Source organism: Chryseobacterium shigense, from assembly GCF_900156575.1.
Lineage (GTDB): Bacteria > Bacteroidota > Bacteroidia > Flavobacteriales > Weeksellaceae > Chryseobacterium > Chryseobacterium shigense.
The window spans coordinates 692055-749725 of sequence record NZ_FTNY01000004.1 but is presented as its reverse complement, the minus strand read 5'-3'; the positions used below and the strand labels follow the sequence as shown (position 1 = coordinate 749725).

Genomic DNA, 57671 nt, shown 5'->3' with positions numbered 1-57671 from the left:
GAAAGCTTCATTTTTTGCAACGAAGTCAGTTTCGCAGTTTAGAGAGATGACAACCCCTAAAGTGTTATCCTCGTTTACTCTAGCGATTACCGCACCTTCAGCAGATTCTCTGTCAGCTCTGTTAGCAGCTACTTTTTGTCCTTTTTTTCTAAGGATATCTACTGCTTTTTCGAAGTCTCCTTCTGCTTCAACTAAAGCTTTCTTGCAGTCCATCATACCTGCACCTGTTTGGTTTCTTAATTTCGCTACGTCTGCAGCAACTGGTGTATAAGACATAATATCTATTATTTATTTTTATTTAAGATTAGTATTAATTTTTAGCCTAATTTTAGAGCAGGGCAAAGATAATGATTTTAATGATAAACTAAAAAATGACTTTTCACGTTATTGATATATTTAATACTATTTTAAAGACTTGATTAATGAAAAAAATCTTTCTACTGATATTTCTATGCATTTTTACATTAGGTTTTTCCCAAAAAAAGAAGAAATCGAAATCTAAGGCTGTTGTAGAAAAAGAAACCGTAATCATCTATACAGAGCAGGATGCAGAGGCTTCAAAAGAAGCCAGAGTTATTGCCGGTTTCCTGAAACAAAACCCCGGACATGCCAAATCAGACTATTTTAAAAGAAAGTTGATCGATATGATTATGGCAGATAACTCACCTGAAGCCAAACCTAGCATTAAACCCATCAGTAAAGAGAAAATTGAAAAAATAGTTAAAAACAACGAACTGAACAGCGGAAAAGTCCTTGCTTCCCATACTGCAGAGAATGCAGCCACTGCTTCAAAACCAGAAAGAACGGTGAACTACGCATCCGCAGGATCTTCGAAAAGTGCGGGAACAGGCAGTAAAGCAGAGCCCAGCGCAGATGCCAAAAGGACAGCTGCCATGCTGACACACCTTTTTAATAACGATATCAATAAAAATGAAGCTTATATCAATATCAAAAACAGATCAGGCTGTAATCTGATTGTAAAAATAAGCGGAAAAAAATACTATAATCTGACGGTTCCGGCAAAAGGACAAAATTTTATTCTCATAGACAAGGGAGAGTATGTACTGACCACGGTAGTTTGTGATGCAAAGTATTCATCATTGAAAAAGATCGATAAAGATATCGAGATCGCACTCAATGTATCTGAGTAAGAAAATGCAACAAGAAAACGATAAACAAAAACGGTTAAGAAATATTTCTTAACCGTTTTTTATTGTTATCCTTTAAACTGTCCCATAGCAATGAATTTCTCCTGCCTTTGGGTTTCAAGTTCCTGTCCTGAGAATTTTGAAAAAGCTTTGATATTCTGTAAAATCGATTGTTTCAGATTCAGATAAGCTACTTCCGGATCATATTGGGCACCTCCAAGAGGTTCTTCCACAATACCATCAATGAATTTTTCTCTTAAAGCATCTTTTGGGGTAAGGTTCAGTGCATTGGCTGCATCTTCTTTGTGATCCCAGTTTCTCCATAAAATGGAAGAACAGCTTTCCGGTGCAATTACGGTATACCAGGTGTTTTCAAGCATGTACACTTTGTTTCCTACGCCTATTCCTAAAGCACCACCACTGGCTCCTTCACCAATGATATAGGTGAAAATAGGAGTTTTAAGCTGAACCATTTCAAAAATGTTTCTGGCGATTGCTTCACCCTGTCCTCTTTCTTCAGCTTCTAATCCTGGATAAGCTCCCGGCGTATCTACTAAAGTCACTACAGGGATTTTGAATTTTTCAGCAAGCTTCATCAGTCGTAACGCTTTTCTGTATCCTTCAGGATTCGGCATTCCGAATCTTCTGTACTGTCTTTCTTTGGTGGTTCTCCCTTTCTGGGTTCCGATGATCATTACTTTCTGACCGTCCAATGTAGCTAAACCGCCGATCATTGCAGGGTCGTCTGCGAAATTTCTGTCTCCGTGAAGTTCCAGAAAACTTCCTTTATCTACCATTCCGTTGATATAGTCAATTGTATAGGGACGATCCGGATGACGGGATAGTTGTACTCTCTGCCAAGGGTTAAGATTTTCGTAGATTTCTTTTTTCTTTTCTAAAATCTTATCCTCAATCTGGCTGCATGCTAATTTTACATCAACACCACTTTCTTCTCCTACTAAAGAACAAGTCTGAAGTTGATCCATTAGATCTTTTATAGGAAGTTCGAAACTTAAATATTCCATTTCTTGAAGTAAATTAAATCTTTCAAATTTATGAAAAATTATGAAAAACTATTTAAAATTATTGATCGCATTGTTTATTCGGGAGATAGTCTCCTCTTTTCCAATAAGTTCCATGATATCCGGAACGTCAGGACCTTTCAGTTCTCCTACTAAAGATAAACGCAGTGGCATCATCACTTTTCCCATCCCCAGGCCTTTGTTTTCCGCAAAATCATGGATAGCCTGCTTTAGATTTTCTGGCGTAAATTCAGTGGTTGTAAGATTTTCTGCTAATTCACCTAAAATGACAGAAGTTTCCTCGTTCCATGCTTTTTTCGATGCTTTCTCATCATAAGAAACAGGAGCTTCGAAGAAAAATTTTCCGTTTTCGTAAATATCTTTCGGGAAGGTAGCTCTTTCTTTCATCAAACCGATGATCTTTACCAGTTTTTCATCAGAAACAGAAGACAAATCCAGATCTGTATTTTTTAAGATCTCAAGAAGGTCTTCATTAGATTTCAACTGAATATACTGGTGGTTGAACCATTCTGATTTTTCTTTGCTGAATCTGGCGCCGGCTTTATGTACTTTGTGAAGATCAAATTCTTTGCACATATCTTCCAGGGTCAAAATTTCTTTATCGTCTGCAGGAGACCATCCTAAAAGGGCAACCATGTTGATAAAGGCATCAGGAAGGTATCCGTTTTCTCTGTATCCTTTAGAGACAATTCCCGTCGCAGGATCTTTGAAATCCAATGGAAATACAGGGAATCCGAATTTATCACCGTCTCTTTTGCTTAATTTCCCTTTTCCTTCTGGTTTTAAGATCAATGAAAGGTGGGCAAACTGGGGAGCTTCCCATCCCATTGCCTCATATAATAATTTGTGAAGTCCTAAAGACGGCAGCCATTCTTCTCCGCGGATCACGTGGGAAATTTCCATTTCGTGGTCATCAATGATGTTGGCGAAATGATACGTAGGCATTCCATCGTTCTTGACAAGGACTTTATCGTCTAATGTATTGGTATTGACCGCAGATATTCCACGGATGATATCTTCAAGGTTCAGAATTCTGTCAACCGGCATCTTGAATCTTACCACGTAAGGTGTTTTTTCATCAAGCAGTTGCTGAACTTCCTCTTCAGTAAGTGCAATACTGTTTCTCAGTCTGTTTCTTGTTTTGTTGTCATAAGAGAAAACATCTCCCTTTGCTTCAAACTCGGCACGGATAGCATCCAGTTCTTCAGGCGTATCAAAAGCGATGTAGGCATAGTCTGTTTTCAGGATCTGCTCAGTATATTTGTCGTAGATATCCCTTCTTTCAGACTGTCGGTAAGGTACAAATTTCCCTCCTTTCTTCGGACTTTCATCAGGAATGATTCCGCACCATTCTAAAGCTTCCTCGATGTATTCTTCAGCTCCTTCTACGTATCTCGCCGTATCTGTATCTTCAATCCGAAGGACAAATTCACCACCCTGGTTTTTGGCAAAAAGATAATCATATAATGCGGTTCTTACGCCTCCCAAATGCAAAGGTCCGGTAGGACTTGGAGCAAAACGAACTCTTACTTTCTCCATTTCAATTAAAATTTTGGTGCAAATTTACTTAAAAATATATGTTTTTAGGATTATTTACAGGTTGGTTATTGCCTTTTTTTGATTTCAGAGATTAAAAAAGGATGAAGTTAAAAATTACTCCATCCTTTTGATTTATTTTTTAAGCATCAGCAGTTTAAAGAACAAGACTGGGTTTTTATACTTGACTTTGTATTTTTCTTTTTTCCATTCCATCTGCAGTCTTTCTTTTTCCGATTCTGAGTTGGTTTCGGATAACTGGATTTCGTAGTTGAAATGGATAAGCTTAAGCCTGTATTTTTTATAAAGCTCCGGGTCAGCCTTGATGTAGTCTATGTATTTATGGGTTACTTTTTCATAAGAATCTTTCATCAGTTTCCAGTTTCTGGAAAGACTGGTGGAAAGAATTCTGTAGTAGAACAATTTCTTGTCTATAAATCCGATCTTATAGCCTTTGAAGGTGAGTCTGAGATTCATATCCCAGTCTTCAGTATTGATATTTTCATCAAAGGGATACTTTACAAGAAGTTCTCTTTTTACGAATGTTCCTACATTGGACGTTTTGTTTTCAGAGACATTTTCATGGAAGAAATTGGAGAGGTGGTCGATGACCTGTTTTTTTTCTTTTGGAGTGTAGGCGTCAGTCGTTTTATCTTCAGTCTGATAATATTTATAGCCGTCCGAAAGGATAAAGTCTACCGGATTTTCCTGAATATAAGATACTTTCTCGGCTAAGCTGTCTTCCGTATACCAGTCATCTCCGGAAAGCAGGGAAACATATTGGCCAGAAGCCTCGGAAACAGCTATGTTAATATTTTTTGCCACCCCGAAACTTTCCGTATTCCTGATCATTTTATAATGCTGACCAAATTGGGAAAGCACGCGCTCTGCATTTTCAAAGGTTTTATCTTTTGAAGCATTATCCAGCAAAATGATTTCATAATTAGGGTAGGTCTGCGAAATGGCGGACATGCAGGCCTGTTCAATGAACTTTTCATGGTTCATGGTGATGATGATGAGGCTTACAAGCGGCGGATTGTTCATTGTTTAAAGCTATTGATATTTTTTTGATTAAAGTGAAGCATTGATATCCGCTGATATCAGGGCTGATGCTTTATCTTATATAGAAAGTAGTAATGATCAGTGGATTTTCTTACTAGGACAGGATGCTTTGTCTCAAGATAAAAGGCCTTATAGATCCTTTCTTCAAAGTCGAGCCTGGGAATAAAAGTATGATAATCTTTTGAAATAAGAATAATATAATCGGGATCTGTTTTTTTAAGATAAGACAGATAGGCATTCCAGTTTTTGTTTATTTTAGTCAGGAGTAAAGTAGCATTATTTAAACCCCAGGTATCATATAAGTAACAGTCCGAAAAATAAGCTATGGCGCCTGCATCAGAATTAATGATTTTGAATTTTTTATTTTCATTCACAGATATTTTTTTCAGATACTTTCCCAGATATATCGGGCCTTCATTCATTGCCTTTTCATAAGGGCCTACGTAAAAATTGACATGATCCTTTAAGTAGGTGCAATAATGTAGAATTCCTGCTGTACTCAATAACCATAAAGAAACATTTAGTTTTTTATGGCTGATTACTTCCACGTTTTCAAATTGAAAAAAGTAAACATAATATACAAATAAGGGGAATCTGTACCGATCGAAAAAATTCATAATCTCATCGATAAAGAAGGAATAATAAATAATGAAGAAAAACAGAGGACCATAAAAAATGAATTTTGTTTTATAGTTTTTTATGGCAAAAATAATGATCGGAGAAAAGATGATCACAATAGTTATAAAATTCAAAACTTTTACATATGAAAATTCTTTTATGCTTTTCAGTAGGAAGGGAAGTGGTATTAGTACATCGTAATAGTAAGCAGTATATAAAAAATAAATAGATACTGAAGCCAATACACATAAGGCTCTTTTATAAAATACCGGAGTGAATATTTTGGTGTCCGCTATGAAAAACAGAATAAATATAATGGCCTCAGGTCTGATAAACGGGAGAAGGAATGCCAAGAAATAACCACTCTTATGATTCCTGTACTTAAAAAAAAGAAATAAGGTTGTACTGAAAAGGATGGTTTCTAATCCGTGGGATATATTAAAAGCAGCCCATATACTGTAAAAAACAGAGAAAAAAAATATGAAAATTTTTATCGTAAGGGATTCTTGTTTTTTTAAACTTTGAAATAATGACGCCAGCACTATAGTAATTAATAGCAGACTTATTCCCTTGTTGATATAAATGGGATTAATGATGTCTTCAACAGCAAAGGAGAGGCTTTGGATCATCATCCATAATACACTTGTCTGACCATTTCCATGAACAGTGTCTGCAAGATTATACCATGGCTTTCCCTCATAGAAAAAATGTTTGGAATAGGTGAGGGTAATATAGGAATCATCCAGAAAAGTATCTCTTAGGGTGTAAGTGAAATAAACTAATGGGAGAGAAATCAGAACTAAAAATATTGATGTTAAGAAAATGTTGTTCTGTATGCTTTTTATCATAATGGTGGTTTAATCTTCTAAGTTATCGTCTGCTTTCGATAACTTTTCTTCTACTGTATTCTTAAAAAAGAGTAAAAAGCATGGAATATATATCAGTTGAGCTTTATGATCTTTATAGTGTTTAACGTATTTAGATGGATATTTGTTGTGGAGTTTATTGCATCATGCTATAAATTTTTGTCAATATAAGGTCTTCCACATTATTCACAGGAATCCCGCTTTCCCCGTAAATAAAAAAGCTTTCGTATCCTTCGTAGTTCGGAATAGGTTTTTTAATATGCCACTGTACAGGAAGATAGCTCGATACATCATTGGAATAACCTAATACGGTTAATTTCAGTGCAGGAAAATGGTTGTATAAATCGATGGCATATTGAGAGACGGCTTCCCGGCTCAGGGCTATAATGTTCCAGTCTCCTATTTTTAAAATCTGGATATAAACAGTTGCCGATTGGGAAAGGGTACCGGAAGTATATTGATTAATAATTTTATTGGCCCATCTTACATTCCTTTCAGAGGCCTGGTCATATTTTCCGGTATTAGCCTTTTTAATACTTACAGCCCTGTTAAAAGTGAAATTGTTAAGAGGTACTGCAATAGAATCAAATTTAACCGTAATTTCTCCGCTGATATTGGATGATGATAAAGAAAATAAATTACTAAAATCTTGTGTCAACTTATTGGCGGTCTGATCCGGAGTGTCTGAATTATAAGGATTGATATCGCCTGCACATCCCTGCATCAATTGCACGTTATTAATGTTTTTCAACGCCCCTAGTTTATCTCTCGTAGCTCCGACATAGTTTGATGAAATCTTAATAAAGTCCCTTGCCTGATTATATGATACAGGATGCGTACTTGCGCTCAGAATTGCACCATTTGCAATATTCGTGCTGCTTTGTTTTGCAATGACCATGGTGATGTTATTATCTAAGTCCTTCGTAATATCCGCTCTGTTGTATCCTATATTCGTTTTACCTTTTGCAAAACTTAAACTGTTGTTTGTTTTATTGTTAATGGCATTTTGTGTAGCTGTTAAAACGGAGTTTTTTACAAGATCAAGGTATTTAGGATTGGGTTTTTGGTAGAATTCCTGAAGGCAAGAATAATTTTGAGATACCGGTGCGTAATGGGTATGCGAACAATTGATTAAGATTGCATTTTCATCAATATTAAACAAATTTTTTATTTCGGCTTTTATTGCATGCGAAAAAGAATAATTGATCCCACATAAATCTAATGTAATAATGAGCGCTTTTTTTGAATTTTTTTCAAAATAAGAAGCATAGGCATAGATGGGCGTCTGGTTATGCTGAGAGTAATATAATTTATTGTTATTGGAACTTGCGTACAGTTTATCTTTGGTATACGTAATGTTTGATAAATAAGTGCCGTAAGTCGTACGATTGGGAGGTCCGATCTTTAACCATTTTTCATTAGGAGATGATGAGGTACTTCTTGTCCATAATTCATTATCATATTTAGATAAGGCAATTAAATTGGTTCCATCAGTGGTTAATGATCTTACTGAATTGGCTTTTCCCAGATTGGTCCAGGGTGAACTGACCGGAGTGGCCTCTCTTACCCACAGATTATTATTTTTCGTGGTACCGTATAATTTATTATTTAAAAATGTGAGTCCGGTAGTGTTATAGGCAGATCCAATATTGACCCATGGATTGTCATTTTCTACTGCATCTCTCATCCACAACTTATTGTTTTTGTCTGCACCGTAGAGCTTGCCGTTTCCATAAGTCAGCGCTGTTACATAAAAAGCGGGTCCAATCAAAATCCAGTTGGGATCACCGGAGCTGATGTCAGCCTGCCAAAGTTTATTATCACCTGTAGCAATATACAATTTTGTATCGGAGGAGCACATGGCCACCACATTTTTCGCAGTACCCGTTTCAATGAAGTTGATGCTGAACCTTCCCTGTTTAGGATCGCCGAATCCCGCGAGGGGAGAAGATAGGATCGTAGAATTGGGGTTAATGGTTTCTTTTGAAAATCCTACAAAATAGTTTTGTCCAAAGATGAAATTCTGAAGCAAAAATACTAATATAAAACTCTTAAAAAGCAGTACTTTAGTTTTAGACATGGTTAATTCTTTTTTACAATTTTTTGTTCAAAAATTTCTTCATTTTCGTAAGTACCCTTAATAAGATATATTCCTGCCGGTAAATCAGAAATATCAATAGAACTTGTATTTGAATAGGTTTTTAGTAGTCTGTTGTCCATACCGATCACCTGAATGCTCTTAATGTTTTGTTCCGCATAAAGTTTTCCGGATGTAGGGTTAGGAAAAAACAAGGATTTATTTTTTCCTGAGGCAGGTATTCCTTCAACCTTTACATTATCGATGAACCAGTTATTTCCATCATCATCTTTTTTTACAAAAGCAATATAGATTTGCTTTTTGTCGTATTTTGAAATGTTGATTTTTTTTAAGCTGAAATTCTTACCAAATGTAGCATCAGTATAAGAGGCAACAGTCTCAAATTGGTCACGATCCGATTGAGAATCTGTAGATATCTTGATTTCATATCTAGTACTGTTACCGGGAAAAGAATTCCGTTGTGAGAAGATTAAATAATTATTTTGATAATCATTCAGGTCTATTTTGGGAGTAACAAGCCAGTCTTCATTTAATTCACCTGAATTCTCATATCTTACAAAAAAACATTGATCAGACCCGTTTTTATTCACCGTTTCTAATTGCCAATTATTAGAGTCATTTCCCGCTTCATTATTCCCTTTAAAAATAGCCCAGTCTTCAGGGACTTTTGAAAGATGATACGTGTCAAAATTATCAGAAAACTGTCCAAACGAGAAGACACTGAATAACAGAAGACCTATAAATATCAATTTCATGCGATATGTTTTTTACAGATAATAGTATGATTTATGGTGAAATTATACATAAAAAGTGATGTATAACTTCAAAATTTTTCATTCAATTATGATCGCAATTTGGTGCAGGAAATTTACATTATTTTTAGATACAATAAAACGATATATTAGAATTTAATGAAAATATAATAGTGTATTCTCTGTAATAATTAAGGTTTTATAAGAATAGATAGTGTTTTGTGATTTTTTTATAGATGACCATAAGGCTGATGAGAATAGGCTTTTTAATAAAAAAAGACTTGTTAACAGACTAAAGAATTTACGTCAAATAATTGCTGAAGCTGTTGGTTGAAAATTTCAGGATCCAGCCTATAGTCTTCATGAAAGCCTTCCTCATCCTGAGGATAAATATAAAAATAAAGATCAAAATTGACTTCCTTGGCTAAAGTAGAGAAAATAGCAAAATCCCCCCATACAGAACTGTACCAGCTGAGCCCTTTAGCCCCTGATCGGGCAAATAATACATTAGTCCATGCGGCCCCGCTTGGTCCGATGATATAGTCAGCATTATTGACCAGGTAGATTTGTTCGTGAATGTTCAGATCTTCAAAGAACACTTCTTCAAACCCATATTTTTTTGCCACTTCAAAGATTTCTTCGTCATTGTATTTTCGGTACTGTGATCTTCTTGAAATGAATATTTTTTTAACAGGTTCTAGGTGAACTTTACTCAGATTCAAATGATCAAAAGCCGTTTTTCTGAGGTACTGAAGAGAAGATTTTGACAATTTGGCAAACCCGGGCTCATACACCTCTCCAGGCATAATATTCGGAATAGCATAGTTCGTACTGGTGATGTGCCACAGTTTTTTGAAATGAAAATAGCTTTGGTCATGGCTGAGAAACAATATCTTATAATCCTTCAGAAAAAAAGACAAAAGATCCTTCAGGTTTTCCACCTTTTGTATTTCTTCGTCTATAATGATCAGTTTATTCTTAGCATCAGGAATATATTGGAAAAACTCAATCTTAGAAAGGATGTCTACCAGAAAATGATAATAATTAAACGTAAAAGTTCCGCCCAGAAAAATAGCTTCCTCATCATAATATACATTCTTATAATTCTTTACCTTGGCAAGAGTTATGGAATGCTGCATCAAATTATTGGTATTGTAGACATAGATAATCCTGTCATCGTCATGCCACTTTTCATAAAAGATCTTGTCTTTCTTCAGATTTAAAAAATAGGTAGAATTCGGCAGGCAGAGTATATTTTGAAGGGCAAAAATTTCAACTGCATTTTTAGGTGTTTTTACAGATCGCTGAGGCGCGTGAAAAGTTTTAGGTAAAAAAAGCTCTGCCTCCTGCTGTTCACTAACTGTAATTTTTTCTGTGCAATATTCGGATGATATAGAATCCAGCGGTAAAAAATCGGTAACGAGCCTTTTTGCTTTTCTGAAAAAAGACTTGATGTAATATTTTTTTCTAAGTGCTTTAAGCTGTTCTTCTAAATTTTCAATTTGTTCCTTTGCATTCATATTCTAAAACTTAGGACGACCTAAGAAGATCGGTCATTATGGACTTTGATCTGTCAATTGTATTTCTATATAATCTCGTGGTAGTAGCTTATGGTTTCATCCACCATTTTATCGATGCCGAATTTCAATTCTATTAAAGCCCGGGCATTGATTGATAGACTGCTTCTCAGGTTTTTGTCTTTAAAAATAAGGCTGATCTTTTCATGAAATTCTTCCTCGTTAGCAATCAGACCATTGACCGGTTCTTCAATGATTTCTTTAAAGGAGTCGATTGAAGAACATACAACAGGTTTCTGCATGGCCATTACCTCAAGCAAAGATAAGCTAAAATTTTCACCTTTGGAGGGGAAGCATACCACCTCAGCTTTGCTGATGAGCTGTACGATTTCTGTGGCCGGTCTATTACCGTAGAAATGAATGGAATTCCGGGTTTCTGTATCTTGAATATGTTCAGTAATATAAGTAGGGTAATGATTGGGATTTCCTATAAAGTGAAGTGATGCTTCAGGATAATCTATCTTAAGTTGAATAAAAGAACGGATGAGGGTTTCTGCTCCCTTTTCAAAAGAGACATTGCCTAAATAGAAAACCGATTGGGGAATGATCTCCGCGTTTTCTTCAGGCTTGTAGAATTTTTCATCAATGCCATTGTAAATGAGCTTTGAATCTTTGATGCCAAACAGGTTTTTATTGATGGCCTCATTATATCTGGAGATCGTAATGATGTTTTTTGAAGTTTTAAAGGCTTCCTTTTCACAGAAAACTCTTCCTTGATGGACTTTTTTATATCCAAAATATTTTTCAAGTACAGACCATGAACCGTGGCATCTGATTACATAAGGAATTTCTTTCGGTATGGAAAGCGCCAGACCATCAAAGTCATGGGTTTCTGCAACATCAAAATGAAGGTTGCTTTTTTTGATCCAGGCATTTATTTTATCCGAAATTATTTTTTTCTCAGATAGATAAGTTTTAAAATAAATTTTTTCAAATGCTTTTACTTTTCCGGTAAAAGATCTTACCAGCTCCAGAAAAGGATTGGCTTTGAAAATATCTTTGATAGAATGGATATTCACTCCATCCTCGTTACTGTCAAAAGTATATTTTGAGATCAGAAAAACATGTACTGAGATTCCTCTTTTTACAAGTTCTGTACATAAATTTTTATAAAAAACGCCTGTGCCTCCTACTTTGGGAGTATGGGAAGATTGGTATTCCCGGGTTACAATAAGTACATTTTTTATTTCTTTCATGGATTCAGTTTAAAGACAGTATTTACCCAATGATCAAGAGTATACTTATAATAAACTTCCTCAGGCAGTTTTTCGTATGGCGTACTAAAAAAATCTTTTTTCACATTACGGAAATTCTTATCCAGTACCAAGATGTTGTTTGGATTATAGAAATCATAAGTTTTGATGGTCGGATTATCCGTTATGATCTTCTTTTCCAGAGCCATTGCTTCAAATATTCTGAAGCTGAGGCCGGTTTGGTCAGCCCGCATCAGATCAAGAATGACTTTAGTGTTTTTATAATAAGTCGGCAGAGCGTGATGAGGTATTTTTTTTCTTCCGAACTTTAAAATGTCAATGTTCTTTTGATCAATGATCTGATTCAGTTTGTTTTTCCAGCCTTTTTTTCCCGCTATATAAACTTCGAATTTTATTTTCATCGGAGACAATCTGTTAATCAGGAGATTCAAAGCAGAAAGTCTTTTTTGGTCATAAGATGTAATATAAAACAGGTCTAGTTTAGGACGTTGTTGGGATGCCGGAAGATGGTCAAGATAATTGTAATTGGTAATCTTTTCGAATCCGAAGTTTTTCACATCCTGATCATCGAAAGAAAATATAGTATCAAAATAATGTAAAAGATGGGTTGCCGGGTTTCTGGCCATGCTGTCATAGAGGTAAGCAATATTCCTATCTGCGTATTCACGGATCTTTTGGTGAATGCTTTCGTCAATAGCTTCAGGATTGATAACCAAGATCTGATCCTGTTTGCCAATTTTTTCCAGAGATTCCAATATGAAACTTTGTCTTTTGTAATATTTCGGGTTTTTTCCCAGAAAAATTTTGCTGAACGTGTTTTTTATACGCTCTCCGGTATTTTTATGGGTAAAGGCTCCGATGTTGATGTGGCATGCCTGAATGCCTCTATCACTCAGTTTTTCCACTATGTGCTCATCATAATGCCAGAAATCGAAGCTGATTAAACAAATTTTCATACTGCAAAAATAAAAATTTCATATTTAAATTTATATTTTTGATGAAAAGCCTGACCATAATGACACAGAAAATTCTGATTGATGCCGAAAGATTGAAGTACCCGAAGTCGGGAATTGCCAACGTATGTGTTTCATTAATAAAGGGTCTGGACGAGAAAACGTCTGATTTTGAGTATACCTTTTATGGACCAAAAAAAAATATTCCACAGACGAAAAAAAAATTTAATATTATCGACTGGAGATTCTGGCAAAAAAAAATCTCTATCAATACCCAATCCTTTGTCCTGATTCATACAGCGCACCAGCTTTCTAAATATTTTCATACCGTAAAAAACGGACAGAAAAAGGTTGTCACACTCCATGATCTTAACTTTCTCCATGACGGAAGCTCAGAACAAAAAGTGAAAAAAATGACAAAGGTTGTCCAGAAAAATATTGGGAATGCAGATGCTGTAGTCTGCATTTCAGAATTTGTAAAAAATGATTTTCTTAAAAACAGACATCTGTTTACTTTGAAAAATAACCTCAAAACGGAGGTGATCTACAACGGCCTGATCTTTCCGGAAACGGCAGAGTTTAAACCTGAGACAAGCTACAGCTTCATGGGTAAAAAATATATTTTAAATATTGGGGTGCTGTTTCCGAAGAAAAACCAGGAAGCTCTCCTGGATCTTATTTCTCAGAATGACCGCGATTTAGTGCTTGTCACTTCTTCTGCAAAGTCTGCCTATAAAGAAAAATTTCTGGAAAAAGTTAAAACATTAGGATTGGAAGCGAGGGTACATATCCTGGAAAATATAGATAACAGTGAGAAATATTTCCTTCTTCAGCACTGTGAGTCTTACTGCCATCCGTCATTGGCCGAAGGCTTTGGAATTCCGCCCGTGGAAGCCATGTATTTTGGAAAACCGGTCTTTTTAAGTACACTGACGAGTCTTCCTGAAATTGGCGGCGATCTGGCGTTTTATTTTGATGACTTCACCGCAGAACACATGCAGCATGTTTACGCGTCCGGAATGCAGGCTTACGGAGCCAGAGCGGAGGAATACGCAGCCCGGTTAAAAGAAAGAGCGTTGAAGTTTGGATATCGGGAAATGGCCGATGCTTATGAAAACCTTTACACTGACCTGCTGAATTAAAGTTTGATCTTTCCGAGCCTCAGTTTCCATTTAAAGATATTGAAACTGTCACCTCCTTTGATATCAATTCTTTTGATCTCAAATTTATTTTTCCAGGGATATGAGTCTATATTATTACCAATGCGTACAGCAGATGTAATTCCTGCTTTTTCAAGCATCGCAAAAAAAGCTTTCTTCTGTTCTCCCTTTTTTGGAAATTTTCCGTAGGGGTAGGCCAGTACTTTTGTAAAAGGTATCTGTTTTTCTTCAAGGTTGCGAATATTCTCATGAAGGTCATCCGCCGCTTCTTGCAGGGAAATTTGTGAATAGTTTCTGTGAGCATGGCTATGCAGCGCTATTTCTACATATTCCGGATTAAGAGACCGGATCTCTTCAAACGTCATCATATCCCGGTTGTGATCGGCCCCGTCACTCTGGATAAGTCCGGTAGGAATGAAGATGGTCGCCTTAAGCTGATGCTTTTGTAACAAGGGAACCAGATACTGCAGATTGTTGAGGTAGCCGTCATCAAATGTCAGGATGAGTTTATATTTCAGATCGCTGTGCGTACTCAGCTCATTAAAAAATAAAGTGTTGTAATTTTTTTTGATGTATTGAAACTGTTTTTCCAGATCTTCAGCTGATACGGTAAGAAAATCTTTCCCGGAGATCTGCTTCTCCGGAAGAACTTTATGATACATGAGGATGCGGACACTTTCTGTTCTTGACAATCCAAGGGTCCTTTTAACAAATCTGAGCATGGTTATCCGAGTTTTGGGATCGTTAATTTTCATGGGATTTAATCCTTTAAAAAATTATGTACGGTCCATAGCATTCTACTTTTTTTGTTTTTAGGCTAATATATTTTCTAATGTATAAGTCTACATCAATAGACATCTGTTACAATATTCAAAATTAATTAATTATTAAATGCAGTGGCTTAAAAATACATTAAAATAAAGATTTAGGTACCTGAACAATTGACAGTAAAAGTAAAGAAAACCCTTTGGACAGAGGTGTTAGAAAGATCAACGGAGGTTATCTGACTACGTAAAGCAGGCGTGACCGTTAAAGTCTGTCATGAAGATAGTGGGAGAATGAAAAAGAAACAGCCGGTTCCTGTTAAGAGGTTATCCGGCTGTTTTTATTATTTATTCTCAGGAATGTTATTTGAATTTAAGAATTTCGTTGATCTTGATGTATTTCAGAAAAGTATAAAATGCCCCGGTAATCGAAATATAAAACCCGGCCACACCATCGAGGAAACCCAGCTTAAAAAAGTAGGTTTTCATAAAGTCATAAAAAGGGGAAAATATAATCTTAAAAAGGGATACTGATTTTCCGTTGGAAACCTTTTTTTCTGCCATCAACTGAGTATAATTATTGATCTTTTCAATATGATGGGCAATACTTTTATAGGTATAGTGATTGATATTCCCAGGCAGTTTTCCTTTTTTATCCTTTGTAATAAAGCACTCGTGGACCAGATCATCGGTATATTTTCCGTGACCTTTTTTAAAAAATCTTTCTCTCCATACATTACCCCAACCGCCATATTTAATGGTTTTTCTCAACAGAATATTGTTGAAATGGATCTGATAAACATTGTAAGAAGGATTGGAACTTTTTAAAATTTCTTTAATGGCATTCACCGCTGTTTCATCCGGAACCTCATCGGAATCCAGAAACAGAATCCATTCCCCTGAAGCTTCAGACAGGGTATAGTTTTTCTGACAGCCAAAGCCGCGAAATTTTTTTCTGATAAATTTTACTTTCGGAAATCCGGTACAAATCTCCTCAGTTTTGTCTGTGGAAAAAGAATCAACGATAATGATCTCATCAGCTATTTCGTAAATGCTATTGATACTTTTCTCTATGATTCTTTCTCCATTTAAAACAATATAACAGACTGATAACTTCATTAACGAAATTCTGTAATAGTTTTTTCAATAATTTTAACGCAGTCTAAAAGCTGCTCTTCTGTAATCACCAAAGGAGGTGCCAATCTGATGATATTTCCGTGCGTAGGTTTTGCAAGAAGACCATTTTCTTTCAGCTGAAGACATAGGTTCCATGCTGTAGAACTGTCAGGAGTATCGTTGATTAAAATCGCATTTAAGAGACCTTTTCCTCTTACTTTGGTAATAAGGCTGTTCTTTTCAATAATTTTTTCAATTTCAGATCTGAAAATCTGGCCTAGCTGTTCTGCTCTTTCAGAAAGTTTTTCATCAGCCACTACATCTAAAGCTGCTACTGCTACTGCACAGGCAATTGGGTTTCCTCCGAAAGTAGAACCGTGCTGTCCAGGCTTGATGACATTCATAATGTTATCATTCGCCAATACTGCTGATACGGGGTACATTCCTCCGGAAAGGGCTTTTCCTAAGATCAGGATATCCGGCTGTACATTTTCGTGATGACACGCAATCAGTTGTCCTGTTCTGGCAATACCCGTCTGAACCTCGTCAGCGATGAAAAGAACATTATGTTTTTTGCACAGTTCAGAAGCATTTTTCAGAAAACCTTCGTCCGGAACATAAACACCGGCTTCACCCTGAATAGGCTCTACCAGAAATGCCGCAATATTTCCTGCTTCTCTGTTCAGTACTTCTTCAAGTGCTGCAGTATCGTTGTAAGGGATTTTGATGAATCCTGGTGTGAAAGGACCATAGTTCTGATTGGCGTCCGGATCATTAGAGAAAGAAACAATAGTTGTTGTTCTTCCGTGGAAATTATTTTCACAAACAATGATCTTGGCTGCATTTTCTGAAATTCCTTTTACTTCATAGCTCCATTTTCGGGCTAATTTTACGGCTGTTTCTACGGCCTCAGCTCCGGAATTCATCGGAAGAACCTTGTCGAATCCGAAAAGAGTCGTGATTTTCTGCTCGTACTCTCCCAGATTTGAATTGTAAAATGCTCTTGATGTCAGGGCCAGTTTCTGAGCCTGATGTACCAAAGCTGCTACAATTTTTGGGTGAGAATGTCCTTGGTTCACAGCAGAATATGCTGAAAGAAAATCATAATATTTCTTGCCTTCTACATCCCATACAAAAACGCCTTCACCGCGGTCAAGAACCACTGGAAGAGGGTGATAGTTGTGTGCTCCATGTTTGTCTTCAAGGTCAATGAAATACTGTGAGTTTTTTGCTGTTGCTGCTGTTGACATATGTTTTGGTTTTCGACAAATTTAAGCATTATTAATGAGATGCATAAACAAAAACGTAATGTGGTACACGACAGTAATTAAAGTGTATTTTAAGGGTGCATTACGCAGTTTTAGGAAATATTTATTTTACAAATCGGACAATGTAGGTTTTATATCTTTGATAAGATGATATTTTTTCTTTGAGATTTTGACGAAAATAGATATCCGTTTTCAAGTAATGCTTTTGTGTTATTTCTTAGGATGCGGTTTTTACGATTTTTTTAAATATTTTTCATCTTATATCACTTGTAACTTTCTTAATTAAAAATAAATAGGGATCGTCAAAAAAAAGACAGAACAGCTGGGGCCTGTTCTGTCTGCTGTTTTTTGCTATAGAAATTATATTCTAAGAAGGCCATTCTCCTCTGTAAGAAGAATTTCCAAGATCAATTTGCTCTGCACTGATCACAAAAGTAATATACATACTGTTGTCATCTACTGCATCAAAGTCTAATTCATGCTGGATCACATATCCGTTTTCCCATTTCAGAGTAGTTAATGTTCCTTCTTCGTGAGATTTGTTAAATGTTACCTCTCCGCTTGTCGGCTTGTATTTTCCGTTTAGAAGGCTTTCCAGGATATCCGATTTTTCAGTGGCTTCCACTGTAAGTTTGATCAGCGCATTAGACGGGTCTGATGCTACTCTTCCTGATACATCGGTAGAGCGGGATACACTGTAGTTAAGTTTTAATAACTTTTGTCCTTCGCCGCCATTGAATTTTAAAATTCCTCTTGAATTTCTTTCTGCCATGATTAGTAAATTTTAATTGTTAATATTTGTGCGTTTTGTTGTTTTATGTTATCAAAAATAAAAGTAATTATAGTATCAAAAAAAAATTTTTGAAGAAATTTTAAAAAGTGTCGTAATTCTGCGACTAACAAATGTTAGGGATTTTTTTTGTTGGCTGTCAATGGATTAAGGTTTTTGTTGATAAGTGTTTATTAACTTCCCATAGACAGGGCCATTAAAGAAAGCAAGGGAAAACGCTTTCGCTATTTCTTGAGAGAACAGGAAATGTCAAAATTTCAGAAATAAAAAAACTGCCCCAAAAAGAGGCAGTTTACAAGGTTATATATCAATAATCTTAGTGATTATCATATTTTCTATCCATTACAAAATCCTCCATGAATTTCGTGGTATAGTTTCCTGCAAGATAATCTTCATTATCCATCAGTTGTCTGTGGAAAGGAATAGTGGTTTTTACCCCCTCGATATAGAATTCTTCCAGTGCACGTCTCATTTTAGCAATCGCTTCTTCACGGGTTTGAGCCGTAGTGATAAGCTTGGCAATCATGGAGTCATAGTTGGAAGGAATGGTATATCCTGAATAAACGTGAGTATCTACTCTGATTCCGTGACCACCGGGAATATTCAATCCTGTGATTTTCCCCGGAGAAGGTCTGAAGTCAGCATAAGGATCTTCAGCATTGATTCTACATTCAATAGAGTGCAGTTTCGGATAATAGTTGATCCCTGAAATAGGAGTTCCTGCAGCAAGAAGGATTTGTTCTCTGATCAGATCATAATCAATTACCTGCTCAGTGATCGGGTGCTCTACCTGGATTCTCGTATTCATTTCCATGAAATAGAAATTTCTGTGTTTGTCTACAAGGAATTCAATAGTACCTACGCCTTCATATCCGATGAATTCTGCCGCTTTTACTGCCGCTTCACCCATTTTCTCACGAAGTTCGTCAGTCATGAATGGAGAAGGAGTTTCTTCCGTCAGCTTCTGGTTTCTTCTCTGTACAGAACAGTCTCTTTCAGAAAGATGACATGCTTTTCCATATTGGTCACCGGCAACCTGGATCTCAATATGTCTGGGCTCTTCAATCAGTTTCTCCATGTACATTCCTCCGTTTCCGAAGGCAGCTACCGCTTCCTGAATGGCAGATTCCCAGTGATCTTTAAGGTCTTCAGCTTTCCATACGGCTCTCATCCCTTTACCACCACCACCTGCAGTAGCTTTGATCATGACAGGGTATCCTGTTTCTGCAGCCACTTTTACCGCATGCTCGTAAGATTCAATCAATCCGTCGGAACCGGGTACACATGGTACACCTGCAGCCTTCATGGTAGCTTTGGCGTTGGCTTTATCTCCCATTTTTTCGATCTGTTCAGGAGAAGCACCAATGAACTTGATGTTGTTTTTCTGACAGATTCTGGAAAAGTTAGCATTTTCAGATAAGAATCCGTAACCTGGATGGATGGCGTCAGCATTGGTGATTTCTGCTGCTGCAATAATGTTAGGGATTTTAAGGTATGAGTCTTTGCTCATGGGAGGACCTATACAAACTGCTTCATCAGCAAATCTTACGTGAAGACTATCTTTGTCTGCAGTAGAGTATACCGCAACGGTTTTGATTCCCATTTCTTTGCATGTACGTAAAATACGCATTGCAATTTCGCCACGATTGGCTATTAATATTTTTTTGAACATCTTCTTCAATTTGAAAATTAGATAATTTGAAAATTAGATAATGTTATTTTGAATGCAGAATTGAGTCTAACATCTAATGTCTAACATCTAACCTCTAAATTAAGATGGATCTACTAAGAATAAAGGCTGGTCGTATTCTACCGGAGTCGCGTCATCTACCAAGATTTTCACGATTTTTCCGCTGATTTCAGAATCGATCTGGTTGAATAACTTCATTGCTTCGATTACACAAACTACTTTTCCTACAGAAACCTCGTCACCTACGTTTACGAATACATCTTTATCCGGAGATGGTTTTCTGTAGAAAGTACCGATCATTGGAGACTTGATCGTAACGTATTTGCTGTCGTCAGATACGGGTTCTGCTTTTTCAGCTGCTGCTACAGGCGCTGCTGCTTGAGCAGGAGCCGCTGCCGCCTGAGGCGCTGTATGGTAAACTGCAGGCTGTGCATAAACCGCATCGCTGCCGGCTAATGGAGTTTTAATAGTGATTTCGAAATCTTTAGTTTTGTATTTTACTTCTGAAACTTCAGCCTTAGATACAAACTTGATAAGATTTTGTATGTCTTTAATGTCCATAAATTTGATATTTGATTTTGTCCCAAAGATACCAAAAAAACATAAAAAACAACAAAAAACCGCCCGATTTTATCAAAATCGGGCGGTTTTTGTATTAAAATGAGGCTTTTTCAGTGAAAAGCGACTCTTAGTTTTCTTCTGTAGTTGCTACTTCTTTTTCCAATACTACTTTACCTCTGTAGTAAAGTTTTCCTTCATGCCAGTGAGCTCTGTGGTAAAGGTGAAGTTCACCAGTTGTTGCATCTTTCGCTAATTGAGGAACTACTGCTTTATAATGAGTTCTTCTCTTATCTCTTCTTGTGGACGACTGTCTTCTCTTAGGATGTGCCATTTTGAATAACTTTTTTAATTGATGAGCGATGAGATTCATCATCTCATCATATTTAAATTATTTTATTTAATTATTGTCTTTTAACTTTCTCAGCGCTTCCCATCTCGGGTCGCTCTCATGTTCTTCTTCCTCTTCTTCAGATTCCTCAATATCTTTTGGACTGAACCTGTTTAAGATTTCAAGATCTTCATCGCTTACATTCGGTGAAACTTTTTTCATCGGTATAGAAAGCTGTACATTTTCATAGATCAGTTGAGCCACGTTAAAGGCATGATCTGAGGCTGGAATAGTAATGACATCTTCATTGCTGTCGTCATATTGTTCACCAAAATGTACCAAAATTTCAATCTCGTTTTCAATAGGATAGTCGAATTCATCATTCGTGATATCACACATGAGCTCTACTTTTCCATCTACTTTGATCTCAAATTCTAAAAAGGTAGTATGCTTTTCAAGAAAAACATCAGCTACTATTTTAGGATTTGTAAATTCCTGTTCAGTGTCAAATAATTGAAAGAACGTATGATCTATCTCAAATTTGAACACGTGCTTTCCGTTTTTAAGTCCGGAAAAGCTTACGTCATAGTTTCTTAACTTGTCCATAAAATGAGTGTGCAAAAATATGCAATTTTTTTATAATAACAAATAAAATCCATAACAAATTAATTTAAAATTTGTTTTAACGAATTATGCTTCATTTTCATCAGGCAGATCTTCATCTACTCCGTTGTCAACAGATACTTTTCTCGGCTGCATGCGGTTGGCCATCAGATCGTTATATTCACTTCTGTTCTTGAATATCTTAATCGCAGTGAAGATGGCTTCGGTAAAACTCTGTTCATCTGCTATGTTTTTTCCTGCAATATCATAGGCAACTCCATGGTCAGGAGAAGTTCTGATAAATGGTAGTCCGGCCGTATAGTTTACTCCTTCTTCATAGGCCAATGTTTTGAAGGGAGCCAGTCCCTGATCGTGGTACATTGCTAAAACAGCATCGAACTTTTTATATTTAGCGGGCTGGAAAAAACTGTCTGCAGGATAAGGCCCGAAAGCTAATACTCCATTGTCTGAAAGTTCCTTAATAGCCGGTTCGATGATCTCAATCTCTTCTTTTCCTATCACCCCTCCGTCTCCGGCATGAGGATTCAATCCTAATACCGCGATTTTCGGTTTTGAAATACAGAAATCTTCTATCAGGGTCTGATTAAGAGCTCTGATCTGCTTTTTTATTTTTTCTTTGGAAATATTTTCCGCTACACTGGCAATCGGTATGTGGTGGGTGGAAACAGCTACCTTAAGATCCTCAGTAACCAGGAACATCAGTCCTTTTTTACTGAATTTTTCTTCAAAATATCCTGTATGTCCGGCGTGCTTGAAGCCCATTTTTACCATTTCATCCTTATTGATAGGAGCGGTAACCAAAACATCAATATCGCCTTTCATTAAGGCTTCTGTCGCAAGTTCCAGAGAGTCGATAGCCATTTGGGTGGATTCTTGTGTAGGAGTACCCAATTCTACATTCACGTTATCCTTAACCAGGTTCACCATATTCAGTTTTCCTGGCTGTGCCTGTGAAGCTTCGTTGATGTAGTTAAAATTAAGATTCAGCTTGAAAATATTTTTCTGGAAGGTGAATAACTTTCCCGAGCCAAAAATCACCGGAGTGAAAAAGTCCGTAATGGTTTTGTCTTTCAGAGACTTCATGATGATCTCCGGACCGATGCCGTTAAAATCACCTATTGAAATTCCTACTCGTACTTTGTGGTTTTTTGGGCTCATTTTGATTATCTTTGAAGATTATAATTTACAAATTTAGCAAAAAATAATATGTTCACAGGAATTATTGAAGCAGTTGGTGTTATTGAAAAAATTGAAGAAAAAGGAAGTAACATAGATTTTACATTAACATGCCCTTTTACCGGCGAATTAAAAATAGACCAGAGCCTTGCTCATAACGGGTGTTGCCTGACGGTTGTTGAGATTAAAAATGATCAGTACGTGGTAACGGCAATCAATGAAACACTGGAAAAGACCAATCTCGGAAAATGGGGCGTAGGAACCGTAGTGAATCTCGAAAGATGCATGAAGATGGATGGAAGATTAGACGGACATATTGTACAGGGACATGTGGATAAAACCGGTGAAGTAGCCGGGATAGAAAATAAAGACGGAAGTTATTTTATTACTGTTAAATATGAAGATGACGGTCATTTCGTAACTGTTCCGCAAGGCTCCATTACCGTAAACGGGATCAGTCTTACAGTAGCAAAAAGCGAAGACACCCAATTTTCCGTAGCCATTATTCCCTATACCTGGGAGTTTACTAATATGCAGCATCTTAAAATCGGAGACAAAGTTAATTTAGAATTTGACATCATTGGTAAGTATATTGCTAGGTTAATTAAAAAGTAGGATGCCGATAAGTAAATACAAAGGATACAGTTTAAGGAACCGGGTGTTTTTCGGGTTCCTTCTTGTCTGTTTTTTAAGTGTTGTTGCGACATCGCTGGTTCCCTATTTTGTCTTAAGGAACAATTCTCTGCAGCAGAGTAATATTGATATGCAGGAGAAGACCAACGCGGTGATGAGATATCTGGATTATGCAGTGAGCCGTACTCTTGTAGAGACCGAGGATCTGCCTAAAGTATTAGGAAATAAGATCTTCGAAATAGCGGATATCAACCAGCATGATATTGTGATCTATGATCTGAAAGGAAGTTATCTTCTCTCGAATAAAGACGAAAGTCTTATTGATCAGAAAACCATTCCCATCAATATTGTCAATAAAATCCTGGCTACTGATTCCAGAGTAGATATCAGAGGATACGACAAGACCAAAGATGCAGGACGTACTTCGTCTTATCTTCTTTTAAAAAATAATGAGCTTGAACCTGTAGGTATTGTATATATTCCTTTATATCATAATGAATCCGCCTATCTCGACGTTCTTCACCAATATATCAAATATATTCTTTTGGTAGATATTTTTCTTATTCTGTTCAGCATCTGGATAAGCTGGGTAACTTCTAACAGCCTTGCGAAAAATATTACTAAATTTTCTGATATGATCACCCGCATTACATTATTTGAAAATGAAATGCGTCCCATTAGATATTATAAAAACGATGAACTTAATGCCCTGGCCAGAGCTTATAACAGGATGATCTTACAGATCCAGGACCAGAAAGAAAGACTCCGTTTTAAGGCGTCTGAAGAGGCCTGGAGAGAAATGGCAAAGCAGGTTGCCCACGAGGTAAAGAACCCGCTTACCCCAATGAAACTGACGATTCAGAATTTTGAAAGAAAATTTGATCCTGAAGATCCGAATATCAGAGAAAGGGTAAAACAGATGAGCAAAACCATGGTAGATCAGATTGACCTGATTGCTACTGTTGCCTCTGCTTTCTCAGAATTTGCAAAACTTCCGGAAAAAAATAATGAGGTCATCAACCTTAATACAGAAGTGGAAGATATTCTGCGTGTTTTCAATGATGACAGTATATTTATGCATTCCAACAAGAGTAATATTATGATTAATATGGATAGAATTTATCTTTCCAGAATCATTACCAATCTTGTAACGAATGCAAAACAGGCGCAAAGTGATGAGCGTAAACTGATCATCAATGTAGATGTGGAGCAGCATCAGAGAAGAGTGATGATTTCTGTGCAGGATAACGGAATAGGAATTCCTGAAAATATGTATGAAAGAATATTTGAGCCCAATTTCACCTCTAAGAATAGCGGAATGGGGCTTGGTCTTTCCATGGTTAGAAAAATGGTCGAAGACTACAAAGGTGAAATCGCAGTGAAATCAGAAGTAGGGAAGGGATCTACATTTACTATTACACTCCCTACGAATTTATAGTGAAGCCTTTTACATTTAAACATTTTGAAATACAGCAGTCAAAAGACGTCTTCCGGGTAGGAACAGATGGGGTTTTGCTTGGTGCTTTAGCTCATGTGTCTCATGCTTCGGAAGTTTTAGAAATAGGAACCGGAACGGGCTTAATTTCATTAATGCTTGCCCAAAGAAATACACAAGCACTTTTTCTGGGACTAGATATCAATGAAAATGCTGCTTTGCTTACCAAAACGAATTTTGAACATTCACCTTTTTATTCAAGATTAAAAAACATTAATCAGGATCTTAAAACCTTTGAAACGGATAAGAAGTTCGATTTAATTGTTTCCAATCCTCCTTACTTTGAAGAATCGGGTTCTGATAAAGATAAAGTTGCCCGTCAAACCGTAGAGCTGAATTTTCAGCAACTTATCGTAGCTTCTGCCAAACTGCTGTCTGGAAATGGTATTTTGTCGGTTATTATTCCTGCTGAGGCTGGCGATGTTTTTGTTCAGGCCGCTTTGGAAAATCACTTGTTTCTCATACGGAGAGTCCATATTAAAGGAATTGAAAACTCAAAAACGAAAAGATTAGTTCTGGAGTTTTCATTGGAGGAAATGCCTGTTGAAGAATCTGATTTTGTCATAGAAAAAAGTCCGAGACAATACTCGGACCTATATCTTGAACTCACAAAGGAGTTTCATGTCTTTAAAAAATAGAAGTTAGAAATAAAAGATGAGAAGGTAGATGATAAAGATTCAGCGTATCTTTTCAAATTATTACTTCTTTAAATTCTTACTCAAATAATTCTGCTGTATCCAGTACAGATACCTTTCCGTCCTCGCATCTGATTGCCTCTCCGGGGAAATTCTGGATCATATGGTAATCATGGGTTGCCATTACTACAGCGGCTCCGTTTTCAAGGGCTACCTGCTTCAGAAGGGTCATGATTTCATTGGAGGTTTCCGGGTCAAGGTTTCCGGTAGGCTCATCGGCTAAGATAAGGTCAGGATGATTCAGTAAAGCTCTTGCAATAGCAACACGCTGCTGTTCTCCTCCGGAAAGTTCATGAGGCATCTTATGCTTTTTGCTTTTCATATTAACGCTTCCCAATACTTCATTGATGCGGTCTTCCATTTTTACTTTATCATTCCATCCTGTTGCTTCAAGAACGAATTTTAAGTTTTTCTCAACAGTTCTGTCGGAAAGCAATTGGAAATCCTGGAATACAATTCCTAATTTTCTTCTCAGGTTAGGAATGTCTGATGGTCTCAGCTTGGCCAGTTCAAAACCGACTACGGCTCCATGTCCTGATGCTAAAGGAATGTGTCCGTAAAGCGTTTTCAACAGTGAGCTTTTTCCCGAACCTGTCTTTCCGATAAGGTAGCAGAACCTGCCTTTTTTGATGTTAAGATTAACGTCAGTAAGAACAGTGAAGTTTTTTTGCGCAATTTTTGCGTGCTGTAAACTTATAATATTATCTCCGGAGATATTTGTATGCGGCATAATTCAGTTTTATCGTACTATTTCTAAAATATTTTTTCAGATCTTAAAAATAGAAAAAAGAAGCTTAAAAAACCTAAACTTTAGGAAATTTTAACAACAAAAAATGCCTGAAAAACTACTTTTCAAGCATGATCTGTATATGATAATCGAGATATTATCTCTTAGCGCGTGCAGCACTAACAGTTAAACTCTTTCTGCCTTTAGCTCTTCTTGCTGCCAAAACTCTTCTACCATTTGGCGTAGACATTCTTTCTCTGAAACCGTGTTTGTTTCTTTTCTTTCTTTCTGATGGCTGGAATGTTCTTTTACTCATTACTATATGTTTAAATCGTAATTAATCTATTAATTTTCAGGTTGCAAAGATATAGAAATTTTTAAAAGTTACAAATTTTACTCATCCTTTTTTAGAAATTATTTGAAATGTTTTGTATTCTCATCTCTATAAGCCGCCAGTGGAAATGAAATCCCGGGGTGGAAATTATATTGAAATGATTTATTTAAAAGCTCTATCTTTGAAAACTCAAATTTAAAGAAAAATAAACACACGATGTTTACACCAGCAGAACTTTTAGATATCAGTACACTACTTACGCCTGAAAACAAGATCGTTATCCTTACTCATTATAATCCGGACGGTGACGCTATCGGTTCCAGTCTGGGGCTAAAACATTACCTGAGAGCGAAAGGAATTCCGGCAGAAGTGGTTGTTCCTAATGATTTTCCTAAATTTCTGAAATGGATGCCGGAGTCTAAAAAAGTGATCATCGGAGAATATAAGAGAAAATATGCATTTGAGCTGATCAGTGGAGCAGATGTGATTTTTTGCCTTGATTTTAATTCTCCTTCAAGAATAGGATTACTAGGTGACTGGCTGACTAAAGCCAAGGCTAAGAAAATTCTGATCGACCATCATCAGCAGCCTGAGGTGTTTGATTTCGTGTATTCAGATACCGTCATCCCTGCTACTTCCCAGATGATCTATCATTTTATTGAAGCAATGAATGATGAGAATCTGGTTAATCAGGACATGGCAGAATGTCTTTATACGGGAATTATGACTGATACGGGCGGTTTCCGTTTTCGTTCTACAAGTGCAACTACCCACCGTATCATCGCCAATCTTATAGAAAAAGGAGCTGATCCTTCTATTATCACTTCAAATACATGGGATACCAACACGGTTTCCCGCCTTCATCTTCTTGCTTTGGTATTGGGAAGAATAGAAGTGGTGAACGATGGAAAAGTAGCCGTACTTTCTCTTACAAGAAATGAACTTAAAGAATATGGTTTCCAGAAAGGAGATACAGAAGGTTTTGTCAATTACGGACTAAGCATTGCCGGCGTAAAAATGGCTGCGTTCTTTATGGAAGATTTATATGACGATTTTATTAAAATCTCTTTCAGAAGTAAAGATGATGTGGATGTCAACCAGTTCTCAAGAAAGTATTTCAGTGGAGGAGGTCATATCAATGCTGCAGGTGGCAAATCCAATGAGTCTCTGCCGGATACGATTGAAACCTTTAAAAAAAGAATAGAAGCCGAGGAATTTTAGGTATTGAAGAGTGAAAGGCTCAAAAGATAGCATGATCATATAAAGGGGATGCTTGAATCAGGGGATTACGCAAACTCAAACCTTTATCTGTCTACAATGATGTCTTTCGCATAGCCCTTGCTTTCAAGTTCTTCACAAGTATATTCATACACTTCCTGAAACATAATATCCAGGTTTTTTTTGCTGAATAAACTGAATTTTGTCATTTTAGGCGGATCTAAAAAAATATCACAGGATTTTACTTTAGAATAAACTGATTTGGCAATCGCTAAGTGAAGAATCCTGTCAAATTCTTTCATCAGACTCATTTTTTTAAGTTCATCATAGCTTATAGAATTGACGTGAGAGGCAATTAAAAAATCACATTTGTCAATAATAGGTTCTATAGGAAGATTATCCAGAACACCTCCATCTACATATATTTTTTCGCCCATTCTTACAGGAGGTAGAATAAACGGGACACTGGACGAAGCCAGAAGCGGCCCGAAAAGTTCTCCTTCCGAAAAGAAATCTACAATTCCGTGCGTCATTTCCGTTGCCGTCACATAAACAGGGATTTTTAAGACCTTAAAATCATTCTCTGGAAAATGATCGGTCAATAGTTTTAAAATGAAATTTGGGCTAAAAAGACCGTTTTTAGATAGTTTGAGATAAGACCTGGAAAAAAAAGTCGTATGTCTCACAATATCCATCATTTCATCCGGTGATGTACCCAAAGAATAAAAGGCTCCTACAATAGAGCCTGCGCTGGTTCCGGAAATGATATGAGGTTTCAGGTGGTATTCTTCCAGCGCTTTCAGTACTGCAATATGGGCAATTCCACGCATTCCTCCCCCGGAAAGTGTAAGCCCGATGACTGGCGGTTTCTTTTTTTTGAAAGAGAATAAACCCATTGAGATAATTAATCTCTACTAATATACAAGAAATTTTAATATGCATAGGCCAGGAACGGCCACTTCAAATTTTTACATGACTAATTTTTTAGGCAGGTTATGAAGAAGTTCCGTATTGATGATTTCTGCACAGATGCCTGGTTTTTCCCAATGCCCATTATGGCCGCAGTCCAGAATATATGATTTTATATTCGTTCTGTCCGGAAGGTGTTTGATCATCATATCCGTTTTTACGGCGTTGTCATGTTTTCCTGCCAACACTAAAATTTTAGCTTCCAGATTTTCCATGATGTGTTTTTTATCAGTTCTTTCCACCATGCCTTTTACCGAAGCAAGAGCTCCAAGATGATTGGTAGAAAGAGCCGTTTCAAGAGCCATTTCAATTTTCCCCTCCAGGATATCTCTTTCATTGGGATTGAAGAGATTTGGAATGCCGGCTCTGGCATAGTGAGCGAAGGCATCTTTAATAATCCTGTAGCTTTTGATTCGCTGTTGTTTCTTCTCTTCATCATCAGCGAAATAGGTTGAGAAAAACAAAGTTAGGCTCATGAGAGTTTCAGGATATTTCTCTGCAAAGGCCAGTGAGGTATAGCCTCCCATGGAATGTCCCAGCAGATGTACTTTATCCAGTTTCTGGTGGTCCAGTACTTTTTTTACTTCATCAGCCATCAGCTCCATCGTATGAACTTCCGCTAAAATATCAGACTGACCATGACCTGGAAGATCTATTTTCAACAATGAAAAATCTTTAGAAAGATGAGGTTCCATATCACTCCAGATCGACAGGTTCTCCATAAATCCGTGAAGCAGTACCAAAGCTTCTTTTCCGTTTCCTTGTCTTTCAAAATTCAGCATGATCTTAGATGTTTTAGCAATTTAAAAATAATCAGAAGACAACGTCAGATTTTAAAAATCAGTTGCCTTATCAAATGTAAATAAAAAAAGAGCATTCTAAAAATGCTCCTTGATCTTATTTTGTCAATTCTGTATAAACTTTCTTTTCCCAGGGCTTTATATCGGTGATGCCGTATCTTTCCTTTTTAGAGATGGCGATATTGTCCAGAATATCTACGAAATTTTTATAGTTGGCTTCGTCGGTAGGTTTTATAATGACTGTAAAGTTTTCCGGTACCGGAGCTTTTTTATAGGCTTCAGAAATGATCTTGGAGATTTTCACACCACTGAAATCTGTTTCCTTCAGATTTCCGGAATTAAGATCCTGTTCATTACTTTGGTGGTAAAAAACCCGATTATCTTTTCCTAAAATAAAGGTTACCTGATTTCTCTGGTCTACAACAATAGGGCCGCTAGGGGGATTTCCTTTTGCAGGAAGTCCCAGGTCCATCACATTAGGTTTTGTAAAATTCGTGGTAAACATAAAGAAAGTGATCAGTAGAAATCCCAGATCTACCATCGGGGTCATATCTACCCGGATCAGTTTTTTCTTTTGCTTGCTTCCTTGTTTCTCTTGTGCAATTGCTTCAGCCATAATTCATATTTTTAAATGTTAAACGGTATTTTTTTTAAATAGAACAACTTATGGTTGTTTGGCTGGATTAATGCAAAGTCTATACCTAAAATTGTAAAAAATTAACAATTTTTTGTTTTTATTTTGATTTTTGTTTTAATGTGTTAATATTTGATATGTTAAGAATGGGAAGTGTTATTCCTTTTAAATAGATTTTGGGAATGGTCATAAACCTTCCGGATAAAGTTGAGTAATTTTGTAGACCTGGATTTGTTGGATAAAGCTTGACCTGTATTTTGGTCATGATGAAGAGACTGAAGGAGCTGGATGAGCAGTTTTTCAAAATCTGATTGTAGAAATAGCTCAGCAGTGAGTTCTTTCACTGTCGTTTCGTTAGTATCTAGTTTTAATAGCCGGATCTGAATATGACTGTTCTGGTCTTCATTGAAAATGTGAAAATAAATCTGATATTCATTAATTTGACTGGTATGGATTTTTATGCAATATCTGCTTCTGGATAGATCTTTATCCGGAAATTCCTGATATTCAAAATAGCCGGCACTTCTTACCCCGATTTGTAGAAGACTGAAATCTATTTTCTTCTTTACCTTGAGGGTGAGTGCTTCAAATGAATTTTCCTGTTGTTGTATTTTTTTATTTTCTGATTCTTTTTTCTGATATTCAAATTCTTTTATAAGGTTGATGTACTGATTGATCATAAATTGTGTTTATCATTTGTGTAGGAACTTCTTCAAGGTTTTTTACGATTGAAATTGAGGTTTTTGCAGTTTGAACATCCTGTTTATAAGTACCATGTTGGGGTTGGACAATTTGTATGTAAAAGTGAAATTATCATAATGAATACACCGGATAACTGCTCAATCCAATCGAATTAAATCTCAAAAATTGGTTAAATTTAAGACAATGCACCGATTCAATCTTGTTGAAGTTGTGTTAAAAAATAGTGGCATAATGAAATTTAGCAGTTTTGTTGTTCAAATTTTACTTAAACATTACTAATTGTTAATATTCAATAATAAAATATCAGATAAAGGTTAAATTTATAATTGGACGCTGTATAGATGATTAAATGAATTTTTTCTATAATTTTAATTTGATGGTATTCAATGTTTTACGTATTTTTTTTTGAATTGTGCGCATAAAAAAACTCACACGGGATGTGTGAGTTTGAAAGTATATGAAAAGTATCTTACTTATTCTTTTTATAATAATTAACGCCGCATTCCAGGAATTTTTTGAAATCTTCTTTCGGCATATATCCTGATACCGGAGTGTTGATCACTTTTCCGTCTGGTGTTATCAGAACGTAGTGCGGCTGGGAATTGTTGTTAAAATTTACCTGCTGGAATAAGCTCCAACGGTCACCGATCGTTTTTACCTTTTTCACTTGTCCGTCTCCAAGGTCAATTTTAGTTTTTTGATCTTCAGGAAGCTCTTCCTTGTCATCTACATAAAGAGACGCAAGGACTACATCATTTTGCAGTATAGGAAGAATGTCCGGTTCGCTCCATACAAATTCTTCCATTTTACGGCAGTTTTCACAACCGTAGCCTGTGAAGTCAATCAAAATAGGTTTATTTTCTTTTTTAGCGAGTTCAATCGCTTTAAAGAAATCGTGTTCAGGATGCATTCCCAGAATTCCATCTTTCTCATCATGGAAATAACTAACATTCAGTGGAGGTAAAATTCCGCTCAGCAATTGAAGTTTTGGACGCTCAGACGGAATTAATCCCTGAATAAGATAAATCACAAAACCAATTCCCAACGCTCCTAATATCTTTCTTGTGATAGAGATTTTTGGTTTTTTATCATCATGCGGGAATCTGATTAGCCCAAATAAATATAAAGCCAGTCCTACCGCAATAACGATCCAGATCACAATAAAAAGTTCTCTTTTTAACAAGAATGTCTTAGAAACGAGATCAGCTTTAGATAAGAATTTTAAAGCTAAAGCCAGTTCTACGAATCCTAAAACGACTTTCACCGTATTCATCCATCCTCCTGATTTTGGAAGACTCTTTAAAGCCTGCGGGAATAAAGCCAGCAGTCCAAAAACAATAGCCCATGCCAACCCAAATCCAGCCAATGCAAACGTAAGCAGCATCGGTACGTTGGATGATCCTGTCACTGCGCTTCCCAATAAGCCACCCAAAATAGGCCCGGTACATGAAAAAGAAACAATAACCAGCGTTAATGCCATAAAGAAGATCCCAACGAGTCCGCCAGCTTCTTCTGCTTTTGAAGATTTATTAGCAATAGAGCTAGGCAGTGTAATGTCATAATATCCGAAGAAACTTCCTGCGAAGAAGATAAATATGATAAAGAAGGCCACATTCAGCCAGACACTTGTCGAAATTTCATTGAAAATATTCCCGGCAATCCCATCGATCAGATGGAACGGAACGCTTAGAAGAACAAAGATCAGGAGAATGAAAAATCCGTAGATCAGTGCATCTCTTTTTCCTTTTGCCTTATTGGTGTTTCCTTTGGTAAAGAATGAAACCGTAAGTGGAATCATAGGGAAAACACAGGGCGTCAGTAAGGCGATCAAGCCTCCTGCAAATCCCAGAAATAAATACGTCCAGTAGTTTTCACCTACTTTTTCAACTGCGGTTCCACAATCCGTTAAAGGCTTTTGAAAATCTATCGTCGCTATTTTGAGCTGCTTAGGATCTAATTGTGAAGTTGCGGCTACCGTTACCGATCCTTTTTCAGGACTTGTAACAACCGTTTCTATCGTTTTTACTGAATCTTTTGTAGCTTCTGTTTTTTCCTCTGTCGTTTCTTCAGTAGCACCTTTTGGCGTTACTTTTTGATTGAATTCTAAAGTGTTGGGTGCCAGACAAACTCTGTCATCACAGGTCTGATAGGTAATTTCAGAAGTGACGTCACCAGGTTTTGTCGGATCTTTTAATTTGAATTTCTGTTTGAAACCGGCTGCGTTGGAATAAAAAATAATCGTTCCCCCGAAAGCTTCAGAAAACTCTTCATGCTTTTTACCAACTTCCGTAAATTTCCCTATCAGTTCAATATTTTTCCCTGAAACTTTATATTCAGTAGGGATTCCGGTGTCTTCAGGCAGATCTTTGGAATAAATATGCCAGCCACTTTCCATGGTGGCATTTAAAACAGCTTCATACTGATTGTTCCCCAAATCGTTGATCGTGAACTTGAATTTTACAGGATTTTTAATCTGTGCATTAATTCCTGCCGCTAAAAATAGCAGCACTACTAAAAACCAGTTTCTAAATTTCATTTTTTCTTTTCATTAAAAATTTTGAGAATACTTTTCGTTTTCTCATCCTTTGTATATCGTCTGTCCTGTCTGAAAGGGATAACCCCAAGCACGGAATTGCTGCCATCACACAGGATCCAAATTTTTGGCCTCGCTAAAATAGATAATTTTTCGTCCCTAAAAAATTTAGAAACTTTCTTTTTACCCTGAAAACCTGTCGGAAAAAATTCATCACCGTCCTGCTGTTTTCTTAAACGCAGTGGAAATTGAATTTTGGTGGCATCAAACTCCCATTCAAAACTGTTATTGATTCCATCAATAGTGTCAATCATGTTTTCAAGACTGATCCTGTTCGGTTTTCCGGAAAAATCAAAACTTTCGATTAAATGGAGTTCGTCTTTTGTTTCAGCCTTCTTGTTTTTATCTACGAGAATTAATTCATTCCGGTTGATCAGTAATTGATAATCTTTTGAAAAAAAAGAGCTTCCGTTTTCTGCCGTAAATATTTTGGGAATTTCCTCCTCCTGATCGAACCCATATTTCTTTAAGATCTCAAACCGGACGAAATCGCTTTCCTGATGCAGCTTTTCTTTTGATAAGATTTTATGCTCGGGGTTAAATACCGTTAGTTTATTTTCAATCTCTTCGATCTGTTTCTGGACAAAATCTTTCGTTTGGTTCAGATACAACGAGCTTTTTTTGAAGTTCTCCAGAAAGTGGTCATTTGTTTCTAAAAGTAAAGGAACGATTTCATTTCTGATCTTATTTCTTAGATAGTCACTCTTTTTATTGGAAAGGTCTTCCCGGAAATCAATATTATTTTCTTTAGCATACTCATATATTTCCTTTTTTGAAAAATGTAAAAGGGGACGGAGGATCTTATTACTTCCTGCAGGAATTCCACTCAGTCCGTTGAGGCCTGAAGCTTTGGAAAGATTGATGATAAATGTTTCCAGCTGATCATTCAGATGATGGGCAGTAACAAGGAATTCCAGGTTTTGCTGCTCCTGAATTTCTCTGAAAAAATGATAACGAAGCTCCCTTGCCCAAAGCTGAATAGAATTTTCCGGTTTTTTATCTTTTTCTGAAACTTCATACAGATGAAATTGAATATGATTTTTCTCACAAAAATCCTGAACCGTTTTTTGATCTAGATCCGAATCTTTTCCCCGGAGTTTATAATTGATATGAGCTACCTGATACATAAGCCCTAAATCCTGAAATAGAGAGGCTAAAACCATAGAGTCAGCACCTCCGCTTACGGCAAGAAGATAGTGGTGATTTTCCGGGTTTGGAACAAGGTTTTCAAGATGATTTTTAAAACTGAATTTTTCCAAAATGTCTGCTGAGGATTTCTTTTATGCAAAGATAATCCATAAAATTCAATTCAATTTTCCTAACTTTGATTCGTCTAAAAATGATTACTTATGAAGATTATTAAAATTTTAGGAGTTTCTGCAATGGCGTTGGGACTGACCTCGTGTGTCAGCAAAAAACAATATGACGCTTTAAGCTCAAACTATAAGCAGTGTATTGAAAATATTGGAGAAAGACAAAGAGAGATCCAGGATTTAAAATCTCAGAATTCTGCATTGTCAGGAGAGAATAATCTTTTAAAAAGCCAGCATGATGCTTTGAAATCATCCTTGGATGCCTGTCTTTCCAATACGGGTAAAAGTTCAGCGAATATTGATAAATTGGTGGGAGAGATCAATGCTTCGAATTCATATATCAAACAGCTGATTTCAAACAATGCTAAAAATGACAGTCTGAACATGGCATTATCTAATAAGCTGAAAAGATCGTTGGATAACGTAACCGATGATGATGTACAGGTAAAAGTACTGAAAGGAGTGGTTATGATTTCACTTTCAGATAAAATGTTATACAAGACAGGAGATTACAATGTACTGCCTGCTGCTCAGGAAGTATTAGGAAAAGTAGCTAAAGTAATCAATGATTATGATAAATATTCTGTACTGATTGAAGGGAATACGGATAATGCACCTTTAAGCTCTCCAAATCTGCCAAGAGACAACTGGGATCTTTCTGCATTGAGAGGAACTTCCATTGCGAAAGTGCTGCAAACTCAATTTGGGGTAGATCCGGCAAGAATTACAGCTGGAGGACGTTCAGAATACAATCCTAAAGCAACCAATATGAGTGTTTCAGGAAGAGCGGAAAACAGAAGAACGGAGATCATCATTATGCCTAAGCTTGATGAATTCATGAAACTGATGGATATTGCTCCTAAAAAATAATGAGAGCCTGACAACGATAAAAATAAATCCCGAAGCGATTCGGGATTTATTTTTTTTAATCAAATTAATTCTTCTTTTTTCAATAATGAAATAATTCGTTGAAAAAATGAGTTGGATATTTCGGTCTTAGTTTTCTTACACGAAGAATCCGCCTTGCCTTTCGGCCCTGCGGTCTTCTGATTCTCTGTGTTATTTAGTTTTCCCCCTGCATTCATTTTCTTTTTTTCTTAGTGTTTTTACCCCTTGTTCTTTGCAAATGTATCACTATGTTCAATACAAACATATCCGTATTTTCCCGGTATTTTATATCGTGGTTTTCCCGGAATAATGAAAGTGGATAGATGATTAATATTTTCCGTTATCAGGAAAAAGGTCAATGTTCATGCGTGATTCATTCAACTGCCAGTAATTTATTCATCAACAGAAGAAAGATGCAAGCTAAGGAAGAGATTGAAATTTCAATACCGTATGATACATTGAATACGTAGTAGTTTTTTATTAATTCTATTCTTTATTTTAAAAGAATGTTTATATTTAAATCTCAATATAGAGAAATAAAATACAGAGGTCTCCGAAAATCTTAAAGAGTAGGAAATTAATACTAAACTAAAAAATATGAAAAATTTAAAAAAACTTTCAAGAGGACAAATGAAAAACGTACAGGGGGCTGTTAGTAATTGTAATCCACAGATCATTTGTCGTGTAACCAGAGACTGTTGTCCGGGTTGGGTATGCGGAACACCAGGTGAGTACTGTATAGCCTTATAAAAGGAGCCGCAGATAGATAGGAAAAAGGAGGGAAAGTAATTCTTTCCTTTTTCTTTTATTGTTCATCACAGATGATATGGATAAAGCAGATTAACAAAAATAAGAATGGCGATCATCGGATTAATCTGCGTGAATTTTTTTATCAGGATCTATACATTGCTTTCATCAGAATCAACACAATTGATTCCAGCTTTGTTTCCTTTTTAAAAATAGGATAATATTTTTTTTATATGAGATAATAAACTTGTTCTGCTTCATCCATTTTGCACGTGATCCGAATATTAAAATGATTAAATTTGTTTAAATTAAAATTGTATGAGCTTTTTTGAAGAAAAAAATCCTGAAATGGACAGGTATCTGGAAACCCACGCTTCCTCAGAACCTGAAATTTTAAAAAAACTAAGAAGAGAGACCTATCAGAAAACCACACAACCGCACATGATATCCGGATATCAGCAAGGCAGGCTTCTCACCATTGTTTCACAAATGTTGCAGCCTAAAAATGTGCTGGAGATAGGAACTTTTACAGGATATGCCACACTTTGCCTGACATCGGGACTGGCTAAAGACGGTAAAATAACCACACTGGATGTCAATGAAGATCTCGCTTACCTGCCGAAAAAATATTTTGAAGAAAGTGAATATGCCGCACAGATTGATTTTAAACTTCAGGATGCCAAGGAATTTTTAAAAGAAACTGATCAGATTTTTGATCTTGTTTTTATCGATGCCGACAAAGAAAATTATGCTGAATATTTCAGACTGATCAAGCCCAGAACACAATCAGGTTCGGTGGTTCTTTTTGATAATGTTTTATGGTACGGGAAAATACTGGAAGAAAATCCAAAACAGAAATCGACACAGGTGATTCAGGAACTGAATGATTTGATCGCAAAAGACGATGATTTTGAAAATCTTATTTTACCTTTGCGTGACGGAGTGAATTTTCTGAGAAGGAAATAAGACATGAGACAACAGATAAAAGACACCGTTTGCAGGTACATCTGATACCGGTGGTCTGAAATCTATCATCTAAAAAATTATGAATAAAGGAATTTGTAACGTTACAGTAGCACCAGTCCGCGCAGAAAATTCTGACAAGGCGGAAATTGTTACGGAAATGTTGTTTGGCGAAAGTGCAGATATTTTGGAAGTGAATAAAAACTGGACCAAAATAAAAATGCATTATGATGGATATGAAGGGTGGATAGATACCAAACAGCTAAGACTGGTAACAGAGGAAGATCTGGCTAAAAGAAAAGTAACTGTGGTGACTGAAGATTTTTCTTCAGTATTGATGAAAGATGGAAAAACGCTTCTTTCAATGGGCTCTGAAGTAGAGTTTCCGGTAGTTGCCTCGAAAAGAAGTCATGATCTTCGTGAAAGCATTGCTTTAGCGGCGAAAGAATTCCTTAATGTACCTTATCTGTGGGGTGGCAAAAGCTTTTTTGCAATAGATTGCTCAGGTTTCACACAGCTGGTCTACAAAATTCATGATATAAAATTACCCAGAGATACCTACCAGCAGGCAGAAATTGGCGTTCCCTTAACCTTTGTTGAAGAGAGTCAGCCCGGAGATTTAGCATTCTTTGAAAATCCTGAAGGGAAAATTATTCACGTGGGAATCATGCTGGATAACCAAAGGATTATTCACGCCTCAGGAAAAGTGAGAATCGATATTCTTGATTCCACCGGAATTTTTAATAAAGAAATGAACAAGCATACCCATAAACTGAGAGTGATCAAAAACTTACTCTAGCCTAAAATACAGTCGGAATGGAGAATATTATTTTTACAATTTTTGATATTTTTAATTTCGGATTATTGGTTTTTTTTTGGTGGTTTACGCTGAAACATTACAAAACCCTTCCTGAAAGAATTCCTGTACATTTCGATTTTGATGGAAAAGCAGACAACTTTGGAAGCAAAAAATATTCTTTTTTGACTCCACTTCTGGGAACTGCTTTATATTTTTTGTTTATCTACTCATTGAAACATCCTGAAACGGCTAACTTTCCTGTAGAGATCACAGACCAAAACAGAGACACCCAGTTCTTGATCATGAATACATTTCTGAGATGGTTATTTACACTGATTATCCTTATTTTTATGAATGGTCAGGATTATGCGTTCAGATATTCCTCTGATGAAAGTGTTAAGCCTAAAATTCCTTTACCGACGGCTATTTTATCGGTGATTGGAAGCCTGATTGTTGTTTTTATTTTTGTAGCGATATTCAAATGATACATTCCAAAGAGAATTCAAAGCATTATAGCTGGGGAGACGGCTGTGACAGTTGGATCTTGAATGATTCCGCCCATCTTTCTGTGAAACAGGAAAAAATGCCCGCAGGAGCGGCTGAAAAACTTCATTTCCATGAAGCTGCAGAACAGGTATTCTCTATTTTAAGAGGAGAAGCTGTATTTTATATTAACGATGAAAAGTTTTCAGTAAAGGCAGGAGAAAGCATTTCCGTTCAGCCTCAGTTAAAACATTATATTGCCAATGAATCTCAGGATGTAGTGGAATTTCTTGTCATTTCCAGCCCCTCTACCCATAATGATCGAATTGAAATTGAAAAATAATTAAGATGTCCTTCCTATACAACCTATTGATCAGCCTTCTCATTTTCGGAATGAAAGCCTTTTCCTTGTTTAATGATAAAACTAAAAAAGGAGTTGAAGGAAGAAAACAGTCTTTAGATAAAGTGAAAGCTGTGTTTTTGCCATCTGATAAGGTGATCTGGATGCATGCGGCCAGCCTGGGTGAATATGAGCAAGGCCTTCCGGTTTTAGAAAAACTTAAAGAAAAATATCCGGATCATAAGATTCTGGTGACTTTCTTCTCTCCATCAGGTTATGAAAATGTGATTAAAAAGAAACATCTTGCTGATGTGATGTGCTACCTTCCTTTTGATAAAAAAAATACCGTAAAAGAGTTTATTTCTCATTTTAATACCGAATTATTTTTTACCGTTAAGTACGATTACTGGTATCATCTTCTGGCTGCGCTTAAAAATAATGGTGCTAAAATCTATGTCATTTCTGCTTTGTTCTACGAAAGGCAAGCCTTCTTTACCTCTTATGGAAAATGGTTTGTCAAAAAGCTTAAAAAAAATGTAGACTGGTTTTTTCACCAGACAGAATTTTCTTTTGTCTTGGCTAAAAGTGTGGGCCTGAGTCATTCTTCAGTCACAGGAGATACAAGATTTGACAGAGTAAAACAACTGAGATCACGTGATAATCATGTGGAATATATTGCAGAGTTTAAGGGAAATCATCAAACGATTGTTTTTGGCAGCTCATGGCAGGCAGAGGAAAAGATGGCAACAGTGATTGCACAGAAGAGTAGAGCAGTAAAGATCATTATGGCTCCCCATGATCTGAAAAGAGTAGCGCACCTGAAACAGATTTTCCCTGATGCTTTATTATACAGTGAAATTAAAAATAAACAGCCCCGGAATCTTAGTGCTCAATTTTTGATCATCGACAGCATCGGCTTACTTTCAAAGCTTTATTCTTATGCAGATATAGCCATTGTAGGCGGAGGTTTCCACGATGCAGGATTACACAATATCCTGGAGGCGGCAACATTCAGTGTGCCGGTGATCTTTGGAAATCATTACAGAAAAAATCCTGAGGCGGATGACCTGATTGCGGCCAATGGAGGCAAATCCTTTACCGAAGAATATGCAGCAGCAGATTTCGTTTTGTTTCTTCTTGATCATCAGAAAGAGCTAAAAGAAATGTCCAATAGTGCAGGGAAATTTGTTGACGAAAAACCCAATGCTACCCATCTGATCATTCAGAAAATTTTATCTTAAAAATCCCTGACTTTTTGTGTCTTTCATAATCTGATCTATGTCATCGGGAATGTTTTCAGATTCAAACCAGTTGAGATCCAGACCATTGTTGATGCACAGCTTTTGCAGATAGTGATTTTCGGAAATTTTGGTTTGGGTTTCTCTTAAAAGTTCATCAATTTCCATCCAGTAATCCTCGTCAAGCTTTTTAGTTAATACCAGTGCTCTGAATATTTTATTGATGATATAGATATACAGTTTATAAACATTATCAAATCGCTGTCTGCTGAAGTCACTGTTAGAATCTAAAATTCTGTTCACCAGCAAAAGATTCAGCGAAACCTCTCCAAACTTATCCGTTGTTATTTTAATGTGTTCTGTAATTTCCGCACTTAGTTTTCGGATAACGGTCAGGAAATATTTTGCATTTCCCACATATTTTGACGCCAGAACAACCTGTTCTGCCACATTCTCTTCCATTGCATTTCGTTTATCATCGGTCGTTTCCTGATCGATCAGTTCAAAATACAGTTTTTTAGACAAAAGCTTATCCTTTTTCAGGAGTCTGAAAATAAGACGGTCTTTTTCTACATTGGAAAAAGCACTCAATGCTGCTTTAAACTCTTTTGAGTACTCCATTAATTGAATATTTTAGAATATTTTAGAAATCCATTCATTGCCCAGTTGGCCGTATAATAAAGAGATTTTACAGTGGAAAATCCCATAAAATCTTTATATACAAGATATTGATCTTTGATGATATTTTTTTTCTTTCGGGAGACACTGTTTTCCCGCATCCTGTATTTAGCCAGGGTTTTATTAATAGGCATTCCTTCAGGAATTACTTTTAAGAGGTTCAGCCACATCACATGGTCTTCACGCTTGCTTTTTACGGGGAATAAAAATTTCCCGACTCTTTTAGTGTCATACATCGTAGATACCGGGGCCAGTCTGCAGGTCTTCAGAAGATTGGAGAAGGTCACCACTTTGTCTGCAAGGAAGTCCTTTAAAACAGGCTGCAACTGCTCATTACATCTTGAATAATTACAATAAACCAGTTCTGCATTATTTTCCTTCATATAATCTGTCATGGTTTCCAGATATTCAGGATACCAGAAATCATCAGAATCAAGAAACGCGATGTATCGTCCTGATGCTCTTTCAAGGCTGTTATTCCTTGCATTTCCGGCACCACCGTTTTTTTCAAGAACGTGTAGCTTTATTCGGGGGTCGTTGTATTTTCTTATGATGTCCACTGTATGGTCTTTGGAAAGATCATCAGTGATCAGCCATTCCCAGTTTTCATAGGTTTGGTTCAGAACAGATTGTATCGTTTCTTCGATGAATTCAGCAGAATTATAACAGGGAGTGATGATGGAGACCAGGTCTTTCATTTATGTTTTTACTGGGTGTAAAATTATAAAAATTTTTTCTCATAGAGATGCCACGAGGCAATTCCTACACCTATCACCACCAGCATACACACAAAACTCATCAGAAAAGGATTGTAGTTGGCAAAAAGTCCAAGTGTTGCAAATACTCTGATAATAGGGAAGTGGAAGATATAAATACCGTACGTGAAATCTCCGTATTTCCCAAAATTATTCAAAAATTTCAGGGAATAGGCGATATATAAAACAATGATACTGATCATAATGGGTGAGAATAATTTGATATGCAGAATCAAATCTATCCAAACCGTAATGATCGCTATGATGAACAGGGTATTTTTATATTTGATAAATTGATCAAAATAAAAGTAACCCAGCATTCCGCCGATAAAATAGCATAGTGAGCCAGGAAGCTGTTTTGATATAGAAATCTTTCCCGCCGTTTCAAAATAATTAAGAAAAGCCAGAGAAAGAAAATACAAAATGATCAGACTAATATTCCTGTATTTATTGTTCTTTCCAAATAATAAAAAAATAAGAGGAACCGCAAAGTAGAAACACATTTCAATCTTCAGCGTCCATAAAGCACCATTAACAGCCTCATTCCCGAACACTCCGGGAAGGGATGGAGCCATGAAATTCATAAAAACAGAATTCCAGAAGAAATATTTATAAACCTGCATATTCCCAAAATAATCGGAAAAGGAGAGCGTGCTTACCAGACTTAGAAGTACGGTGCAGAGAAATACAACCAATAAATAAGCGGGAACAATTCTGTTGATTCTTTTCTTTAAATAGCTTTTCAGACTTGAAGATCTTTCGTAGCTTCTTGCAATAAGAAATCCACTGACAATAAAAAACGAAAAAACGGCAACTTCTACAGGACTGTTTGTTAAGAATTCAAGCTGGCTTGAGTCACTTAAAGCTCCCAAATGCCCTACAAAGACAATGAAAGCAAGGAGAACACGGATGAAGTCAAAATTATTTTTCGTTATATTCTGCATTTTTGTTTTCTTTCTGCAAAAATAGTTTTTTTAATAAAACAGAGACCGCACCTTAGATTCAATATTTGTTAAATAACGGCTATTATGAGGATTAATGTTCTAAAATTTTCAGAAATATGGATTATCAAAATAATTTTTCACAAAAAATAGTGTTATAAATCAAAAAAATTATAATTTTAGCCCTTGAAAATTTTATATATGAAGAAATTAGCATTACTATTTGCAGGTTTATCATTATTTGTAGCTACGGGATGTAATGATGATGGCGATAATACGATGGAATATCCTCTGGTTGGAGTTTGGCAGCCGCTGAAAGAAGTAGTGACCACCGTAGAAGTAGGAGAAGAACCTGTTTCGGATCTTATTACATACACAGATTGTGAAAAAGAATCAAGATGGAGATTCAATACTGAAGCAAGTGGCAAAAGAACCAGAAATGGAGATATCGGCACAACAACACCTCAGTGTACTATTATTTCAGATCAGAACTTTACGTACACGTACGATAGGAGTGCAAAAACAGTAGTCATAAAATATCAGGGCATCGTAGAACCGTCCAACGGGAAAATAATTACGCTGAATGATACGACCTTGAACCTGTCTGTAAGAGAGGAAACTCAGGATCCAACCGTATATAAAACAAGAACGTATACAATGAGAAGAATTCCTCAATAAATATACATTTCATATAATTATCATAGATCTCATCTCAGGATGAGATTTTTTTGTTGAAGCGAATTCCTGAATTAATTAAAATTAAAATTTCCATTTCTTTTAAAATCGTTATTTTTGTGAATCTTGATTTGGAATTAATGGTCAAAATTAACTCTAATATCTAAAGTCTAACATCTAATATCTATTATAAAAAGTGTTTTACGATCATCAGCAGATAGAAAAAAAGTGGCAGAAGTACTGGGAAGAAAACCAGACTTACAAAACCTCCAACAACACGGACAAACCTAAATTTTATGTTCTCGATATGTTTCCGTATCCATCCGGAGCTGGGCTTCACGTGGGGCACCCGCTGGGATATATTGCGTCAGATATTTACGCAAGATATAAAAGACACCAGGGTTTCAATGTCCTTCACCCGGTAGGTTATGACAGCTTCGGACTTCCTGCTGAACAATATGCGATCCAGACGGGTCAGCATCCGGCGATCACTACTGAAGAAAATATCAACAGATATGAAGAGCAGCTAAAGAAAATCGGTTTTTCATTCGACTGGAGCAGAGAACTGAGAACTTCAGATGCATCCTATTATAAATGGACGCAGTGGATCTTTATCGAGCTGTATCACTCATGGTATAATAAAGATACCAATAAGGCAGAATCTATCGATACCCTAATTCAGCATTTTGCGGAGAAAGGAACCGAAGGATTAAATGCCAATCAAAATGATGAACTGAATTTCACGGCACAAGAGTGGAAAGATTCTTCAGATCTTGATAAAGAAGATATTCTTTTAAATTACCGTCTGGCATTCAGAGCAGAGACTACCGTAAACTGGTGTCCGGCTTTGGGAACCGTATTAGCCAATGATGAGGTGAAAGACGGAAAATCTGAAAGAGGAGGATTCCCTGTATTCCAAAAGAAAATGATGCAGTGGAGCATGAGAATCTCAGCCTATTCTGAAAGATTATTACAGGGATTGAATACACTGGACTGGCCGCAGCCTCTTAAAGATGCTCAGGAATACTGGATTGGAAAGTCTCAGGGAGCACAGGTGCAGTTTCAGGTGGAAGGTCATGACGAGATCGTTGAGGTGTTTACAACAAGACCGGAAACTATTTTCGGAGCAACATTTATGGTGCTGGCTCCCGAAAACCCTTTAGTGGATACCATTACTACAGATGCTCAGAAAGCAGAAGTAGATGCTTATATAGAAGAAACTTCCAAAAAAACGGAAAGAGACAGAATGTCTGACGTGAAAAACGTGAGCGGTGCTTTTACCGGAAGTTATGCAGTCAATCCTTTTAGCGGCGAAAAAATGCCGATCTATATTTCTGATTACGTGTTGATGGGATATGGAACCGGTGCTGTAATGGCAGTTCCTGCACATGACGAACGTGATCACAGATTTGCCAAGAAATTTAACCTTGAGATCAAGAAAGTAGTAGATACCGATGAAGATATTCAGGAAAAATCTTTTGACTCCAAAGATTCAGTGAGTGTGAACTCTGATTTCTTAAACGGATTAAATTATAATGATGCCAAATCAAAAATAATTTCTGAGATTGAGAACAAAGGAATTGGTCATGGAACAACGAACTACAGACAACGTGATGCCATTTTCTCAAGACAGCGTTACTGGGGCGAGCCGGTTCCTGTATATTATAAGGAAGGAATGCCTTATACACTTCCGGTTTCTGCTTTACCACTGGAACTTCCTGAAGTGGAAAAATATCTTCCGACTGAAGATGGCGATCCGCCATTAGGAAATGCAAAAGAATTTGCATGGGATGAGGCCAATCAAAAAGTTGTTTCAATAGATCTTATTGATGATCAAACGATATTTCCATTAGAATTATCTACCATGCCGGGTTGGGCAGGAAGCTCATGGTATTTCCTTAGGTATATGGATCCCTCCAATGATGAGGTTTTTGCGGATAAAAACTTAAGCGACTATTGGGGACAGGTAGATTTATACATCGGAGGAAGCGAGCATGCCACCGGTCACTTATTATATTCCCGTTTCTGGAATATGTTCTTAAAAGACAGAGGATACATTAATAATGATGAGCCCTTCCAGAAACTGATTAACCAGGGGATGATTTTGGGGATGAGTGCATTTGTATACAGAATTGATGGAACGAATCAATATGTTTCAAAAAATCTTTCTGAAAATTATAAAACACAGAAGATCCATGTTGACGTATCTTTATTAAATGGAGCCTCTGATGAATTAGATACCGAAGCTTTCAAAGCATGGAGACCAGACTATGCAAACGCAGAATTCATTTTGGAAGACGGAAAATACATCACCGACCGTGAAGTAGAAAAAATGTCCAAATCAAAATACAATGTGGTTAATCCTGATGATATCTGTGAAGAATACGGAGCAGATGGTTTAAGACTATATGAAATGTTCCTGGGACCATTGGAACAATCCAAACCTTGGAATACACAAGGATTAAGCGGAGTCTATGGTTTCCTTAAAAAATTCTGGAACCTGTATTTCAACGGAGATACTTTTGAAGTATCTGATGAAGAGCCTACAAAAGCTGAGTACAAAGTTTTACATACCTTAATAAAGAAGGTGGTTTATGACATTGAGAACTTCTCATTCAATACCTCCGTATCTTCATTTATGATCGCTGTTAACGAGCTTCAGAAAATAAAATGCAACAAGCGCAATATTTTAGAACCATTAGCCGTTATCATCTCTCCGTATGCACCTCATATCTGTGAAGAGCTTTGGAGCCTGCTTGGGAATACAGAATCTGTTGAGTTTCAAAAATTCCCGGTATTGAATGAAGAATACCTTGTAGAGAATGAAATACAGTATCCTGTAAGTGTCAACGGTAAAATGAAGTTCAAAATTTCACTTTCTGCTCAGCTATCAGCGAAAGAAGTAGAGGATTTGGTGATTGCGGATGAAAAGATGCTGCCTATTTTGGAAGGTAAAACACCTAAAAAAATCATCGTGGTGCATCACCGTATTGTGAATATCGTAATTTAAAAAAAAGTTAACATTGGCAAATTAAAAAAAATGGAGGTCTTATTTTTTTAAATTTCTAACTGAAATGTTAAAATTGAGAAAAATAAATAAAATAATTAAAAATAATTATTATATCGAAATCGTATTAAAATTTCTTTATCATAAAAATGCAAAATGTTTATTTAAGACTCTTGCATTTTAATTAATTTTGCCTTTAATTTACACCCTGTAAAATTTTAAAAACAATATAATTTAGTTAAATATGGAAATGAATGTTTCAAAAAATGATGAGCAAGTAGTTGCTAGAAAAGCAGGAGGTTTAAACCCGGCTGTTATTATTCCTATTTTATTCGTTATAGGAGTTTGTATTTATTTATTTGTTCTTGGGAACCCAGGAAACTTTAAAGACGCAGAAAAACTAGGTAGTGGATCTGTAGCTTTCTCTAGTGTTGAAGGAAAAGACATTCATCCAGAATCGTTTTTAGGTATTATCTACAAAGGAGGGGTTATCGTACCAATCTTGATTACTTTCATGATTACTGTAATCGTTTTCTCTTTTGAAAGATATTTCGTACTAGGTAAAGCTGCTGGTAAAGGAAACCTAGACAACTTTGTCGTTCAGGTAAGAAGCTTATTGAACCAAAACAAAGTTGATGAGGCTCTAGAAGAGTGTGACAGACAACAAGGATCTGTAGGTAACGTAGTGAAAGAAGGTCTTACTACTTACAAAGCTCTTTCTCATGACACTACTCTAAATAAGGAGCAAAAAATGGTCGCTCTTAACAAAGCTATTGAAGAGGCGACTACTCTTGAAATGCCAATGCTAGAAAAGAACATGATGATTCTTTCTACTTTAGGTACTGTTGCAACTTTGATCGCACTTTTAGGAACTGTAATCGGGATGATTAAAGCATTCTTCGCATTAGGTTCAGGTGGTGGTACTCCAGATGCTGCTGCACTTTCTACAGGGATCTCTGAAGCATTGATCAACACGGCTTTAGGTATTGGTACTTCAGCAATCGCGATTATCCTTTATAACTTCTTTACCTCTAAAATTGACGGATTAACTTATAAGATCGACGAGATCGCTATGAGCATCCAGCAGTCTTTTGCTGAATTCAACTAAGAGTTGAATTTGTAGCAAGGAATTTGCATTCCAATAAAAGAAGTTTAATTAAAAATAATTCAAAACAATGGCGAGAGTCAAACCAAAAAGACATGGAGTAGTGACGGATATGACGGCAATGTGTGACGTTGCATTCCTACTGCTTACATTCTTTATATTGACCACTCAGTTTAAAAAACCTGACGTGGAGCAGATTAAACCGCCATCTTCAATATCAGAGAAGTTACTTCCTGATGCAAGTTTGATGACCATCAATGCTACTCCGGACGGAAAATTTTATTTTCAGCCGGTGGAGAATGCATCAGAGAGATTACAGCTTTTAGAAAAAATGGGTCAAAAGTATAATATCACTTTCGACAACAAGCAAAAAGCTGCATTTCAAAAAGTACAAGCAATCGGGGTTCCTATGAACCAACTGAAAGGCTATCTCGATATGTCAGATGAGGAGCAGAAAAGCTTTAAGAGTCCTACCGGGATTCCTATGGATAGTACAAATAAGCAATTAGTGGAATGGGTAAAACAAAGTTTGAGCGTAAATCCTGATTACAAATTAGCGATCAAAGGAGACGTTACAACAGAGTATCCTAAAGTTAAAAGCCTATTTGAAGGTTTAAGAGATATTGATTTTCTTAAATTCTGGTTGATTACATCACAAGAAGGTAAACCATAATAATATCATTTAGAAATGGCAGAAGTACAAGTACAGGAAAAAGGCGGCAAAGGCGGCAAGGTACGTTCCAAGAAGCAGAATACCAGAGTAGATATGACTCCGATGGTGGACTTGGGTTTTCTATTGATTACCTTCTTTATGTTCACAACCACATTTAGCAAACCGAATGTAATGGATTTAGGTCTACCGGCGAAACCAAAAGAGGATCAGCCGAAACCACCTCCAACAGAAATTAAACTTTCTAACTCAATTTCTTTATTATTAGGAAAAGACAATAAGATTTTCTGGCATCAGCAGGATCCTACATCTTTAACTGATCAGAATCTGAATGAAACTACTTACGATAGAGAAGGAATTAGAAAAATAATTGAGAAAGCAAAAGCAGGAGCGGTAGATAAAACAAAATTTACTGTTATTATCAAGCCAACTGACGATGCTGTATATAAGAACTTTGTAGATATTCTTGACGAAATGGCCATTACCAAAAGTGAGCAATACGGGGTAACCGATGTGAAGCCTTGGGAGAAAGCTATCTATGATAGAAAAGTTGGGAATAATGGAGCTGCGGCTACACCAGCTACAAAGTAATTTAACCATAAAATTGTATATCTATGGCAGATGAAAATGTATACAATCAGAATCTTACTTTAGATGAGATTGTATTTGAAAATAGAAACAAGGAATATGGTGCCTATGATCTTAGACATCAGTATCCAAGACTTCTGACAAAATCTTTTATTGTTGGAACGGCATTATTCCTGGTTGCGGCTTTGTCTCCTTTTATTTATCTTACCATTAAGAGACTTACTGAACCACCTAAGCAAGAAGTGAAGGCGGATTTAGTAAACATTATAGAAGAAGACCCGATCATTGAACAACCGAAAGAAGAAGAACCACCTCCACCACCTCCTCCAAAAGAAGAGGAAAAAATTGAGGTTATTCAAAACGTAGTTCCTGAGCCTGTAAAAGCTCCGAAGATTGAAACTCCACCGCCACCAATTTCTAAGCAATTGGAAACGACGACTGGTTTAAATAATCAGGAAGGGGTGAAAGCTCCGGCTTATACACCACCGCCACCACCACCATCTACTGGTAATAAAGCCAGTACTGCGGAAGTAAAAACAAATAACCCTAATGAGATCTACAAAGATGTAGACCAGTCTGCAGAATATCCTGGAGGTATGGCTTCATTAAGAAAGTTCTTAGGAGAGAATTTTGATACTTCTCTAATGGAAGGAGGAGAAGGGACACTTAAGGCAAAACTTAAGTTCGTTGTAGAAAGAGACGGAACGGTTTCCGGAGTTACCATTGAAGAGAAATCTCCAAACGGCGACTTCAACAGTGAAGCTATTCGTGTAGTTAAGAAACTGAAAAAATGGACTCCTGCGAAAAGAAACGGGGAGAGCGTTAGATCTTACTATAGCGTACCGTTCACGATGAACTTTGAATAAGACTTATAGACTTATTTATTCAAATTATAAATAAAAAGAGAAGCATATGCTTCTCTTTTTTATTTTTTTTGGTATTTTTGTTACATGATGTTCAATTGGTTATCCTTAGTTACCGGATTATTTTATATCGTATTGGGAATTGTAGTTATTATCTACAAATTTTTCTTTACGATTTTAGAGCCTGCCATAGCGTACGCAATGGGTGCAGTGCTTATTCTTTATGGAGTGTTTAGAATCTATAGAGCAGTTTCAAGAATTAAAGATTCAGGAAATGAGAAATAGTTTAAAAATTGCACTGCTTTCTGTGATCAGCATCGCTTCTGTAAGCTGTAAAAAAGAAGAAAAATCTCCATCCTACCATAAAGGAGAGCTTACCATACTTACCGACGAATCTTTTAAAAGCGTTACCGAAGCTTTGGCAGACGGATATATGATCAATTATCCTGAAACCCATATCAAAATCGAAACCAGAAAAGAAGATTTAGGTTTTCTTGATTTGCTGAACGATAAGGCAAGAATAGCCGTCATGTCCAGAGACCTTACTCCCGAAGAAAAGAAAGCGTACGAAGAACAGGTAGACCTGAAATTTCTTCCGGCTAAATTCGCTGCAGATGCAGTAGTGTTTGTAGTGCCTAAAGATTCTCCTAAACAGAGTATTTCAATGGAGGAGATCAAAAGCGGGCTTGAATCTGATGCCAAGAACTTTATTTTTGACGGGACCAATTCAAGCAACCTTAATTTCGTCGCCCAAAAATTGAAAAAACTACCCAAAGATCTTAAATTTTCCATTATTCCGGGAAATCAGAACATTATTGAAGAATTGGGGAAGCATACCGATAAAATTGGAGTCATTGGTCTCAATACATTCAGTCGTCCTTACGATAAAACATCCGAAAAGCTTAGAGAAATGGTGAAAGTACTTCCTGTAGAAAATAATGGAAAATTATATACAGTGGATAATACCAGTCTTCGTCAAATGACTTATCCATTTACGCGTGTGTTGTATTTTTTAACCAACGAAGGGAATTTCAATATCGCTAACGGATTTATCAGATATTCATGTACTCAACTAGGACAGATGATCGTGGAAAAAGAAGGTCTGCAACCCTATAATATATATAAAAGAGAGGTTCAGATGCGTTAAAAAATATTAAAATAATATTCTACCCCTTAGAAAAACATTATTTTGGTCTGAAAATTGTGGAGTTATAACTCCAGTAAAGAAAAATATAAAAATGAAAGATATAATGATTATGAATGTAAAGAAAATTGCTTTTGGAGCAGCCGTGGTATTTTTTGCCGGTCTAGCCTCTGCACAAACGTTGCAGGATGGTATTAACAGTATTGACAGTGATAAGTATGCACAGGCAAAAATCAATTTTACGGAAATGGTTACTAAAGCACCTACAGCAGAAAATTACTTCTATTTAGGAAATACTTACCTGAAGCAGGGTGAACCGGATTATGCTAAAGCGGTAGAAAGCTTTAATAAAGGTTTAGCTGCTGACAGCAAAAGTTACCTTAACAAAATCGGATTGGCTACTGTAAAACTAGGTAAAGGTGATAAAAGCGCAATTGCTGAAATTCAGAAAATTGTAGCGGATTCAAAAGAAAAGGATGCTGAAGTATTATTCAGAGCAGCAGAAGCTTTAACTTTATTTGAGAAAAACAATGCACCTGATGTAGCTATTCAGTTCCTTACTAAAGCTATTGAAAAAGCTGAGAAAAAAGGAGTTCCTGCGCATTACTATTATACTCTTGGAGATGCTTACAGAATCAAGAGAGTTCCGGGTGAAGCTATGTCTGCTTACGACAAAGCGTTGCCTTTAGCTAAAAATAAAGCATCTGTTTATACCAGAATGGGTACCCTTTGGATGGCGGCTCAATTGTGGAAGAATGCAAAAGAAAGTTTAGATAAGGCGATTGCAGTAGATGCAACGTATGCTCCTGCTTATAAAGCAATGGCTTCTTATAATATCAGATATCAGGACAATGCTAAAGCAACACAAGATCTTATCAACTATACCAAATATGCTGATGAGGATCCATATACACAATTAGAAATTTCAAAATTATACTTCACCAACGAAGATTATGCGAACTCTAAAATTGTATTGGATAAAATCTTTGATAAAATTGATGATCCAATCAAATTTAAATTAAGAGCTTACCAATCTTACGCTGACGGAAATTATACTGATGCAAAACAGAATATGGATACTTTCGTATCTCAGGCTGAAAAAACAAGAATACAGCCAGCAGATCAGGGACTTCAGGGACTTATCGCAGCGGGATTGGCGAAAACAGAAACGGATGCTGCTAAAAAATCAGCTCTGATGACTGAGGCTCAGCAAAAGATTGCAATTGCTAAAGCTGCGAAAGATGAAACCATGAAGTGGGATATCGAACTTGCGAATATCGCAGGCGGTGGTGCTTCTCAGGCTGAAGCAGAAAAAGGACCAACGACTCCTGAAATTGAAGCATTGAAGAAAAAAGTAGCGGCTAATAAAGAGGATTCAGATTCTCTATTCAAATTGGCAACAGCTTACCAGGATGCTAAAAACTGGAATGGAGCGGTACTTACATGGCAGAAAATGAGTGCACTTCTTCCGGATTGGGCACCAGCTTATTACAGCCAGGGGTATTCTTACCAACAGGCGGGAAATAATGATGCTGCGAAATTAGCCTACGAGAAATTCATCACTACCGTAAAACCTGCCGATTTAGAAGCTAACAAACAGACTTTAGCATATGCTTACTTCGCGGTGGCGTATATGAACAAAGATTCTGATAAGGCAAAAGCTAAGGATTATGTTGCTAAATCATTACAGCTTGATCCTACTTACCAGGATGCTGTAAAATTAAATGCAGAAATCAATAAGTAATTTAAAATTTAAATTATAGATATTAAAACTTCCCATTCTCAATGTTTGGGAAGTTTTTATTTTAAGTCATATCTTTGAAAATAGGAAACGCCCTGGATTAAAAACTCGAAAAGATGAGGAAATTTATTGGGCGTTCCATCAGACCAATTAAAAAATAAGAAGAATTAATGAAAACAGATATACTTGCTTTTGGAGCACATCCTGATGATGTAGAGCTGGGATGTGGCGGGACAATAGCCAAAATGATTTCGGAAGGTAAAATATGTGCCATTGTTGACCTGACCAAAGGAGAGCTGGGAACCAGAGGGACTGATGAGACAAGAAGAGTGGAGGCCGCTGAATCTGCGAAGATCCTTGGGGTTTCTGCCAGAGAAAACCTCGGTATGAAAGATGGATTTCTGGTGAATTCTGAAGAATATCAGATGGAGATCGTAAAAATGATCCGTAAATACCGCCCGGAAATTGTCTTAGCTAATGCGATTGATGATCGACATCCGGATCATGCAAAAGGAGCGAAATTAGTGTCGGATGCGTGCTTCTTATCGGGACTGAGAAAAATTGAAACGACAGTAGATGGTGAGAGTCAGGAAGTCTGGAGACCCAAGCAGATTTTTCATTACATTCAGTGGAAAGACATCAAACCTGAGTTTGTGATTGACATATCTGAGCATCTGGATAAGAAAATCTCTGCGTGCATGGCATTCAAAACACAGTTTTATGATCCAACATCCAATGAACCGGTGACTCCGATTGCAACGAAGGACTTTTTAGAAAGCTTAACCTATCGCGCTCAGGATTTAGGAAGATTATCGGGAGTGACTTATGCTGAGGGATTTACGTCTGAGAAGCTCATTGCGATGAAAAATTTTGATGGAATTGTTTGGTAATTAAAAAATCTTCCCTATATTTGCACTCACAAAACGGTGATTGTAGCTCAGTTGGTTAGAGCGTCGGATTGTGGTTCCGAAGGTCGGGGGTTCGAGACCCCTCATTCACCCAAGAAAAGTACACTTTTTAAAGTGTACTTTTTTTATTTCTATAGCATTCATCAATGCCAAAAGCTTAATTAATAAACACTATTTGGTGTTTAAATTCTCATTGACTGTTTGATACTCCATAAGAAAAGTATATTTTTGCAGTTCACAACATAAAAAATCTTCATGATGATATATGTTGCGGCAAAAACTATAACCTCAAATTAAAAACAATTAAACCATGAAAATGAGAAAAATTACCATGAATTTATTCTGTTAATTCATCGATACTGATTGATTCCGGAAACCTAGAACCAAAGCAAATCATCAAAATTTCTTTACAAATCAAGTGGTGTAATCAATACACTTTATTAGATTGTTTTTCGTAACGAGAGATGATCTTTACTCATACTGGAGAAATTTTGAATCTTCTACCGGTAATGGCGCAGTATTGTTTAATCAACCCAGTACTTTTAAAATCAGAGCTCGCTTTTCCATACATGAATTTGATTTTGAAAGTTTTCATATGGAGTTCAGAAACCATTCAAACGAAGCGGAACCGAAAAGCTAAATGAGTAGGGAAACATTATAAAACTAACATGAAGAGATTTATTTTATTAAAAACCATGAAAAAACTCTACTTTTTATTCTTAATCCTCAGCTCAATGTCTGCATTGGCACAAACGTATAGTTACACAACCTACAATACTTCGAATTCAGAAATAGGGAGCAATTATGTTGCTGATATTAAAACTGATGCCAATGGATTGTTATGGCTTGCCACTTATAATGGAGTTTCAACTTTTAACGGAACGACTTTTACCAATTACAATACAACCAATTCCGGTATTGCATCCAATTCAATTATAAAAATTCAGATTGACGGCTTGGGCAGAAAATGGATTGCCTCTCAACTTAATGGAATTATTATGTATAATGGAACGACATGGACTAATTATACAACTTCCAATTCAGGTTTGCCGACTAATGAAATCAATGATATCGCTGTGGACGGACAAAATAACCTTTGGATTGCAACAGACTTGGGGCTTACAAAATTCAATGGTACAACATGGTCTAATTATACCTCTGTAATAAATCTGAATTCTGTAGCAACAGATACTAATAATGGAGTTTGGGTTACCAATGGCGGTGTATTGTATAAATTTAATGGAACTGATTATAATTTTATAGCGCAGGGAACTCAAAAAATATTGAGAATAGCCAACAATACGATCTATCTTCAAGGTTCTGACAGTTTAGTTACAGTAACAACGAGCGGAACTAACCTTGCGTTTATCTATCAAAGCACTTCTTGTCTTGCAGGATATAATCCTAACGCCGTGGATGTTGACAGTAACACCAAAGTGTGGATTGGATTTAATGGATCAGGCTTGCAAAACTTTACGGATTGCACCACGTACACGAGAAATAATACAAATCTTGGTTTGCCAGATGACTATTTCAGTGCCGTTCGTACACAATCTTCAGGGACGATCTGGCTGGGAACATTACAGCTAGGTTTAGTGAAAATGTCGCCAAGCGCTGGTCTGCCAGGTTGTTTTCAAAAAGTGAATGCAGGAAGTTTACATAGTGTAGCTATAAAAACAGACGGAACATTATGGGCCTGGGGGGTTAATACTTCAGGACAATTAGGAAATGGTACAACCACTAATAGATCAACTCCAAAACAAATAGGAACCGGTAATAACTGGAAAGAAATTGCTGGTGGAAGCAACCATACCATTGCTCAGAAAACAGATGGAACGCTTTGGGCCTGGGGAGCCAATTCAGGTCAATTAGGTAATGGGACAAATACAGAGCAACATATCCCGGTACAAGTGGGGACGGGTACCGACTGGAAAACTTTTGATACTGGAATGTATCATACGGTAGCGATAAAAAATAACGGAACACTATGGGCTTGGGGACTCAATCCTTATGGTCAGCTAGGTACTGGTAACACGACTACCAGTTTAGTGCCGGTTCAAATAGGAACTGCTACTAATTGGTTAGCTGTTCAATGCGGACAGGATTTTACCATTGCACTAAAAACAGACGGAACCCTTTGGGCCTGGGGTAGCAATACATATGGAACGATCGGAGATGCTACCAATACCAACAGGCTGATCCCTACTCAGGTTGGAACCGCCAGCAACTGGCAAAGTCTTGGCGTTGGAGCCCTTCATGTCACGGCACTGAAAACAGACGGAACCCTTTGGGCCTGGGGATATAATGCGAATGGACAATTGGGAGATGGAACAACGGCTAATAAAAATATTCCAACACAAATAGGAACAGCCGCTAACTGGCAGACCCTTGCTTCAGGAGGAAATCATACCCTTGCCATAAAATCCAACGGAACACTTTGGACCTGGGGAAGAAATCAATATGGTCAATTAGGAAACGGATCGACTACCAACAGTAGTGTTCCTGTACAAATAGGCAATCTTACGAACTGGAAAGCTATTACTGCTGGAATATCACATACTTTTGCCTTAAAAACCGATGGTACTGTCAGCACATGGGGGTTAAACCTTTATGGTCAATTAGGTGATGGTTCTACTGTTGATAAAAATGTTCCAACAGCACTTGCCTGTCCAACCTTAGGGGTTGATGACTTTACCATGTCAAAGAATTCTCTAAAAGCATATCCGAACCCGGTGAATGACAAGCTTATTATTTCGCTTGATCAGAAGATATCTTTAGTATCGGTTTATAACCTATTAGGGCAGGAAGTGCTGAGTAAAACAATCAATGCTAATGAAGGGACATTAGATTTTTCCGGCTTAGCATCAGGCGTTTATTTGATTAAAGTCAATTCAAATGATGAGACTAAGACAGTGAAAGTCATTAAAAAATAAAAGATATCAAAAATTAAATCATTGAATTGCTGATTCATACGATCTGGTTTTTGACTATGATTCAAAAAAAAGTACACTTTTTAAAGTGTACTTTTTTATTTTATTCCCTCTCTTGAATCGAATTTTAATCACTAAAAATTTTACAATACGCTGTTTTATTTTATAATTTCTTTTTTTTATTTAGCCCTGATGCTACTTAATGGTAGATTTTTGTAAATAAAAATGATGGGTATAAAAATCTTTTAACAATTAGGTAAATCTTTACGGATAAATCAGATTATAAAATACCAAATTGAACTTCCATTGATCATAGATTAATTGATTGGGTCATTTTAAAAAATACAATTATCTTAATTTTCTCTTAATTAATGGCCTTTTCCGGAGGTTGTATTGATCTTGCTCATGAAATTTCCCTATATTTATTGATATCAACTTCACATATGGAAATAAAGGTTACCGTAAAGCAGTTAGGCAGGAAGCATCCCATTCTTTCGGAGCAGAAACTGGATATTGCCTCCAATGATCTCAAAATCTCATTAGAACATTTATTAAAATTAATTGTTCAGCAGCAGGTGGAAGTATTCAATGTGCAATCATTTGAATTGGAAGATACAGATTATGCGAAAATGCCTTCGGAAAATTATCTGAATATTCTGACGGACACGGGTAAAGCAGGCTTCGGAAGTATTTACAACGAAAAGAAAGCCAATCTTCAGAAGGCACAGGAAAATGCTGTACAGGCTTTCGAAGACGGAATGTTTGCCATTTTTTATAATGACGAGCAGCTGGAAAACCTTTCCGAAACGATAGACCTGAGCTTGGAGCATACATTTACTTTCATCCGGCTTACCTTTCTTGCAGGAAGTTATTGGTAATTAAAAACACTGAATCTCAAAATACATGGAAATTATAGAAAAATTAGAATCGAAAAAGACCGTCAACCATTATCGGAATTTAAGGAAAGATTTAAAAGAGCAAACAGAAAAAGGTTTATTATCCCAAGTTTTTTCAAAATCTCAACTTAAGAAAGAGGTAGCGGAACTGGGATTATTAATAGTGGGTAAAACCAACTATTTTGAAGATTTAAGCCTAGGCTCCGAACGTATGGAAAAAATCAAAAAATATGTCAAACCCAATATGTGGGAGGATAAAGACTATGATCAACTTTTGGTTTATTTCTTTGGACATCATGCAGATCTGGTAAAGCACGCCTTGACCAGAATACCCCAGAAAATGTATCAGACAGGCTACTACAGACGTTCTTTCCGTGCTCCCCACAATGAAAATTATATCCTTCTCAACCAGATTAATTTAATTGGAGGCCTGTTGCAGCTGCCAAGTAGCTATTCTTACATCAATGGGGGAGAACAGTTTTATGACCTGACGCTGGAAGAGCAGATCATCTATGACAGCGCCATATCAAACAGTTTAAACCAGTTCTATATCTGGTCCGCAGCCATTGACACAGGAAATACAGCCATTTATCAACTGATTGAAGACATTATTTTCAATAAACATCCTGAAGGAAAGGTATCGCGGAATATCATCAAAGCATTACTTAATAGCGAACAGAAACATTGTTGGGAACTCGTGGAAAAACTCCTTTTGGCAGCTCAGCGACAGGAAGGTTTAAGACAAACAGTATTGGAAGCTCTGGATGAAACCAGCATCGGTGCACTGGAATATATGACGAATGTGATTGTAGAACATAAACTCACCCGTTTTTCATCGGTTGTCCGTTCCATAGA

The 57671-nt window shown here is 36.6% G+C and carries 56 protein-coding genes and 1 tRNA gene (2 of these 57 cut by a window edge); 27 read left to right on the top strand and 30 right to left on the bottom strand.

Features of this window, described 5'->3' with window-relative positions:
• On the bottom strand, nucleotides 1-276 hold the start of the coding sequence (gene tsf, locus BW964_RS16955) for a translation elongation factor Ts (protein ID WP_076508901.1). Its footprint begins 552 nt before the window's first position; 276 of the gene's 828 nt are visible here — the first part of the coding sequence; its start codon is at nucleotides 274-276; its stop codon lies off the left edge, out of view.
• Between the two features lie 146 nt (nucleotides 277-422).
• On the opposite strand from tsf, the gene BW964_RS16950 reads away from it, so the two are divergent.
• On the top strand, nucleotides 423-1151 hold the full coding sequence (locus BW964_RS16950) for a DUF6759 domain-containing protein (protein ID WP_076508900.1): 729 nt from the start codon (nucleotides 423-425) through the stop codon (nucleotides 1149-1151).
• Between the two features lie 65 nt (nucleotides 1152-1216).
• Here the strand turns inward: BW964_RS16950 and BW964_RS16945 are convergent, their stop codons facing one another.
• The 9 genes from BW964_RS16945 to BW964_RS16905 form a co-directional block, all read right to left on the bottom strand.
• Nucleotides 1217-2173 carry an acetyl-CoA carboxylase carboxyltransferase subunit alpha gene (locus tag BW964_RS16945; RefSeq protein WP_076508898.1) on the bottom strand — a complete coding sequence of 319 codons (957 nt, stop codon included), beginning with the start codon at nucleotides 2171-2173 and terminating at the stop codon, nucleotides 1217-1219.
• Between the two features lie 48 nt (nucleotides 2174-2221).
• Entirely contained in the window at nucleotides 2222-3730 is a 1509-nt protein-coding gene (gene gltX, locus BW964_RS16940; protein WP_076508896.1) for a glutamate--tRNA ligase, read from the bottom strand.
• Between the two features lie 132 nt (nucleotides 3731-3862).
• Nucleotides 3863-4771 (bottom strand): glycosyltransferase family 2 protein, encoded by a 909-nt coding sequence (locus BW964_RS16935; protein ID WP_076508895.1) that lies wholly within the window; start codon nucleotides 4769-4771, stop codon nucleotides 3863-3865.
• A 56-nt stretch (nucleotides 4772-4827) separates the two neighbouring features.
• Complete coding sequence (locus tag BW964_RS16930; protein ID WP_076508894.1) at nucleotides 4828-6255, bottom strand: hypothetical protein; 1428 nt, start codon at nucleotides 6253-6255, stop codon at nucleotides 4828-4830.
• Between the two features lie 154 nt (nucleotides 6256-6409).
• A complete protein-coding gene (locus BW964_RS16925; RefSeq protein WP_076508892.1) occupies nucleotides 6410-8353 on the bottom strand; it encodes a hypothetical protein in 1944 nt (647 codons plus the stop codon).
• Nucleotides 8354-8355: 2 nt separating this feature from the next.
• Nucleotides 8356-9126, bottom strand: a complete 771-nt coding sequence (locus tag BW964_RS16920) for a T9SS-dependent choice-of-anchor J family protein (protein ID WP_076508891.1) — start codon at nucleotides 9124-9126, stop codon at nucleotides 8356-8358.
• Nucleotides 9127-9407: 281 nt separating this feature from the next.
• A complete protein-coding gene (locus BW964_RS16915) occupies nucleotides 9408-10643 on the bottom strand; it encodes a glycosyltransferase family 61 protein (protein WP_076508889.1) in 1236 nt (411 codons plus the stop codon).
• A 65-nt stretch (nucleotides 10644-10708) separates the two neighbouring features.
• Nucleotides 10709-11896 carry a glycosyltransferase family 4 protein gene (locus BW964_RS16910; protein ID WP_076508888.1) on the bottom strand — a complete coding sequence of 396 codons (1188 nt, stop codon included), beginning with the start codon at nucleotides 11894-11896 and terminating at the stop codon, nucleotides 10709-10711.
• A complete protein-coding gene (locus BW964_RS16905; protein ID WP_076508886.1) occupies nucleotides 11893-12870 on the bottom strand; it encodes a WaaS/CpsH family glycosyltransferase in 978 nt (325 codons plus the stop codon). Before BW964_RS16905 ends, BW964_RS16910 begins: the two co-directional genes overlap by 4 nt.
• Before the next feature lie 59 nt (nucleotides 12871-12929).
• Here BW964_RS16905 and BW964_RS16900 point away from each other — a divergent pair, with 59 nt between their 5' ends.
• Complete coding sequence (locus BW964_RS16900; RefSeq protein ID WP_076509013.1) at nucleotides 12930-14009, top strand: glycosyltransferase family 4 protein; 1080 nt, start codon at nucleotides 12930-12932, stop codon at nucleotides 14007-14009.
• On the opposite strand, the gene BW964_RS16895 is transcribed toward BW964_RS16900, so the two are convergent.
• The 9 genes from BW964_RS16895 to pdxA form a co-directional block, all read right to left on the bottom strand.
• Nucleotides 14006-14749 carry a polysaccharide deacetylase family protein gene (locus BW964_RS16895; RefSeq protein ID WP_076509011.1) on the bottom strand — a complete coding sequence of 248 codons (744 nt, stop codon included), beginning with the start codon at nucleotides 14747-14749 and terminating at the stop codon, nucleotides 14006-14008. The two genes, BW964_RS16900 and BW964_RS16895, sit on opposite strands and share 4 nt — an antisense overlap.
• A gap of 405 nt (nucleotides 14750-15154) precedes the next feature.
• The gene (locus BW964_RS16890) at nucleotides 15155-15910 is read right to left on the bottom strand and encodes a glycosyltransferase family 2 protein (protein ID WP_076508884.1); all 756 of its coding nucleotides are present in this window, start codon (nucleotides 15908-15910) and stop codon (nucleotides 15155-15157) included.
• Nucleotides 15910-17157, bottom strand: coding sequence for an ornithine--oxo-acid transaminase (rocD, locus tag BW964_RS16885; RefSeq protein WP_076508883.1), 1248 nt, complete (start codon nucleotides 17155-17157; stop codon nucleotides 15910-15912). The genes BW964_RS16890 and rocD overlap by 1 nt, the downstream gene beginning before the upstream one ends.
• A 385-nt stretch (nucleotides 17158-17542) precedes the next feature.
• Nucleotides 17543-17947 (bottom strand): type VI secretion system tube protein TssD, encoded by a 405-nt coding sequence (gene tssD / locus BW964_RS16880; RefSeq protein WP_076508881.1) that lies wholly within the window; start codon nucleotides 17945-17947, stop codon nucleotides 17543-17545.
• A 334-nt stretch (nucleotides 17948-18281) separates the two neighbouring features.
• Entirely contained in the window at nucleotides 18282-19637 is a 1356-nt protein-coding gene (gene accC, locus BW964_RS16875; protein ID WP_076508879.1) for an acetyl-CoA carboxylase biotin carboxylase subunit, read from the bottom strand.
• A gap of 99 nt (nucleotides 19638-19736) precedes the next feature.
• On the bottom strand, nucleotides 19737-20216 hold the full coding sequence (gene accB, locus BW964_RS16870; RefSeq protein WP_076508878.1) for an acetyl-CoA carboxylase biotin carboxyl carrier protein: 480 nt from the start codon (nucleotides 20214-20216) through the stop codon (nucleotides 19737-19739).
• 127 nt (nucleotides 20217-20343) lie between these two features.
• Nucleotides 20344-20547 carry a 50S ribosomal protein L32 gene (rpmF, locus tag BW964_RS16865; RefSeq protein WP_007843326.1) on the bottom strand — a complete coding sequence of 68 codons (204 nt, stop codon included), beginning with the start codon at nucleotides 20545-20547 and terminating at the stop codon, nucleotides 20344-20346.
• Nucleotides 20548-20613: 66 nt separating this feature from the next.
• Complete coding sequence (locus BW964_RS16860; protein ID WP_076508876.1) at nucleotides 20614-21150, bottom strand: YceD family protein; 537 nt, start codon at nucleotides 21148-21150, stop codon at nucleotides 20614-20616.
• A gap of 84 nt (nucleotides 21151-21234) precedes the next feature.
• A complete protein-coding gene (pdxA, locus tag BW964_RS16855) occupies nucleotides 21235-22326 on the bottom strand; it encodes a 4-hydroxythreonine-4-phosphate dehydrogenase PdxA (RefSeq protein WP_076508875.1) in 1092 nt (363 codons plus the stop codon).
• Nucleotides 22327-22374: 48 nt separating this feature from the next.
• Here pdxA and BW964_RS16850 point away from each other — a divergent pair, with 48 nt between their 5' ends.
• Genes BW964_RS16850 through BW964_RS16840 form a run of 3 tightly spaced genes read left to right on the top strand, consistent with a single transcriptional unit; the run spans nucleotide 22375 to nucleotide 25110 of the window.
• On the top strand, nucleotides 22375-22959 hold the full coding sequence (locus BW964_RS16850; RefSeq protein WP_076508873.1) for a riboflavin synthase: 585 nt from the start codon (nucleotides 22375-22377) through the stop codon (nucleotides 22957-22959).
• Between the two features lies 1 nt (nucleotide 22960).
• Entirely contained in the window at nucleotides 22961-24415 is a 1455-nt protein-coding gene (locus tag BW964_RS16845; protein WP_076508872.1) for a sensor histidine kinase, read from the top strand.
• On the top strand, nucleotides 24415-25110 hold the full coding sequence (locus BW964_RS16840) for a tRNA1(Val) (adenine(37)-N6)-methyltransferase (RefSeq protein ID WP_076508870.1): 696 nt from the start codon (nucleotides 24415-24417) through the stop codon (nucleotides 25108-25110). The genes BW964_RS16845 and BW964_RS16840 overlap by 1 nt, the downstream gene beginning before the upstream one ends.
• A gap of 76 nt (nucleotides 25111-25186) precedes the next feature.
• Here the strand turns inward: BW964_RS16840 and BW964_RS16835 are convergent, their stop codons facing one another.
• Both BW964_RS16835 and rpmH read right to left on the bottom strand, forming a co-directional pair.
• On the bottom strand, nucleotides 25187-25897 hold the full coding sequence (locus tag BW964_RS16835; RefSeq protein ID WP_073329389.1) for a cell division ATP-binding protein FtsE: 711 nt from the start codon (nucleotides 25895-25897) through the stop codon (nucleotides 25187-25189).
• 154 nt (nucleotides 25898-26051) lie between these two features.
• Complete coding sequence (rpmH, locus tag BW964_RS16830) at nucleotides 26052-26210, bottom strand: 50S ribosomal protein L34 (protein ID WP_034701860.1); 159 nt, start codon at nucleotides 26208-26210, stop codon at nucleotides 26052-26054.
• 234 nt (nucleotides 26211-26444) lie between these two features.
• Between rpmH and BW964_RS16825 the strand changes: the two genes are divergently transcribed.
• On the top strand, nucleotides 26445-27449 hold the full coding sequence (locus BW964_RS16825; protein WP_076508869.1) for a DHH family phosphoesterase: 1005 nt from the start codon (nucleotides 26445-26447) through the stop codon (nucleotides 27447-27449).
• A gap of 83 nt (nucleotides 27450-27532) precedes the next feature.
• Here BW964_RS16825 and BW964_RS16820 read toward each other — a convergent pair whose 3' ends face one another.
• From BW964_RS16820 to tilS, 6 genes are all read right to left on the bottom strand, one after another.
• Complete coding sequence (locus tag BW964_RS16820) at nucleotides 27533-28342, bottom strand: patatin-like phospholipase family protein (protein WP_076508867.1); 810 nt, start codon at nucleotides 28340-28342, stop codon at nucleotides 27533-27535.
• A gap of 72 nt (nucleotides 28343-28414) precedes the next feature.
• On the bottom strand, nucleotides 28415-29197 hold the full coding sequence (locus tag BW964_RS16815) for an alpha/beta fold hydrolase (protein ID WP_076508866.1): 783 nt from the start codon (nucleotides 29195-29197) through the stop codon (nucleotides 28415-28417).
• 115 nt (nucleotides 29198-29312) lie between these two features.
• Nucleotides 29313-29831: a biopolymer transporter ExbD gene (locus BW964_RS16810; protein WP_076508864.1), complete on the bottom strand. Its 519-nt coding sequence runs from the start codon at nucleotides 29829-29831 to the stop codon at nucleotides 29313-29315.
• Between the two features lie 158 nt (nucleotides 29832-29989).
• On the bottom strand, nucleotides 29990-30529 hold the full coding sequence (locus BW964_RS16805) for a hypothetical protein (RefSeq protein WP_076508863.1): 540 nt from the start codon (nucleotides 30527-30529) through the stop codon (nucleotides 29990-29992).
• Nucleotides 30530-31020: 491 nt separating this feature from the next.
• Nucleotides 31021-33087 carry a protein-disulfide reductase DsbD family protein gene (locus BW964_RS16800; RefSeq protein WP_076508862.1) on the bottom strand — a complete coding sequence of 689 codons (2067 nt, stop codon included), beginning with the start codon at nucleotides 33085-33087 and terminating at the stop codon, nucleotides 31021-31023.
• Nucleotides 33084-34406, bottom strand: coding sequence for a tRNA lysidine(34) synthetase TilS (gene tilS, locus BW964_RS16795; protein ID WP_084175959.1), 1323 nt, complete (start codon nucleotides 34404-34406; stop codon nucleotides 33084-33086). Before tilS ends, BW964_RS16800 begins: the two co-directional genes overlap by 4 nt.
• Nucleotides 34407-34493: 87 nt before the next feature.
• Between tilS and BW964_RS16790 the strand changes: the two genes are divergently transcribed.
• The 7 genes from BW964_RS16790 (at nucleotide 34494) to BW964_RS16765 (ending at nucleotide 39918) form a co-directional block, all read left to right on the top strand.
• On the top strand, nucleotides 34494-35327 hold the full coding sequence (locus tag BW964_RS16790) for an OmpA family protein (protein ID WP_073329434.1): 834 nt from the start codon (nucleotides 34494-34496) through the stop codon (nucleotides 35325-35327).
• A gap of 615 nt (nucleotides 35328-35942) precedes the next feature.
• Entirely contained in the window at nucleotides 35943-36095 is a 153-nt protein-coding gene (locus tag BW964_RS22905; protein WP_394333904.1) for a CCPGW family putative bacteriocin, read from the top strand.
• 315 nt (nucleotides 36096-36410) lie between these two features.
• Nucleotides 36411-37058, top strand: a complete 648-nt coding sequence (locus BW964_RS16785; protein ID WP_076508860.1) for an O-methyltransferase — start codon at nucleotides 36411-36413, stop codon at nucleotides 37056-37058.
• 79 nt (nucleotides 37059-37137) lie between these two features.
• A complete protein-coding gene (locus tag BW964_RS16780; RefSeq protein WP_076508859.1) occupies nucleotides 37138-37854 on the top strand; it encodes a C40 family peptidase in 717 nt (238 codons plus the stop codon).
• A gap of 17 nt (nucleotides 37855-37871) precedes the next feature.
• Entirely contained in the window at nucleotides 37872-38339 is a 468-nt protein-coding gene (locus BW964_RS16775) for a DUF1648 domain-containing protein (RefSeq protein WP_076508858.1), read from the top strand.
• Nucleotides 38336-38680 carry a cupin domain-containing protein gene (locus tag BW964_RS16770; RefSeq protein WP_076508856.1) on the top strand — a complete coding sequence of 115 codons (345 nt, stop codon included), beginning with the start codon at nucleotides 38336-38338 and terminating at the stop codon, nucleotides 38678-38680. The genes BW964_RS16775 and BW964_RS16770 overlap by 4 nt, the downstream gene beginning before the upstream one ends.
• 5 nt (nucleotides 38681-38685) lie before the next feature.
• Complete coding sequence (locus BW964_RS16765) at nucleotides 38686-39918, top strand: 3-deoxy-D-manno-octulosonic acid transferase (RefSeq protein WP_076508855.1); 1233 nt, start codon at nucleotides 38686-38688, stop codon at nucleotides 39916-39918.
• Here BW964_RS16765 and BW964_RS16760 read toward each other — a convergent pair.
• Genes BW964_RS16760 through BW964_RS16750 form a run of 3 tightly spaced genes read right to left on the bottom strand, consistent with a single transcriptional unit; the run spans nucleotide 39910 to nucleotide 42292 of the window.
• On the bottom strand, nucleotides 39910-40536 hold the full coding sequence (locus tag BW964_RS16760; RefSeq protein WP_076508853.1) for a deoxyuridine 5'-triphosphate nucleotidohydrolase: 627 nt from the start codon (nucleotides 40534-40536) through the stop codon (nucleotides 39910-39912). The genes BW964_RS16765 and BW964_RS16760 overlap by 9 nt on opposite strands.
• Nucleotides 40536-41291 (bottom strand): glycosyltransferase family 2 protein, encoded by a 756-nt coding sequence (locus BW964_RS16755; protein ID WP_076508851.1) that lies wholly within the window; start codon nucleotides 41289-41291, stop codon nucleotides 40536-40538. Before BW964_RS16755 ends, BW964_RS16760 begins: the two co-directional genes overlap by 1 nt.
• A 23-nt stretch (nucleotides 41292-41314) precedes the next feature.
• Nucleotides 41315-42292: an acyltransferase family protein gene (locus BW964_RS16750; protein WP_076508850.1), complete on the bottom strand. Its 978-nt coding sequence runs from the start codon at nucleotides 42290-42292 to the stop codon at nucleotides 41315-41317.
• 198 nt (nucleotides 42293-42490) lie between these two features.
• Here BW964_RS16750 and BW964_RS16745 point away from each other — a divergent pair, with 198 nt between their 5' ends.
• The 14 genes from BW964_RS16745 to BW964_RS16680 form a co-directional block, all read left to right on the top strand.
• The gene (locus BW964_RS16745) at nucleotides 42491-42967 is read left to right on the top strand and encodes a lipocalin-like domain-containing protein (protein WP_076508848.1); all 477 of its coding nucleotides are present in this window, start codon (nucleotides 42491-42493) and stop codon (nucleotides 42965-42967) included.
• A 193-nt stretch (nucleotides 42968-43160) separates the two neighbouring features.
• Nucleotides 43161-45974 carry a leucine--tRNA ligase gene (gene leuS, locus BW964_RS16740; RefSeq protein ID WP_076508846.1) on the top strand — a complete coding sequence of 938 codons (2814 nt, stop codon included), beginning with the start codon at nucleotides 43161-43163 and terminating at the stop codon, nucleotides 45972-45974.
• Nucleotides 45975-46215: 241 nt separating this feature from the next.
• Complete coding sequence (locus BW964_RS16735) at nucleotides 46216-47079, top strand: MotA/TolQ/ExbB proton channel family protein (RefSeq protein WP_076508845.1); 864 nt, start codon at nucleotides 46216-46218, stop codon at nucleotides 47077-47079.
• Between the two features lie 67 nt (nucleotides 47080-47146).
• Complete coding sequence (locus BW964_RS16730; RefSeq protein ID WP_076508843.1) at nucleotides 47147-47749, top strand: ExbD/TolR family protein; 603 nt, start codon at nucleotides 47147-47149, stop codon at nucleotides 47747-47749.
• A 15-nt stretch (nucleotides 47750-47764) separates the two neighbouring features.
• A complete protein-coding gene (locus BW964_RS16725; RefSeq protein WP_076508842.1) occupies nucleotides 47765-48337 on the top strand; it encodes an ExbD/TolR family protein in 573 nt (190 codons plus the stop codon).
• A gap of 23 nt (nucleotides 48338-48360) precedes the next feature.
• Nucleotides 48361-49200: an energy transducer TonB gene (locus tag BW964_RS16720; RefSeq protein WP_076508840.1), complete on the top strand. Its 840-nt coding sequence runs from the start codon at nucleotides 48361-48363 to the stop codon at nucleotides 49198-49200.
• Between the two features lie 84 nt (nucleotides 49201-49284).
• Nucleotides 49285-49482, top strand: a complete 198-nt coding sequence (locus BW964_RS16715) for a DUF308 domain-containing protein (protein WP_084175956.1) — start codon at nucleotides 49285-49287, stop codon at nucleotides 49480-49482.
• On the top strand, nucleotides 49472-50344 hold the full coding sequence (locus tag BW964_RS16710) for a PstS family phosphate ABC transporter substrate-binding protein (protein ID WP_076508837.1): 873 nt from the start codon (nucleotides 49472-49474) through the stop codon (nucleotides 50342-50344). Before BW964_RS16715 ends, BW964_RS16710 begins: the two co-directional genes overlap by 11 nt.
• A gap of 91 nt (nucleotides 50345-50435) precedes the next feature.
• Nucleotides 50436-52085 carry a tetratricopeptide repeat protein gene (locus tag BW964_RS16705; protein WP_076508835.1) on the top strand — a complete coding sequence of 550 codons (1650 nt, stop codon included), beginning with the start codon at nucleotides 50436-50438 and terminating at the stop codon, nucleotides 52083-52085.
• 167 nt (nucleotides 52086-52252) lie between these two features.
• On the top strand, nucleotides 52253-52972 hold the full coding sequence (gene bshB1 / locus BW964_RS16700) for a bacillithiol biosynthesis deacetylase BshB1 (RefSeq protein WP_076508834.1): 720 nt from the start codon (nucleotides 52253-52255) through the stop codon (nucleotides 52970-52972).
• Nucleotides 52973-53007: 35 nt separating this feature from the next.
• A tRNA-His gene (locus BW964_RS16695) sits at nucleotides 53008-53083 on the top strand.
• 602 nt (nucleotides 53084-53685) lie between these two features.
• Entirely contained in the window at nucleotides 53686-55923 is a 2238-nt protein-coding gene (locus BW964_RS16690; RefSeq protein WP_165789194.1) for an RCC1 domain-containing protein, read from the top strand.
• A gap of 440 nt (nucleotides 55924-56363) precedes the next feature.
• Nucleotides 56364-56798 (top strand): hypothetical protein, encoded by a 435-nt coding sequence (locus tag BW964_RS16685; RefSeq protein WP_123911991.1) that lies wholly within the window; start codon nucleotides 56364-56366, stop codon nucleotides 56796-56798.
• Nucleotides 56799-56823: 25 nt separating this feature from the next.
• A protein-coding gene (locus tag BW964_RS16680; RefSeq protein ID WP_076508829.1) for a DUF4132 domain-containing protein crosses the window boundary here: on the top strand, nucleotides 56824-57671 show its 5' end (the start). It continues 4198 nt past the right edge of the window; 848 of the gene's 5046 nt are visible here — the first part of the coding sequence; its start codon is at nucleotides 56824-56826; its stop codon lies beyond the right edge, outside the window.

Bases quoted from the DNA above. Each gene is read 5' to 3' on its own strand.
- BW964_RS16805 (WP_076508863.1), bottom strand. From the start codon at position 30,529: ATGATCAATCAGTACATCAACCTTATAAAAGAATTTGAATATCAGAAA.
- BW964_RS16770 (WP_076508856.1), top strand. From the start codon at position 38,336: ATGATACATTCCAAAGAGAATTCAAAGCATTATAGCTGGGGAGACGGC.
- BW964_RS16775 (WP_076508858.1), top strand. From the start codon at position 37,872: ATGGAGAATATTATTTTTACAATTTTTGATATTTTTAATTTCGGATTA.
- BW964_RS16790 (WP_073329434.1), top strand. From the start codon at position 34,494: ATGAAGATTATTAAAATTTTAGGAGTTTCTGCAATGGCGTTGGGACTG.
- BW964_RS16735 (WP_076508845.1), top strand. From the start codon at position 46,216: ATGGAAATGAATGTTTCAAAAAATGATGAGCAAGTAGTTGCTAGAAAA.
- BW964_RS16690 (WP_165789194.1), top strand. From the start codon at position 53,686: ATGAAAAAACTCTACTTTTTATTCTTAATCCTCAGCTCAATGTCTGCA.
- BW964_RS16850 (WP_076508873.1), top strand. From the start codon at position 22,375: ATGTTCACAGGAATTATTGAAGCAGTTGGTGTTATTGAAAAAATTGAA.
- pdxA (WP_076508875.1), bottom strand. From the start codon at position 22,326: ATGAGCCCAAAAAACCACAAAGTACGAGTAGGAATTTCAATAGGTGAT.
- BW964_RS16725 (WP_076508842.1), top strand. From the start codon at position 47,765: ATGGCAGAAGTACAAGTACAGGAAAAAGGCGGCAAAGGCGGCAAGGTA.
- BW964_RS16905 (WP_076508886.1), bottom strand. From the start codon at position 12,870: ATGAAAATTTGTTTAATCAGCTTCGATTTCTGGCATTATGATGAGCAC.
- BW964_RS16845 (WP_076508872.1), top strand. From the start codon at position 22,961: ATGCCGATAAGTAAATACAAAGGATACAGTTTAAGGAACCGGGTGTTT.
- BW964_RS16925 (WP_076508892.1), bottom strand. From the start codon at position 8,353: ATGTCTAAAACTAAAGTACTGCTTTTTAAGAGTTTTATATTAGTATTT.
- BW964_RS16835 (WP_073329389.1), bottom strand. From the start codon at position 25,897: ATGCCGCATACAAATATCTCCGGAGATAATATTATAAGTTTACAGCAC.
- BW964_RS16705 (WP_076508835.1), top strand. From the start codon at position 50,436: ATGAAAGATATAATGATTATGAATGTAAAGAAAATTGCTTTTGGAGCA.
- BW964_RS16800 (WP_076508862.1), bottom strand. From the start codon at position 33,087: ATGAAATTTAGAAACTGGTTTTTAGTAGTGCTGCTATTTTTAGCGGCA.
- BW964_RS16900 (WP_076509013.1), top strand. From the start codon at position 12,930: ATGACACAGAAAATTCTGATTGATGCCGAAAGATTGAAGTACCCGAAG.
- BW964_RS16910 (WP_076508888.1), bottom strand. From the start codon at position 11,896: ATGAAAGAAATAAAAAATGTACTTATTGTAACCCGGGAATACCAATCT.
- BW964_RS16895 (WP_076509011.1), bottom strand. From the start codon at position 14,749: ATGCTCAGATTTGTTAAAAGGACCCTTGGATTGTCAAGAACAGAAAGT.
- rocD (WP_076508883.1), bottom strand. From the start codon at position 17,157: ATGTCAACAGCAGCAACAGCAAAAAACTCACAGTATTTCATTGACCTT.
- BW964_RS16950 (WP_076508900.1), top strand. From the start codon at position 423: ATGAAAAAAATCTTTCTACTGATATTTCTATGCATTTTTACATTAGGT.
- BW964_RS16715 (WP_084175956.1), top strand. From the start codon at position 49,285: ATGATGTTCAATTGGTTATCCTTAGTTACCGGATTATTTTATATCGTA.
- BW964_RS16765 (WP_076508855.1), top strand. From the start codon at position 38,686: ATGTCCTTCCTATACAACCTATTGATCAGCCTTCTCATTTTCGGAATG.
- BW964_RS16780 (WP_076508859.1), top strand. From the start codon at position 37,138: ATGAATAAAGGAATTTGTAACGTTACAGTAGCACCAGTCCGCGCAGAA.
- BW964_RS16755 (WP_076508851.1), bottom strand. From the start codon at position 41,291: ATGAAAGACCTGGTCTCCATCATCACTCCCTGTTATAATTCTGCTGAA.
- BW964_RS16710 (WP_076508837.1), top strand. From the start codon at position 49,472: ATGAGAAATAGTTTAAAAATTGCACTGCTTTCTGTGATCAGCATCGCT.
- BW964_RS16920 (WP_076508891.1), bottom strand. From the start codon at position 9,126: ATGAAATTGATATTTATAGGTCTTCTGTTATTCAGTGTCTTCTCGTTT.
- bshB1 (WP_076508834.1), top strand. From the start codon at position 52,253: ATGAAAACAGATATACTTGCTTTTGGAGCACATCCTGATGATGTAGAG.
- tssD (WP_076508881.1), bottom strand. From the start codon at position 17,947: ATGGCAGAAAGAAATTCAAGAGGAATTTTAAAATTCAATGGCGGCGAA.
- BW964_RS16685 (WP_123911991.1), top strand. From the start codon at position 56,364: ATGGAAATAAAGGTTACCGTAAAGCAGTTAGGCAGGAAGCATCCCATT.
- BW964_RS16815 (WP_076508866.1), bottom strand. From the start codon at position 29,197: ATGCTGAATTTTGAAAGACAAGGAAACGGAAAAGAAGCTTTGGTACTG.
- BW964_RS16720 (WP_076508840.1), top strand. From the start codon at position 48,361: ATGGCAGATGAAAATGTATACAATCAGAATCTTACTTTAGATGAGATT.
- accB (WP_076508878.1), bottom strand. From the start codon at position 20,216: ATGGACATTAAAGACATACAAAATCTTATCAAGTTTGTATCTAAGGCT.
- BW964_RS16915 (WP_076508889.1), bottom strand. From the start codon at position 10,643: ATGAATGCAAAGGAACAAATTGAAAATTTAGAAGAACAGCTTAAAGCA.
- BW964_RS16890 (WP_076508884.1), bottom strand. From the start codon at position 15,910: ATGAAGTTATCAGTCTGTTATATTGTTTTAAATGGAGAAAGAATCATA.
- BW964_RS16825 (WP_076508869.1), top strand. From the start codon at position 26,445: ATGTTTACACCAGCAGAACTTTTAGATATCAGTACACTACTTACGCCT.
- BW964_RS16935 (WP_076508895.1), bottom strand. From the start codon at position 4,771: ATGAACAATCCGCCGCTTGTAAGCCTCATCATCATCACCATGAACCAT.
- BW964_RS16785 (WP_076508860.1), top strand. From the start codon at position 36,411: ATGAGCTTTTTTGAAGAAAAAAATCCTGAAATGGACAGGTATCTGGAA.
- BW964_RS16730 (WP_076508843.1), top strand. From the start codon at position 47,147: ATGGCGAGAGTCAAACCAAAAAGACATGGAGTAGTGACGGATATGACG.
- BW964_RS16760 (WP_076508853.1), bottom strand. From the start codon at position 40,536: ATGGAGTACTCAAAAGAGTTTAAAGCAGCATTGAGTGCTTTTTCCAAT.
- BW964_RS16810 (WP_076508864.1), bottom strand. From the start codon at position 29,831: ATGGCTGAAGCAATTGCACAAGAGAAACAAGGAAGCAAGCAAAAGAAA.
- BW964_RS16945 (WP_076508898.1), bottom strand. From the start codon at position 2,173: ATGGAATATTTAAGTTTCGAACTTCCTATAAAAGATCTAATGGATCAA.
- gltX (WP_076508896.1), bottom strand. From the start codon at position 3,730: ATGGAGAAAGTAAGAGTTCGTTTTGCTCCAAGTCCTACCGGACCTTTG.
- BW964_RS16860 (WP_076508876.1), bottom strand. From the start codon at position 21,150: ATGGACAAGTTAAGAAACTATGACGTAAGCTTTTCCGGACTTAAAAAC.
- BW964_RS16820 (WP_076508867.1), bottom strand. From the start codon at position 28,342: ATGGGTTTATTCTCTTTCAAAAAAAAGAAACCGCCAGTCATCGGGCTT.
- rpmF (WP_007843326.1), bottom strand. From the start codon at position 20,547: ATGGCACATCCTAAGAGAAGACAGTCGTCCACAAGAAGAGATAAGAGA.
- BW964_RS16930 (WP_076508894.1), bottom strand. From the start codon at position 6,255: ATGATAAAAAGCATACAGAACAACATTTTCTTAACATCAATATTTTTA.
- BW964_RS16745 (WP_076508848.1), top strand. From the start codon at position 42,491: ATGAAGAAATTAGCATTACTATTTGCAGGTTTATCATTATTTGTAGCT.
- BW964_RS16750 (WP_076508850.1), bottom strand. From the start codon at position 42,292: ATGCAGAATATAACGAAAAATAATTTTGACTTCATCCGTGTTCTCCTT.
- accC (WP_076508879.1), bottom strand. From the start codon at position 19,637: ATGTTCAAAAAAATATTAATAGCCAATCGTGGCGAAATTGCAATGCGT.
- BW964_RS22905 (WP_394333904.1), top strand. From the start codon at position 35,943: ATGAAAAATTTAAAAAAACTTTCAAGAGGACAAATGAAAAACGTACAG.
- rpmH (WP_034701860.1), bottom strand. From the start codon at position 26,210: ATGAGTAAAAGAACATTCCAGCCATCAGAAAGAAAGAAAAGAAACAAA.